The sequence below is a fragment of the Acinetobacter sp. 1424608 genome, from assembly GCF_000588255.1.
GTDB lineage: Bacteria > Pseudomonadota > Gammaproteobacteria > Pseudomonadales > Moraxellaceae > Acinetobacter > Acinetobacter nosocomialis.
The window spans coordinates 1-53,865 of record NZ_JFXL01000024.1 but is presented as its reverse complement, the minus strand read 5'-3'; the positions used below and the strand labels follow the sequence as shown (position 1 = coordinate 53,865).

Here is a 53,865-nt window from a genome sequence, read left to right as displayed (position 1 = left end):
ACTTCATCACATCTTCAGTTTTGATGTCTTTTAAATACTTTCTTATTAAAGTGTGAAGTACGTCCGATTCTTTAATTCGGATTTTTGTCTCGAACATCATTTCTAAGGTCGCTTCTTTGACCATATCTTCTTCTTCGTCTCTAAGTCTAACTGTAACTGCCATTTGTCTTACTCCTAAAAGGTGACACATCATATCTGATTTATATTTTATGATATGTTGCTAAATCACAAATTAGATGTTATAAAACCACAAAATATCATTTGTGATAAATCATACATGGATAAAGAACAAGCATTCGAGATCGTGGCTAAGATCATTTTCGATAGAGCCTGCACTTTAGTTGTTGGGGGAAATCCTGCTTACGAGTCGGAGCTTGTTCTACGTCACATAGAAATGTGCATGGTGGAGTGGGGCTATAAGTCTGCCAAAGTAGCGGAGTACTACGACATGTTGAAAGCTGAGAATGATAATTTCCGTTCAATGGGGATCTGCTAATGGGTGAGTATAAAAAACAACCAAACCCCACAGCTTTATCGGGGGGATTGAAAAATGCGATGGTTGTAACCCCCATTAATAAGATGGGGGTAAAGACATCCGATACGCAACTGCAAGACGCCGATCTCCCGTATCAAGAGCATTCGCTATACACAATTCCATACGCTCACATGGTGATGACATCTTCAGGTGTTAAACCAGTTCAATGCCGTCTTCCTGCTGACAATGAAATTGCCGTGATTGACTGGGTAAATTTCACAATCGGAATTGAGACTTTAGGTGACAAGTATTGGAATGAAGATGAATACATCATCGATACACACCGTTGGACGGCTGCTGTAGAAGAACTTGATCACCAGTTACACCATATCTTTGGATTCTCAACGACTGCGTGTCGTCATGGCGGTCTTAATTTCTATAAAGAAAGCTATGTACTAGGTGAAGATTTCGGCTTTGTCTGCATTGGCGGTCAGCGCAATACGATCTTAATTATGATTAATGGTCGTGGTTGCAACTTTGCTAAAAGTGGTTGGGAATTAAGACTTTACAACTTCTTAGTAACTATGGCCAAACGAGCTAAATTAACTCGAGTTGATATTGCACATGACGACTTTGAAGGTAAAAAGATCAATGTTGACTGGGGCAATATGCAAGATGGTTTAGGTGGCTTTAGCTGTGGCAATCGTATGCCGAATATCGAGCATAAAGGCAATTGGAAGCGTCCAAACGGTAAAGGACGTACATTGATGGTCGGTGCACGTGAATCGGGCAAGATGCTTCGCTTGTATGAGAAAGGTCGAGCTGAGGGTGATCCGAACGACAACTGGCAACGTGCTGAAGTTGAATTTAAGTCAATTGATCGCGTTTTACCGTTCGATATGTTGCTGGCTCCAAGCGAGTATTTTATAGCCTCATATCCATGTTTCGCATTTCTATCTGAAGATATTCAACCTGCAAGAATTGAAACAATTCAAAAGGTTGCACGCATTAACTTTGATACTGCCATTAAGAATCTTAAACACAATATGGCAAGTATATCAATGTTTTTAAACAGGTTTTTGAACCTGAAGAGTTAATCAATATTATTTCTTGCTCTGATCAATTCGCTTATCCGAAGCGGTTAGATCATGTGCTTATAACTGCTCGGAGAATGTAGCAATGATGCAATTTAAAAATAAAGTGAAAATCTTAGGTGCTAAGGCTGTTGATTTTAAAACTGACGATGGTCGTCATTATGACCATGTAGCTTTGTACTGTGAGGTTCCGCTTGATCAATCTCAAGGTAATGCGGTTGGTAATGCTTGTGAAGTATTTAACTGGCAAGACCGAACTAATTTAGCGTTGCTTAAGCAACATAAATTTCCGTTAGAAGCTGATATTACGTTTGAAATGGTTACTTCAGGAAAATCTATGAAGTATGTCGTTAAACAAGTTGAGTTGCCAAAGGTAATTTAATGATTGATGTCTTGGACGAGGATGGTGCAAGTAACATTGCACATCCTGAAATCTTCGGAAAACCGAAATAAAGCTATACATTACACATAGTTATTTTTACCGCTTCGTATAATGTATATTATGTTAAATAGGATATCTAAAACCTGCCATATATATGACTATAGCTACTCTACATTACTGCTACGCCGTTTTATTCTTTACTACAGCAAATTTTTAGTTTGGTATCTGTTGCTCAAGCAACTTACCAAGCCGTGCCACTCTTAAAGACTTAAACTGGCTAACCCTATTTCTAATCTTAGCCAAAATAGTTCTGGCAGCTTTCTACAAAATGTAATTACACTTTTATATTTACCCTAGTGAGCCGAGCTACCTTACTAAATTCTAAATTTACGAGCCGTATTATGGCTACTGACTGCTATACAGATTTTTTTTTCTAAATCGCCTTTTAATCTCAAAATTTTTAGCCTGCCCACGCTAAAGCTTAAAACATTATTTTTTTAATACATTGAAATTTAATAATAAATTTTCAAAAACTTCTTTACACGCTTGGAAAAACTGATATAGTACGTGTGTACAGCTATTGCTTAAATTTAACCTAATAGTTCATATGAACTTAAGCGCTGAATATATGATGTCATAGCAACATTTAATTATCTAAAGTAAAAATAAGCTGATCAGGAATCTCTCTATCAGCTTATTTTTTAGACCACAACTAGTTAGCTTTTAGATATTCCTCCTCCTAAAGCTTTATATATTTCGATTTGGTTATTGAGTTTCATCTGTTCAAGTGCAAGTAAGCCTTGTTGTGCTGCATAGGCAGAACGCTGCGCATCTAAAACCGTAAAATAGCTATCAACGCCTGCTCTATAACGTGCCATGGAGAGTTTATAGGTTGCATCTGTCGCAGAGACTAAGCGACGTTGCGCACCTAACCTTTCTCCAATATGTGCATGCATAGCCAAAGCATCATTGACTTCATGGAATGCCGATTGAATAGCTTTTTCATATTTAGCCAATGCAATTTTCTGGTCAGTTTCTGCAATTTTAATATTAGCTTTTCGTGTTCCCCAATCAAAAATTGGTAGATCAATAGTAGGTCCAATCGACCATGCAAAATTGCCAGTTTTAAATAAATCTTTCAGTTCAGACGATGCATAACCCGTCGAGCCCGTCAGGCTGATGGTCGGGAACATGCGTGCCTTGGCAGCACCAATATTCGCTCCGGCAGCACGTAACTCATATTCGGCAGCTTTAAGATCTGGACGATAATTTAATAAATCACTTGGTAAACCGGCTGCAAAGGTTTTCTCAAAGGTAATATTTTGAATTGAATGATCAGGAAGTAAGTTTTGCGGAACAGGATGACCTGCCAGCAAATCCAGTAAATTTTTTGCCTGTTGAATCTGGGTCTTATACGTTGCAACATCATTTCGTGCAGTTTCAACCGAAATTTGTGCCTGTTTTAACGGAACTTCACTATCAATACCAACTTCAAAACGCTTTTTATTAAGATGATAAGAATCGAGTTGTGTTTTTAGGGTCTGCTCGGCAAGATTTAAATTAGCTTGAGCAAAAGCATAGTTTAACCAAGCTTGCGTGACATTGCTGATTAAACTAATTTGAACTGCTTCTTTAGCGCTTTGTGTTGCTAGATAATTATTTAATGCCGCATCTTTTAAATTTTGCACACGTCCCCAAAAGTCTAGTTCATATGCGGTCATTCCTGAACCAACCTGAAATGTAGAAGCTGGGTTATTAGGATTAATAGACGGATCAACTTGTCTTGCTGCACTTCCCATTACACCAATGGTGGGTAACTGGCTATTTTTTGTGATTTGGTATTCTTGCTGTACACGTTCAATATTGAGTGTGGCAGTACGTAAATCACGGTTGTTATTTAAAGTTATTTCAATAACCTGTGCTAATTTCGAATCAGAAATAAACTCTTTATAACTTTGTTCAGCAATCGTTTTACCAGAAGCATTTTGAGAAAAATTGTGTGGAATATGAGATGTAATCGCAGGTTGTGGAGCTTGCATATTGACACATGCAACGAGTGCAATTGAAAGTGTAGAAATAACAAGTCCACGAGATACAGTTGCCGATTTCGACATAGTATTCTCCAAATAACAAAATGAGTTGAGTAGCTGTGTGGCATCAGAGGAAATTTAGTATTCCCTCTGATGCATTGAACTTAAGATGAGATTTTTTTCTTAGAGGAAAATAGCTTTTCTACTGCACCCAGAATGAAGATAAAGAATACGGGAACAAAGAAAATAGCCAGAATGGTTGCTGAAATCATGCCACCAAAAACTCCTGTACCCAAAGCATGTTGAGTTTCTGAACTTGCACCTGAGGCAATCACCAAAGGAATTACACCACAGGTAAACGCAAGAGAAGTCATCAAAATTGGACGTAAGCGAAGTTTGGCTGCGGCAACAGTGGCTTCAATCAAACTCATACCTTCTTCTTTCAGCATTTTTGCAAATTCAACAATCAAAATTGCATTCTTTGCTGATAGACCAATAATGGTAATGAGTCCAATTTTGAAGAACACATCATTCATTAAGCCTCTAGACATAATTGCAATAATTGCACCGAAAATACCAAGTGGCACAACCAGCATCACAGAAAGTGGAATTGCCCAGCTTTCATAGAGTGCAGCCAATACAAGGAAAACAACTAACATGGATAAACCAAGTAAAAAGGCCATTTGAGATTCAGACTGTTTTTCCTGTAGGGAAATACCTGTCCACTCGTAGCCAATACCTTTCGGTAATTTCGCAATCAATTGTTCCATTTCACGCATTGCTTCACCCGATGACGTATCGAAGTTCGGAATACCGGCAATACTCAAAGATGGACGTCCGTTGTAACGGTTATATTGTTGCGGTGCTTTATTCCATTGTGGCGTCACGACTTCAGATAAAGATACTAATTGACCGCTTGAACCCATGACTTTTAGATTCAATATATCTTTCAATTGCATACGTGATTTGGCCTCAACTTGTACAATGACTTGTTGCATACGTCCTTGAGTAGGGAAGTCATTGATATACATTGAACCCATCGATGTAGAAATGATGTCTGAAACATCAGAAAACTTAACACCAAGTGCACTCAGCTTTTCACGGTCAATTTTTAAAGAAATATTGTCACCTTGTGGCAACCCTTCATTCCAAACCATATAGAATTTTTTATTCTTGGCTGCCATTGCCATAAGTTCATCTTGAGCAGCCAATAAAGCAGGCATACCTAAGTTAGCACGGTCTTGTAAACGTAAACTGAAACCAGAAAAAGTACCTAACTCATCAATAGCGGGTGGTAATACGGCCATGGTCTCACCTTCCGTACTATTTGCCATCGAGGTATTCACGGCGTTCGTCATTTCGGATGCCGTACCAGTTCGTTCTTTAAAGTCTTTAAGGGTAGTAAAAGCCACCGCTACGTTTTGTCCTGCACCACTAAAGCCCCAACCTAAAATAGTGGTATTACTTTTTACATCGGGGTTATCTTTCAAATTATGTTCAAATTGATTGACTACATTTCGGGTACGTTCAGTAGTTGCATCTGAAGGTAATTGAAATGAAGTCATGAACCAGCCCTGATCTTCCTCTGGCATAAATGCAGTTGGCCAATATTTCATTCCAGCAAAGGTAATACCGGTAATCACTAAAAAGATCACCATCATTGGAACTGTATGTTTGATGATTTTAAGCAACATCAATTCATACTTTTTAGTGACTTTATCGAAACTACGGTCAAACCATGCAAAGAAGCCTTTCTTCTGATGATGTCCATCAATTGGCTTTAGAATCGTAGCGCAAAGTGCAGGTGTTAAAATGAGTGCCAATAGCGCTGAAAATAAAATAGACACCGACATGGTCAAGGTAAACTGTTTATAGATTACCCCTACAGAACCACTCGCAAATGCCATTGGTAAAAATACTGCAGCCAATACCAGCGTAATACCAATAATCGGGCTGGTAATCTCTTTCATTGCTTTAGATGTTGCTTCTTTAGGATTTAATCCCTCAGTCGCCATAATCCTTTCTACGTTTTCAACCACGACAATGGCATCGTCGACGATAATCCCGATGGCAAGCACCATACCGAACATGGTGAGTACGTTAATTGAAAAACCGGCAAGTAGCATTACGGTAAAAGTACCGAGTAAGGCAATAGGCGCCACAATTGCTGGAATAAGCGTATAGCGGACATTATGCAAAAATAGGTACATCACAATGAAAACCAGAACCATGGCTTCAAGTAATGTATGAATTACTTTTTCAATTGAAATTTTGACAAACGGCGCGGTGTCGTAAGGAATACTAAACTCCATGCCTTCTGGTAAATTTAACTTTAACTCTTCAATTTTTGCTCGAACACCTTCGGCAGTTTTCACGGCATTCGCACCGGGACTTAACTGAATTGCTGCAGCAGTCGCAGGTTTACCATTTTCCAAAATGGCAAAGTTGTAGGCTTGGGAACCGATTTCAACATTTGCAACATCAGATAACTTGATAACGCTACCGTTAGTTTTACTTTTTAAACTGATATTTTTAAATTGCTCGACACTAGACAATTGCCCTTGTGCAGACAGTGGAATAGTAATGAGTTGCCCTTTCTCAGCGGGTAAATCACCAAGTCGACCGGGTGCAATTTCGACATTGTTTTCTCGAATTGCATTATTTACATCACTAATTGATAAACCATAAGAAACTAACTTATTTGGGTCGACCCAAATACGCATAGCTTTCTCGGCACCAAAAGATTGAACCTTCCCTACACCTTCGACACGTTTTAGCTCTTCTACAACATTTCGAACTAGATAATCACTTAAATCAACTTCGGAATATTGATTATTTGGAGAGTTAATCCCGACCAGCATTAAAAATCCGGACGATGAAGCTTCCACCTGTAAACCTTGCTGACGCACAATCTGCGGTAAACGAGCTTCTACAGCTTTAATTTTATTTTGAACGTCGACCTGAGCCATCTCGACATCCGTGCCCGGTTTAAACGTAGCAGTAATCTCTGCTGTACCGGAGGTATCTGTTGTCGCACTATAGTAGAGTAGATTTTTTACACCCGATAATTCGCGCTCAATTAAGGTGACGACACTATCGTTAATGGTTTTGGCTGTAGCACCCGGATAAACCGCACTAATATTTACTTGTGGCGGAGCTACACTTGGAAAGCGCGCGATTGGTAATTTAGGAATACTTAGCAATCCAAATATAATAATAAAGATCGCGATAACCCATGCAAAAACAGGACGACGAATAAAAAATTGTGACATCATGATTGAGCTCCTTCAGTTGTAGAAGCTTTCTTTTCTATACTTGGAGCGTTATTTACAACGGCTGGGGCTTTCCATACAGCCATTGCCAATTTTTGATTTGGCTTAATGCGTTCAATGCCTTCAACAACAACTTTATCGCCAATTTTCAAGCCTTTGTTGGCAATGTAATATTGTTCATATTGTTGTCCAATTTCGATAGGACGAATTTCCGCTGTGCCTTTGGCATTGATGACATATACCTGCGGCTCACCATTAATATTACGTTGGATCGCTTGTGCCGGAACCAATAACGCTTGAGGAATAGAAGCACGGTCAATATTGACACGCACATACATGCCAGGAAGTAATTTTCGTTCAGTATTATTTACCTCTATACGGAACGTAACATCGCCCGTTTCAGGATCAACATTAATATCTTCAAATAATATCTTTGCTGTTACGTTATAAGGCTGTCCATGACTGTTAGTAATACGAACGGTTTTGTCACTATTTGCTGATAGCTCACCGCTTTGCAAAGCAGCTTGTAAACGCTCATATTCACTAATTGATTGCTTTACATCAACATAGACTTTATCAATTTGCTGGATGGTTGCCATGGTATTGGTATCACCTTGACCAACCAATGCACCTTCAGTAACAAAAGATTGTCCAATTCGACCGGAAATAGGCGCTCGAACTGTTGCATATTGCAGATTCAAGTTTTGTCGAGTCAATGCTGCTTTCATTTGAGCGACATCAGCTAAAGCTTGACGATATTGAGCTTGGGCATTACTTACTTCTTGCTTACTAATTGCATTACTTGGTAACAGCTGCTCATAACGTTCTAGCTGAACTTTGAGCCTCGCAACCTCTGCTTCAGCCTTATTTAACGAAGCCCGATTACTATTTACATCTGCCTCAAAAGTTTCTGAATTAATTTTATATAAAGCTTGCCCTGCTCTAACTTCACTACCCTGTTTAAATAAAACCTTTTCAATGATGCCTCCCACTTGTGGACGGATCTCAGCCGTACGGAACGCATGGACCCGTGCAGGAAGATTTTCACTAAAGTTTACCGATTGCGGTTGAATACTTAATACACTGACTTTAGCCGGCGGTGGCTCAGGTTGAGTTGCTTCTTTTGAATCACACCCCTGTAATATAAGCCCAATAGATAAAAATAAAGGAAGTAAAAGATGCTTTTGCATACTGTCCGAACCTAGGGAGTTTTTTGATGGTCGTATTATTTTTGATGAGTGTGTAGGGATAATCGCTAAAGTGTGGAGGAAGTGTGGAGAAACACGGATAATTTAGCGTATGATGGATTGAAGCGCTTTAATAGATAGATTTTCTATGTTCGATCATTCTTTTTCTTTTGATTGCCAAGATAAAGTGATTCTTGTGGTAGAAGATGACTACGATATTGGCGACATTATTGAAAATTATTTAAAACGTGAAGGAATGAGCGTGATTCGTGCCATGAATGGAAAACAGGCCATTGAATTGCACGCTAGCCAACCTATCGATTTAATTTTACTTGATATTAAATTACCCGAGCTAAACGGCTGGGAAGTATTAAATAAAATACGCCAAAAAGCTCAAACTCCCGTGATTATGCTAACGGCGCTCGATCAAGATATTGATAAGGTAATGGCACTACGTATAGGTGCAGATGACTTTGTGGTTAAGCCATTTAACCCAAATGAAGTGGTCGCTAGAGTTCAAGCCGTATTAAGAAGAACTCAATTTGCAAACAAGGCAACGAATAAAAACAAGATCTATAAAAATATTGAAATTGATACTGACACTCATAGTGTTTATATACACTCTGAGAATAAGAAAATCTTGCTTAATTTAACGCTGACCGAATATAAAATTATTTCCTTCATGATTGACCAGCCACATAAAGTCTTTACACGTGGTGAACTCATGAATCATTGTATGAATGATAGCGATGCACTAGAACGAACTGTAGATAGCCACGTCAGTAAACTTAGAAAAAAATTAGAAGAACAAGGAATACTTCAAATGTTCATTAATGTACGTGGCGTGGGATATAGACTAGATAATCCACTAGCTGTGAAAGATGATGTCTAAATAATATAAAAATATAGCTAGAGAATATGTTATGAAATATAAGTTAGGAATTAGCAAACAGCTTTTTATCGCACTAAGTATCGTTAACTTAAGTGTTACCCTATTTTCTATTTTAATGGGGTATCTGGTTTATAATTATGCGCTTGAAAAAGGCTGGATTACTTTAAGCTCAATTCAAGAAGACTGGACAAGCTTCCACCTCGTAGATTGGATCTGGTTATGTACTGTAATCTTCTGTGGCAGTATGATTTCCTTGGTGATCGGTATGCATCTTGCGAAGCGTTTCATTATACCGATTAATTTCTTAGCAGAAGCAGCCAAAAAAATTAGTCAAGGTGATCTCTCTGCTAGAGCTTATGATAATCGAGTTCATTCTGCCGAAATGTCGGAACTTTTATATAACTTTAATAATATGGCTCAAAAGCTAGAAGTTTCTGTTAAAAATGCGCAAGTTTGGAATGCTGCCATAGCCCATGAGCTAAGAACTCCTATAACCATTTTACAAGGTCGATTACAGGGAATTATTGATGGTGTTTTTAAACCTGATGAAGTTCTTTTTAAAAGCCTTTTAAACCAAGTTGAAGGATTATCACACTTAGTCGAAGACCTACGAACTTTAAGTTTGGTCGAAAACCAGCAACTCAGATTAAATTATGAATTGTTTGACTTTAAGTCGGTACTTGAAAAGGTTCTCAAGGCTTTTGAAGATCGCTTGCAACAAGCGAACCTAGTACCAGAACTAGATCTGACAACGACTCCTGTTTTTAGTGACCGCCGTCGTATAGAGCAAGTTTTAATTGCTTTAATTGACAATGCTATTCGTTATTCAAATGCAGGTAAACTTAAAATTTCTTCAGTAGTTGATTCACAAAACTGGACATTGAAAATTGAAGATGAAGGCCCGGGAATTGCAACCGAATTCCGAGATGATTTGTTTAAACCTTTTTTTAGATTAGAAGAATCAAGAAATAAAGAGTTTGGTGGTACAGGCTTAGGACTTGCTGTTATACACGCAATTATTGTGGCAATGAAAGGCACCATTCAATATAGTAATCAAGGCTCGAAAAGTGTCTTCACCATAAAAATTTCTATGAATAACTAAATGACTTCCTGATCCCAAGCTGTCTTTTGACTTTTTACCTTAAAATTTTTATTGAAATGCCATATCTAACCTAACCAAGATTCATAAAATAATTTTTATAATTTAAATAATGGATAATTAAATATGGATCGTTTTAAAACTATTCTACTTATTTCAAGCGCATGTTTAACAACAACTATTTATGCCAAACAACAAGTTGTCTGTGTTTTTGACCCGATTGGTAAGTCAGGAGACGCTTTCGCTTTAGCCAAAGATTATGCACTTGAAGCTAAAAATTGGGGAGCTGATCTATCTTTAAAAGCATATGTTGATGAACGCGTTGCAGCTGAAGATTTAAAAGTCGGCAAATGTGATGGCGCTATTATTAGTGGTTTACGTGGTCGTCAATTTAATAAATATACAGGATCTTTAGATGCAGTTGGTGCATTAACAAATATGAAAACGGCAATTAATGCCTATAAGCTGTTGTCCTCACCTATGGCAGCAAAAAACATGGTGGTAGGTCCTTATGAAATTGCAGGTTTAGGCACAATTGGCCCTGCATATTTATTTGTAAATGATAGAAGTATCAATACTCTCGCTAAAGCTGCCGGTAAAAAAATTGGGGTATTTAAATATGATGAAGCCCAACCAAAGCTTGTGCAACATGTCGGTGGTCAGGCTGTATCGGTAGACGTCACCAATGCCGGTGCGAAGTTTAATAACCATGAAATTGATATTGTGCCCGCTCCTATTGTGGCATTTAAACCTTTTGAACTACACAAAGGTCTAGGTGAGAAAGGAGCAATTGTTCGTTTTCCTTTAACTCAAATTTCAGCAAACTTCATTATTCGTAAAGACCAGTTTCCGGCAGGTTTTGGGCAAAAGTCTCGAACTTGGGTCGCCAGCCAACTCAATAGAACATTTGGTATTATTGCCAAATATGAAAGTGATATTCCTTCAAAATATTGGATGGATATTCCTAAAAATGAACAATTAAACTATATGAAAATGATGCGCGAGGCTCGTATACAGCTAACCAAAGCAGGTATTTACGATCCTAAAATGATGAACTTTTTGAAAAAGGTAAGATGTAAAGAAAATCCAAGTAACTTTGAATGTGCATTAAACGATGAATAGTGACTAATGCAGCTTTTCCCTTACCTAATTTTCTTACACGGATGTTTTGAGATATCCGTGTTTATTTAATTAGCAGCAAAATTCTAATCATTGACTCAAACCATAAGTCTTATGCGCAGCTATTTTTTATTAAAATTTTCTTTTAACGCATCAATTAAGATATTTAATAAAGGTGCTTGCTCACGTCTATGGGGATAATATAAGTGATATGGTTCATAGCTATGTCGCCAGTCCTTCAGCGTTTCTTCCAGTTCACCACTTTCAATATAAGACTGAACCATATCAATAGGTAGATAAGCGATTCCTACACCGCTCCTTACGGCTTGAAGCACTGGAGATAAGGTTGTAAAAATAACTTTAGCATTAACAGTAATTGTTTGTGTTTTACCTTGTTTGGTAAATTGCCAACGGTAGAATTCACCATGTGTGGGTAATCTTAAATTAATACACTGGTATTCCACTAAATCTTTTGGATGCTTTGGGTGACCATAACGAGCTAAAAACTCTTTGGTTGCAACAGTGAGCATTTGTATAGGATCACTAATTTGTAAAGCGATCATATCTTTAGAAACCAAACCGCCTCTTCGAAGCCCTGCATCAAAACGACCATCTACAATATCGACCAGACCATAATCAGAGGTAATTTCGACTGAGATTTTTGGAAATTGTTGTATGACTTTTTCAACGGCGGGCCATAAAACAGTCTGGATGCCATATTCATCGGCACTAATACGTAATGTTCCTGCCGGATCGTTTTTTAAAGCACTAAGCTGATTCATGCCATGTTCTATTTCTTCGATGGCAGGTTGAATCAAGCTGAGCAGATATTCACCGGCTTCTGTGGGTGCGACACTTCTCGTAGTTCGTGATAATAGCTTTATACCAATTCGGTCCTCTAAATTACGGAGTGTTTGGCTAATGGCTGATTGTGAAGTTCTGAGTTTTGCAGCCGCACGAGTGAAGCTTCGCTCCTGTGCAACCACAATAAATGTATGCAAATCATTCAGATTTTCTTTCATTATTTATAAGTATTCAATATAAGTGCTATCTCATTATAGTGGATTATCATAATGAATCACTAGGGGTATATTGGTTTCATCGAGATAGTTCTTCTCTTGGAGAAAAATGATGAAAACTGTAACTTTTAAAAATAAAGATATTGATGTTTCTGCAACCATACGTTTTCCAAAAGATTTTGATGAAAACAAAAAATATGCAGCGATTGTATGCGCCCACCCAATTAGTAGCTGTAAAGAACAAACTGCCGGCGCAATCTATGGTGAAAAACTTACTGAAGCTGGGTTTATTACTTTAGCATTTGATGCATCGTATCAAGGTGCTAGCGGTGGCGAACCACGTTTCCTTGAAGACCCTGCAACACGTGTAGAAGATTTCCGCTGTGCAGCTGACTATTTAACAACGCTTGCTTATGTCGATGAAAACCGTATTGGTGTATTAGGCGTATGTGGTGGCGGTGGTTATGCAGTTAATGCTGCTATGACTGAACGCCGTTTTAAAGCAGTCGCAACTGTGGTTGCAGCAAACTATGGTCGTTTAATGCGTGAAGGCGACCAAACACCTGAAGCTGCGATTAAAACTTTAGAAGCAATTGCTGCGCAGCGAACTGCCGAAGCACGTGGTGCTGAACCGTTTATTACCCAGTACATTCCAAACTCACAACAAGAGCGTGAGCAAGCTGGCATTCATGATATTGATATTAAAGAAGCTATAGATTACTACAAAACCCCGCGCGGTCAGGCAGAAGGTTCACCAAATAAACTTCGCTTTTCAGGTTTAGCGGCTGCTGTTGGGTTTGATGCCTTTCATTTGGCAGATCACCTACTCACTCAACCCTTACAAATTGTGATTGGTGGAATTCCGGGAGGCTTCGGTTCATATCGCGATGGTTACGAGCTATATAGCAAAGCGGCTTCTAAAGATAAAAATCTCTTTGTGGTTAAAGATGCAAGCCACTATGACTTATATGATCAACCTGAACCTGTTGCTCAAGCCTTAGAAAAAATTATTCCATTTTTTCAAAAACATCTTTAATTCATAAATTGGAAAGTTTCTCAAGCAGGGAAACTTTCCAAATCTTGTCTTGAGTATTCAATTTAGCAAAAACAATTAATAAACTTATATATTGATTTTAAATTTCAATAATTAGAAAATCACTCGCAATCATAAATAACTACAAGAGTTCTCATGCTTCCTAATAAGAAAAAGAATATAGCCCTTTGCTACATTCTTCCTTTGATTTTAGTTATTGGCTTCTATGCCTTTTTCCGTGTATCTATTCTTCCTTATATTTATACCAAGCAAGCACAGCATCAACTTTTAACAGCAAATAATCAATCAACTGAAATTTATTGGAAAGAACCAGACCTCTTAGCCGATAAAAAGTATCCAGCAATTATCTTTTTACATGGCATTCACAAAGACAAAAAAGGTGCAAAAGCCTTTGTACGCTCAGGCTTGTTAAATGAATATGCTAAAAAGAACTTTTTCAGTTTTGCTGTATCTATGAGTGGATATGGTAAGTCATCTGGAAAATCAGACTTTTGTGGTAAAGCCTCACAAAATAATCTTGAACAAGCCATTAATTTTGCCCGATCACAGCCAAACGTTGACCCAAACAAAGTTGCCGTAGTTGGGATTAGTTGTGGCGCCTCTATAGCAAATGTTGTAGCTAACTCAGACAAGATAAATGCTTTGATTTTAGTATCTGGATTTTATGACTTTAAAGGTATGTATGCTCAGTGGAGTTCTAACGCTAGAACACTACCTTCAAATGTAATGAATGAAATAAATGAAACGATTACTGCTGAGAAAAATATAGAAACGGCGTCTGCTGCTAGATCATCGTTACCAATATCATCTCAATATCCATCTACTCAATGGTGAGCCCTACCTAGAAACCCACCATATTGAATGGTTAGCGCACGGCGGGCCAGATACCGTCGAAAATACGGTAGCGCTTTGCCCGAATTGCCATAAGAAAATGCATGTTGTGAATGCTGAGGCAGATCGGGAAAAGCTCTTATTAAAGACAAGAAATTTACAAACACATTCTTAAAACATACTCATTTCATAGAAAAAGTAATGGATAAATAATGGAACAGTTTTTAAAACGTATATCTTTTTTTCTTATCTACTTACCCGCATTAGTATATGCCTGTCAATTTGCCTATTATGCAGGATTAGGCGAGCCTTTAAATATTCACGTTACTTCTTTGGGTTTAAATTACCCAGAAGTAGTGTTAATGGGATATTTATATATTTCTCTACCAGTACTACAATTTATTCTTTGGTCAGCAATATCTATAACTTTGATCTTATGTATTGTGTTTGTGACTTTCAGTATTCGCTGGTTACAAAAGCATAAAGGCACAAAAATTGAATATCGTGAATATATTCAAAAAAGTTTCAAAAGAGTAAGAATCTGCTTAGATAAACAAAAAAAGGATTTAATAAAAGCAATTAATTCTTTCCTTGGAATTTTAGGCTTATACTTTGTCATATTTATTTTTACTTTTTTATTAATTCTATTTTACTATAAATTAGGGATAAAAGAGATTGAAGATAAAGTTCAAGAAATTTTTAATTCACAGGCTTGTGATGCTTCAGATGGATATATAACTTCCAACAATACAAAAGTAAGAGTCAAAACTATTTTATGCGGTTACAACAAATGCTATGGAATTTCTTTAGATAATAAAGAAGCTATTATTTACCCACCAGAACAAACTGCACAACCGATTTCAAGAATTAAAAAGTTAAAAGAAGCACCTTAAGGTGCTTCTTTTAGTAAAAGATTTTCGACTGAATTATAAAATATATCAACCTAATAAAATAATATTATGATGAAAGCGCATAAGTTTCATCATTATTTGGAGGATCAATAATAATATCTGTTTCTGAAATTTTTATAGTTTCATCTATTTTTAGATCTCTAAGCTCTGAATCAGTATAAAATGAACTTTTTGCTAAAATAGAACCATTTTCTGATAATAAATTAAATGAAAAACCAAGACCGTCAACTTTAAACTTTATATAATTATTAATATTTAAAGATCTAATCTTAAATTTTTCAAGACCTTGTAAAGCCGCTTCCTTATCCATGTATAATTCACTGAAAATTAAAGTAAATCCTTCATGATTTTTTAGATAAAAAGAATAACTATCACCATATTTTATAATTTCATACCATCCTTTTAAAGAATCAAAGGAAGAGCTTATATTACTAATTTTGTTAATTAATATTTCTAAATCTTTCAATGCCAAGTTTAATTGGAATTCATCTAATTCAAAATTAGCTTCATGAACTATCATATTTCTAATATTATTTAATTTATCAAACTCATCATAATCCTTGATTGTCAAATATTGTTTTTGTACCAATTCTTGAAACATTGCTTTTAATGGGTATTTCTTATTTTTTATACGATAGCTATTCTTACTAAATAACATTAACAAACTTTCTAATTTCTTCCATCTTAAAACAAATTCACCGTAGAATTTATTAAGATTAATCGCCGCGCTTTCAACTAATTCCTCTTTATCTTCTTCAGTAACACTAACTTTATCAAGATTATTTATCGCATCTTCTATAATAGACTTTACATCATTAGATAAAGAAATTAGATTAGTAAAGTCATCTTCGTCCATAAAATTATTATGCGCGACTTTACATCTTAATTTATATAATTTATCCCATTTTGTTGATAATTCTTCAGAAGTACATTCAACGATAGGGTTAAAATATCTGGTCCAGTTAGAAACAGGTACTACTTTCTTTAGATCGTTAAAATCTAATTCATCTATTTTGTTAGCTTTTTTAATTTTACTAACTAAATCTTCAACTTTTGTTGTTGTATATTCATTAAACAAAAACCTTGATAGTTGTATAAAATCAGTATCATAAATATAATTCTGTTTCTTTGAAGTACCTGTACCTTTGATTGATTCCGCTACTTCCTTCGGAATATTTTCTTTGGTCCAAGATAAGCCAACCTTCGTTATCATGAATTTTGTTATTAATTTTCTCATAAGATTTTCTAATTCATGAATTACAGGATAAGACTGTATTGCATATTCACTACTGATATCATCCCAAAGAATTTCAGGTGGCTGATTATTATTAACCTTACTTAATATTGTTCTAATTATTTTCAAAAGTGATAAAAACTCTTGCTTATTGTTAGCATTAGCATTAACGAATTTTAAATGAAAAAACTTATGATTTGAGTTTAAAACCTTACCATCTGAAATTTCAAATGCAAACTCTTTACTATCCCAAACAATTTTTTTATCTTCTATTTTTAGTTTATCGTATGACTTCAACAAAGATTTAAAACTAGAGATAGATTTACAAAAATCGCCATCTGAATCAATTGTACATAAATATTCAACTTTGTAAGACTTTGCACTATTTGATGTCATGGTTAGAATTTCTATATTTGATTAAGTAAGTATTTAACATAAATATCCTAAAAAAATTTTTAAAAATCAACACTTTTTTATCTCAATAAACCCATACCGACAATGCAACACAGCCAAGCCACATTTCACATCACTACGTGCATCTGATTGCGAACGATCCTCTCTGACCATCTCCGGCCATGACTGCCCGCGGAAGTAACGATCAATAATCGCATCCATCCATTCGTCCATGATTTCGCTCTGCCCCATTAAATCTAAAACCAAGCGCTGCACAGCACGGGCTTCATTGTCATCAATTTGGCACTGGGTTTTAGATTTGGTTTTACGAAATGGGTCTAATTCACTCACAAAGTAATTGGCAATAATTTCTCTTTGTTTCTTCTTACCCAACCGTTTTAGACGTCATTGCTTCTCGGCCTGCACCATCGCTGAGGCAATTGGATTGCTATATGCGCCAGAAGGAATACCGGTAAAACTCTTTTGATCTAGCCATTCACCGAACTGATATAACCAACCTTCCAGATCGAACCGAGACCAGTCCACTGAGTGCATAACATGCTTCTTATCGATCATTACTGTCATTCATTTCCCCCAACCATTTTCTCTATCGGCTGAACCGCTAAACCTGACTTAACTTGTTCTGTACTGAACCGTAAAACTGTAAAACCCATCATTGCCGCCGAGTTGTATTTCTCCATATCCCCTATATAGCCTTTGCCTCTTGTGTGACGCCCACCACCTGCTATCCAGATCCCCCCTTCCACCTCAACCAAAATCTTCGTACCGGTAATCAGAAAATCTGCTCTCCATTTCCGTTTTAGATGAAATTTATATTCCTGTTCAAAACCGATCTTGCAAGCTTTTAAGTGTGTTGCCAGTACCGTCTCGCCTTCACTTGGCTGTCTGGTACCTTGCTTTGCTGAACGGCGCTTCTTTGTCTTCACTGGAAATAATTCACGGTATTCAGCTAAACTCATGCTAGACATACAAGCCCCTTTCAAAAGCGTAGAGCTCACCATCCAAGAGCGCTACGTTGACATCGTAGAGGTCTGTCATGTTGCCCCCTGCAATGTGCCTTTGAACCCGACTTGCTTGAGATACGGTTCCCATTGCTTGGCCTGAGCTAGATCGCTGAGTTTTGTTGATCGTAACTTTCTTCTGCAGCTGCAAACTAGCTTGCGAACTCAGGATGTTGTGAGAGTTTTTCAGCGAAGGTATGAATCTGTTTTGTCACTCAATTGGTATGGTGTGCCTGGCGAGCATCGAACCAGCGACCCTAAATTTCGGAAATCTAACTGTTCACGTGTTTAATATTTATCACATACGTTAAGTCTGCAAAGTGGTAATGCATGAGTTCATCACAAAGATTCTTTGCAGGATTGTAACATCTACTCATAGTGGGCTTTTTATTACTAACCGTTTTGCCTGAGGTGGTCTTGGAACTCTTGATCGTGTACTTTGCCATAATTAACTGGGTCGTAAACGTATCCAGTTAATATAAAACTTAAGCCTCAGCTCCTAAATACCAATTTTTCCAAGAACTGGTTCCCCTAGTTTCAATTGATACAGTTGGAATCAATTTATCTTTTAATATTTCAGTTTGTTCAACCGCTTTAGCAAGTCTTGCTTTAACGGAATGAATGCATTCTCGGTCACCAAATTCGCAGCGGTCTAAAGTTGTACCGCCACAAGGTCCGTTGGCTAAACCTTTTGGACATGTTTCAGGACAAATATACAAGGTGTCACCTAAACGGCACTGACCACAGCTTTCACAACCGACTAGGCTATGTTTACTCAGTACTTCTGTTTTTAGTAAGAGTTTGGCGATCAAAGCGTTTTCCCAAAAAGACGCTTTAAAAATAAACCGTCCGACGCCTTTAGCAATTTTTGATCCAAACATTGCTTCATGCATAACATGTAACTGACGATATTTAATTAATTGTTTAGATGTTGGCTGACGCGAAAACCGAACAATTTCAGGTGAAAACTCTTTGCCTGTCGTGACTTGCCAAAGTGAATTCCAAAGCTCTTCTAAAACGTTAAGCTCCAAATGTCTGTATTGCTCAATGTAGCTTTCAAGCAGCATTTGTTCTTCTGGCTTATGGCAGGCAGATAAGTGAATTCCAGCAAACCCTAAATGTTTACATATTAAAATTTGCAAAGCACAACGTAAATAAACACGGTCAGTGTGCCCTGCCTGTTTTTCTTCTGCCAAGACTTTTAGCATGTGAGGAGTAATTACAATACCTGCAACTTTATGCTTCACCATAAAATTAGCACGGCCCAAAGTCAGTGGCATTACACAAGCCAGTATTTGCTGCGAATAATTGTTTTTGGTTAAAAATGCTTTGGCTTGTTTTAAAGCTTCAATGTCATAGCCCAATTGGGTAATGATAAAGTCAGCGCCTGCTTTAATTTTCTTATGCAGTTTTAAATACTGTGCATCACGCTCAGCTTCAACATATTTAAACGGATTAAAAGCAACCCCTATACGAAACCCGCCATGTTGCTTAGCTGCCATTACGGCGTTTACCGACTCTAGGTAACGGCTACGAGGCTGTCCATCTCGACCATTATGGTGTTCTTTAAGTTTATCACCTGTAAGCAATAACAAGTTTTGAATATTGGCTGTTTGAGCTTGTTCTAAAAATTGCTCAAAGTCTTGTATGTCTCGGGCCTTACCTGAAAAGTGTAAGACTTTCTCTATTGAGTCAGGGTAACTTTTGCTGGCCTCAAGCGGTGCAATATCATGATCTGAATGTACACGATCTGCCAATGTCATTGCAGCCGGATATCCTGCAAACTCATGTTTCACAGGATAAATTTCATGCAGTGAAGTGAGATATTCCACCAACACAAAAAACTGGTTTTGCTGGAAGCAGGGAGAAACGTGTGACATAGGCAAAGTGCTGATCAAAACATGACATCAATCATAAGCGCGGCATTATAAATCAAAAGTGCATAAAGATGCGCTAGTCAGAAAGCTCATTGTTTTGCTTATCTTCACTCTCTTTATTTCTAGGTAATTCGAGTGAGCGAGGAAATATAAAATCGAAAGAATCGAGTGCATAGCGGTAAAGCTGAGCTGGCCGTTTTCCTACAATTTTACTGTGGTTGGTTTCTTCAACTGCGCCCGCTTCTATCATACGGCGTCTAAACGCTTTTTTATCTAAAGATTGTCCAAGAATAATTTCATAAATAGTTTGTAGCTCGGTCAGTGTAAATAACTCGGGCATGAGACTAGCTGGCAATGAGGTATAGCGAGTTTTACTGGTTAAACGCTCTAAAGCCAAGCTGAGCAATTCATTATGATCAAACGCCAATGCTAAATCTTTTGCTTTTGCTACAGGCACCCATTCACTGTATTCAGCCAATGCTTGGTGTTGATAGGCATTAAAATCAATTAAAGCAAAATACAAAATGGTTACGGCCCAGCCACGCGGGTCACGTTTAGCATTACCCACAGAGGCAACTTGTTCCAAGTAAGGTGAACTAATTCCTGTTTTTTCGACCAGCTTACGATAAGCCGTGGCCATCAAGTCTTGATCATGAGTTAAATCGGCAAAACCACCCGGTAAAGCCCATTGGCCTTTGGCTGGAAAGTTGGGGCGCTTAATGAGTAATACCTGCAACTCACCATTAAATACCGAGAAAATAGCCATATCGACCGTGAGTAAAGGTGCGTCATAATCTCGGCGATCATAACTGGCAAGGAATTCTTGTTCAGTTTGAATAGTCACGTTCAGCCTCTCAATAAAAATGATGAGCCGATACCCATGTAACGACTCATATAAACTCAGTTATGCGATGGATAAACGCTCACGAATTTGATCCAAAGTACACTCATATTGAAGTTTACCATTTTCAAAGACGGTTTTTAGTGCTCCGCCTTGTTCTTGTTCGGCTGTTTGCTCATCAAACAAGGTAAAACCATTTTCACTTTCTTCAATGCGTAATAGACCTTTCGCAGATTTTTTCACACCTGAGTCAGTAATTGGGTCTTTAAACAGCTCACGGCCTACACCATTCACTTGTCCCCAAGTCGCTTTCACAGCAAACCCAAAGGTATCGCGAGTTAAATAGTTATAGGTAAAGCTGCCGATACCAAACACCAAGTTGTTTGAAGCAAAGCCTTTGGCTTCTAGCCCTTCCAAAATACGCTGTGCACGGTCTAGGGTAATGGAGTCACCGTAAATTAAACCGACACGTTCATTAAGCACCTTATAGCCTTGGTCAGTTGTTGTACCGCCAAACACGTCCCATAAACATTCAACTGCGCCTTTATAAGCTGGGCTGCCGACTTCGGCGTCTGGGTCACCACAAATAATTTTAACAGGGTCACCAGAGTCTGGACGGAAAACCAATTTAGCCAAGCCTAAAGCATTGGGTTGTCTTGCTAAAATTTCAGATTTTAAAGCTACCGTAAACTCGGTAATCACTCGCCAAAAATCCCAAGTGTCAGACACGATGCTGACAACACCAGACGGATAAAGCTCACAGATTAAACGCTTAAAGGTTTCTAGCTCGCTGTTTTCTGTACCCATACACATCACACTGTGTTCGGTCGCTGGTACAGATACGCCAATCACACCTGTTGCATTGTAATATTCTTCTGCGTAGTCGATTGAAGCAACTGAGTCTGTTCCAATAAAACTAGTTAAGTGGCCTACACCAGATTGCGCCGCATCATAAATTCCACTCATGCCACGGCTACTAAAGTCGTGTCCTTGCACAGGTACAAAATCGAGTGGTGCACCAGTTTTGACGGCATATTGAGTTAATAAACGTTTGTACTCGTAGGCAATCGTTGCGGTAGTACAGCTTTTCCAAAGCTCAGCACTTAACACGGTTTCAATATAGTTAGTTAACCAAAAGAAACGTGAATCGGTATTAATTACAGTAAGCACGGGTACACGCATATTGACGCGGCTGCCTTCTGGCAATGCTTTAATGCGTAAAGGTAAATAGCCCAAGTCGTGTAATGCTTCAATGTGGTCAACCGGTACAGCACCTTCACCTAATGAGCTATCCATACGGCGTTTATATGCAGCCACCACTTTATCTTTAGGTTGTTTAAAAAAGCCTTCATTCCATGTATCGATTAAAAAATGTTTAATAAAACCCTGAAGACCAAAGAACACAACTTTATCGTCGAAGTCAGGCAACATTTTAGCGAGTCGAGATGAACGCGGCGTAAAGTTTGCGTACACGTACTCTGTACCTGCCGGATACTGACGTCTGTGATCGGCTTTATAAAAATCGATAGCGTTTAATGGATTAAGTTTAATAGTCATCTTTGTTCTCTTTATTTTGCTGCAAAAGCAATTACTGAAATTTTGTCTGATGGTTGTTGTGGAAGGCTGTCCGAGGTAAATAGTTGGTCAAGCAGTCCATCAAAAACCTCTATTCCTTTACTGAAAATACCGTGGGTCACGTATAGAACGACCTTATGGCAATTGAGGCGACGGAGTTCTTTGGCAATACCAATAAAAGTCGCACCGCCATCACAAATGTCATCGGTAATAACAGCTGTTAAACCCGATAAATCAGTCGCATGTACATGCGTACCTAAAATTTTGCCAGTCACTGGGTCGCGTTTTTTATCACACTGAACAATAGTGATGAGTTGTTTGCGCTCGCGGTTAAAAGCGTCTGCAACCATTTGTGTACGTGCTTTTGCGCCTTTGTCTGGGCAAATCAACACTGTTTTTTCATCTTTTAATAATGTGCTTAGCGCTTCACTCTTTTTGATGATCTCGGCTGAACTCACATTTACAACTTCGCTAAAAGAAGTATTGGCAGCAAGCAATGCTGTTGTTACTTCACTATGGCAGTCCCAAACAGTGATTTTGCCTTGTTTGCCCACTTTTTTGTCTGCGTTGATGTTAAGTAACTTCGTCATCACATCAAGCGAGAACGCTTGGCCTACTGCACAAATACGGTCCTGACGTGCATATGGAAAATACGGAATTTCTAAGTCAACGGTTAAACCCTGATTCAGCAATATATTTTCAAGTAACAAATAGTCCATCACATCGTGACTTGAGGTCATTTTGGCACGGACCAATACCTTGCCAGATAGTGAACTTAACGTTGTCTCATCAATTTGAACATGACGCTCGCCACCAGAAAACTGCGTGAATTTCACTGGAATTTCATTTCTTGCCGCATCTAAAAGCTGGATAGCCATATCATCCTCTTTTTGTCTGATGACCTTCGATGAATATATAGTGGCATAAAGCCACTATATATTTCAAGTCTATTTTTCAAACTTTTTTCAAAGCCATTTAAGACATAAAAATTTGGGGTTTTAGAGCATTTAGAGATTCAATTTTTAAGAGATATTATTCTTCAATTAATTGAAATAAAAAGTTAATTTACAAAAATCATGACGAGTAAAACTATTATTAAAAGTAGCGGATACAACTTTGCCCGCCATAAATCCGGCAGTTTTGAAATAAATTTTTCAATAAAAAAAGGAAACCATTTAGGTCTCCTCATACTCTATACAGATGGGTTAACTCTAATCAGAGACTTGTTAATATGCATCTGAATTAGGTTGCCAAATATCGATCAAGGTTCTGTAAAGCAAAGTTGATTACTGTCGCTAACTCTTCTTTCGAATATCCATCTCTTGCTTGAACTGATAATCCATGCAGAACAAGCGCGTAATATTGCCCTAAGGTTTTAGGGTCCGCCTCTGCCACCAATTGTCCGTCTGATTTTGCCTGGACAAATCGATCGACCAGACTTTGGCCCCGTGCAATACGCTGTGCTTTCATCCATTCCAAAACAGCTTGGTTTTCTTCACCTAACACACTCGCTGCCGACACAACCATACACCCATACGAATGGTTGGCTTGCGTGTAAAGGGCTAGTGCATCTTGAAATAATTGGTTTATTGCATCCTTAATATTTTTTTGCTTTAAAGCATTTAGCGCGAAATTACCTTCGTTGTTTTCATAGTGATTTACGGCCTCTCTAAACAAGGCCTCTTTTGAGCCAAACGCTTTATAAATTCGAGCTGAGGCAATCCCCAAAACTTCAACTAAATCTGACATAGATGTGCCTTCATAGCCGTGAAGCCAGAAAAAATCTCTCGCTTTTACGAGGGCTTCTTCTCGATCAAACTCTCTTGGTCTGCCAGCCATAATGACCCTTTATCCAATTTAGTACCTCTTTTTATTATTATTCGAAAAAAATATTTTCACAAATAAATCAATGAGATTTAGTCAAAATACTTTCGTTTTGTTTTGATTTTCAAATAAAAAGTTGTTTTTATCCAAAATTAAGCCTATTGTTTGTCGATCGACAACCAATTAGGTTTTATTATGAAAACCATCAAAGGCCCAAGTATTCATCTTGCTCAATTTAGTGATGATGTTTTCCCTTTTAACCGTCTAGAAGATATTGCTGCTTGGGTAGCAAACCAAGGCTTTGAAGCGGTACAACTTCCTGCTTGGGATAAGCGTTTATTTGATGTCAATTTGGCAGCAGAAAGCCAAGATTATTGCGATGAAATATTAGGTACTTTAAGCAATCATGGCTTAAAAATTAGTGAGTTAACGACTCATATTTTTGGGCAATTAATGGCTGTACACCCTGCTTATGACTCAATCTGCGATAACTTTGCCCCCTCTCATTTACATGGTAATTCAGCAGCTAGAACCGTGTGGGCAAAACAACAAATGCTCGCTTCAATTCAGGCATCTGCCCGCCTAGGGCTTAAAGACATGGGGACATTTTCTGGCTCTTTAGCATGGCCTTATGTATTTCCATTTCCTCAAAGACCGTCAGGGCTTATTGAAACAGCGTTTGATGAATTAGCACGTCGTTGGCTTCCGATTTTGAATGCTTGTGATGAACATGACGTAAACCTTTGCTATGAAATTCACCCCGGTGAAGATTTACATGATGGCATTACATTTGAAATGTTTTTAGAGCGAACTCATAACCACTCTCGTTGCCATATTCTTTTTGACCCAAGCCATTTTGTTTTGCAACAACTGAACTATCTGGAATATATCGATATCTATAAAGATTTCATTCGCATGTTTCATGTTAAAGATGCCGAATTTAACCCAACAGGCCGCCAAGGAATGTATAGCGGCTATCAAAGCTGGGAAAATCGAGCGGGTCGATTCCGTTCTACGGGTGATGGTCAAGTTGACTTTAAAGCGATTTTTTCAAAGTTGGCGCATTACGACTACGAAGGCTGGGCAACGTTGGAGTGGGAATGCTGCCTAAAAAATAAAGACGATGGCGCACGCGAAGGTGCCGAGTTCATTAAGCAAAACATTATTCATGTCACCGATAAAGTGTTTGATGACTTTGCGGCTGCCCCTGTGAATCAGACTCAAATTAATCTGTTATTAGGGATTTAAGGAACCGTAAGAGAACTCAACATGAAAACTCAGCTATTCAATGAAAACTCACATAACGAATTCCAACATCATTACATTCACATCGAAAGCAAAAAATTACACTACGTCACCTTAGGTGAAGGTCCTGCGGTATTATTAATTCCGGGCTGGCCACAAACATGGTACGCGTGGCACAAAGTCATGATTGAACTGGCCCAACAGGGTTATCGAGCAATCGCGGTTGATTTACCCGGAACAGGAAATTCAGCTCCACTGGATGGAAGTTACGATACGGGGCGTATTGCCAAAATTTTATCAATGCTCATGACTCAACTTGAATATCCAACTTATTCGGTTGTTGGCCACGATATTGGCATGTGGGTTGCCTACGCACTTGCATCGGACTTTCCTGAGTCAGTCACTCGTCTTGCGGTCACAGAGGCTGTGATTCCCGGTTTAGCGCCCGCACCTCCTATTTTTGTTGAGCCGAGTGAAAATATTTTTCTTTGGCATTTCATGTTTAACCAAACCCTAGATTTACCCGAAGCCTTAATCGCGGGCCGTGAAGATACTTATTTAAATTATATGTTTGATAAATGGTCGTGGCACAAAGATAAAGTTGCAACTGAAACTTATATTGAAGCCTATAAAATTCCGGGTCGTTTAACGGCGGGTTTTAATTATTACCGCTCTATTCCAGAGACCATTCGTCAAAATAAAATCAGAGAAACTAAAAATTTAGATATGCCAGTTTTAGCCATAGGCGCTGAACATGCTACGGATAATGCGCCGTATGAAACCATGAAAAAGGTTTCACCGCATTTAACTAGTGCGATTGTAAAAGACTGCGGTCATTTCATTATGGAAGAACAGCCAAAAATATTTAGCTCACTCATTTTAGAATTTTTGCAGCAGGAAAAAAGCCATGCCTCTACTTGCTGAAATTGAAAACTGGCTTAAGTCCAGACCTACCCCACAAGGTATAAACTCATTACAAGCGTTAAGAAAACAAGTAGATAAAGACATTATTGATCAGCAAGGTATTCAGCATGATGCAAGCTATCAACAAAGTTTTTATGTTGCTGTGTCAGAGGATGCCGAAATTGAAGTACGTGTTTATGTTCCCTATTCGCTCGAAAATGTTGAGCAACGGCCTGCTTTAGTTTTTGCACATGGTGGCGGTTGGTGTCTGGGAAGTCTAGATGCATGGAACCGCACTTGTCGGTTGTTAGCAGAATATATTCAACACGTTGTATTTTCTGTGGACTATCGCTTGGCGCCAGAGTTTAAGTTCCCAACACCCTTAAATGATTTTTTTACGGCATTACGCTATATTCATGAGAATGCTTCACTATTTGGAATTGACTCAAACCGTATAGCTGTAGGTGGAGATAGTGCGGGCGCAAATATAGCGACCGCTGCATGTCTAATGGCAAAACAACACCCAGAAATTAAGGTGAGCCATCAACTTCTTTTCTACCCTGCCTTAGATGCCACAATGAGTAGCAAATCTTATGACCAATATGCCGAAGGTTATGGTTTAGAGTCATCCACAATGGTTTATTGCTGGGATCAATATGTGCAAGATGAAAGTGAAAAACAGAATGAACTTGTAAGTCCGTTACTCGCTCAGTCTTTAAATGGACTGCCAGATGCGACCATTTTTGTGTGTGAATATGACCCGGTTCGAGATGATGGTGAAAGATATGCTCAAAAACTGTGGGATGCAGGTATTCAGGTGAACTTTCATTTGTTAGACGGAATGATTCACGGTGCGATTCACATGACAGCAATCACCTCAGAAGCAAAAGCGATCTATAGTAAAATTGCACTATAACCATCTATTTATAGCTAGCATTTATAAATACGTAGTATGTTGATTTATATGTGCTAGCTACGGTAGTTAAATCAATAATTAACTGCCAACAAGCATCACGAACAAAACCAGCATTAAAAGTAGCGGATACAATCTTGCCCGCCATAAATCAGGTAGTTTTGAGATAAATTTTTCTGAAAAATATAACCCGATCCATGTTCCATCAACTAAGAATAAAGCAGCTTCAAACCAGATTAGACCGATAAATCCACTAGGTGCCCATGTAGATTGCCAAAGTGACAACACACAATAGGTTAGCGTTGCAGTTAAAGACAAAGGCAGCGTGAGAATATTTGCAATAGCCGCAGCCTCTGCCATAGAACTACCCCGCCGCCGCAACAAAGGAACTGTCATTACACTGCCACCCACACCTAAAAGTGCTGCAACCCAGCCAATTATTCCGCCTTTAATGAGTTCACTGTTTTGACCATAGTTTTGCGTTTGTCTTGATGCCACCATAAAGCCTGGTCGGTAATAACAATCAATAATGGTTATGAACACATAACCCATAAATATCCAGCGAAGCCAATTTCCATTAAATAATGAAGCCATGACCGCACCGACAACTCCACCCAATGCGATACCACTCCATAAAAAGCGGATTTTTTGCCAATCAATCTGTCCGGACCGATAGTGTCGAAAAGTTGCAAAACTTGCCGAACACAGTATCACAAAAGCTGATGTAGCTACGGCGATTTGCATCGCATGTATCCCAACCATACTTTCGTTACTGTACTTTTGAATAATGACTGTATAAAGCAAAGGTACAGCAACAAAACCGCCGCCAAAACCAAATAACCAAGTGGTAACACCGGAAAGTAGTCCAAATAAAAATAGCTCATATAGCATCGTTATCTTCCTCACATTTATAGAGGCATGATATAAAATAGCTCTATGGCAAACTAACGTAGAAAAGCCATCTTTTTATTTATTTCAGCCAAAAATATATGCGTAATATTCCAATTAACGATGTAGACCATCTACCGCAAGTGGTTTTAGCGTTAGGGTCAGATTATCCTGCTGATACTTTGTTAGATACGCATAGCCATCGCCGTGCTCAGTTCTTATATGCACCCGAAGGGCTTATGAAAGTTGAAACTGAAGATGGACAATGGCTCGTGTTACCGTACAGTGGGGTATGGATACCCGCAGGCAAACCACATCAGGTATGGCTATCTAAAGTCAGTACTTATAGTTTGTATATAGAAGTAAGTAATGCCCCAAGACAGGCAAACTATTGCGAGGTCGTGCAAGTTTCACCGTTAATGCATCAGTTACTGATTCAAGCAAATCAACTGCCTGTTGACTACCAACGTTCAGGCCGTGACGGCGCTGTTATCGATTTATTGTTATATGAGTTAGAAGCTGCACCAGCCCTGCCTCTGTTTATTCCATTGCCTCACAACACATTACTATCAAAACAGTGTGCTGAGTTTATGGAGCACCCCGATATTCATAGCAGCCCTAAAGATTGGGCACATGGCCACAATAAAAGTGAGCGGACTTTTCATCGTTGGTTTAAGTCAGAAACGGGCATGTCATTTCAGGCTTGGCGTAATCGAGTCTGCATCATCTATGCTTTAAATGCGTTAAAAGCAGATATCTCGATTACTGAAATTGCCTTTAGTTTGGGCTATGAGCACTCGGCAGCATTTACTGCAATGTTCAGTAAAATTATGGGTTATCCGCCTACCCATTTTCAAAAAAGATTTCATACGCATGATAAAGCGCTATAAAGATTTACTCATGTGAATGGTGTCATAGGTATCGATCCATTCTCTTTTAATAACATCAAAGCCTTGAAGCCGCCAAAACTCTTCAGCCGCAGGTAAAAATGGATGGGTATGCAAATACAAAGTGGTAATTTCATTCTTTTGTGCATGGCTAAACAACATGTCACATAGCATGGTTGCGATGCCATTACGACGGTATTCAGGCAATACAAACAACTTAACCACTTCCACTGTATTAGATGGCAAATTTAAATCAAAACGATGGTCATAAGCCCGATATGCAATGGTGCCAATAATGCGGCTTTTATCTTTTACCGTAATAAAGCAACCTAGTGGATCATTAACATAATATTGCCCAAAATTTTTTAAATCTTTGGGAACTTGCCCATGATAGATTTCTGGGAATAATAAATGTCTTGTATAAAGTGCAAACTCTACAGCAGATGCATAGTCTGATTTGTCTGCTAGATGATAGTGAAAAGTCATATTTATAGCCAAGAATGATCAGGGATAACAATGGTTTTGTCTTGAATCATGGCTTCATGGAACTCAACATCATAGACACTTTTTAAAAACTTCGGATCGGTGATTCGTGTCTTAGACTCAGGCTTAACCACCTCATGTTGGCGCATAAAAAACAAATGATCTGCAAATAAAAAAGCCAAGTTAGGATCATGCATAATTGCAATCACCGTAAAATTTTGCCGCGACAAGTGACGCAATTTTTTCATTAAATAAGACTGGTAATAAACATCGAGATGGTTGGTTGGCTCATCAAGCAAAATGACTTTCGGTGCTTGTACTAAAATGCGGGCAATCATAACCAATTGCCGCTCACCTCCCGATAGTTCGGTATAAGGACGGTCACGCAAATGCTCGATGTCTAAATCAAGTAAAGCTTGATCTACACGTTCCCAATCTGATTTAGAAGGTCTATATCTGCTGAAAGCGGCACGTCCCGTAATTACTACATCCTTAACTAAAAAAGGAAATACAGTTTTATGAAACTGCGGTAAAAAGCCGAGTAATGCAGCCCGATCTTTACCTTTAAAGTCCGATAATGGTTTTCCAGAGTAACGGATTAGTCCATCTTTTAAGGGCTCTAGGCCCGCCATCAATTTAAAAAGTGTCGATTTACCACAACCATTACGCCCTAAAATGACGGAAAACTGATTTTCAGGAAACTCCAGATGAATGTTTTTGAGAACCTGTTTATGCCCATAGGCATAATTTAACTGATCAATTTGAATCATGCCCAATGAGTCCTCTGTGTTTTCATTAATAATAAGAAAAATGGCGCACCAAGTAGCATGGTAAAAATACCAATCGGTATTTCAAAGGTTAGTAAAACCCGAGAAAAGTTATCAATCATGAGTAGAAAACTACCGCCTAACACCATGTTGGCAGGAATGCTGTAGCGGTGATCTGGCCCCACCAACATTCTCACAATATGCGGCATAAAGAGTCCATATAAACTAATAATGCCAGCAGCAGCCACAGAAGTTGATGTACATACAGTCACTAAAACAATTAAAAGAAGCTGTTCCCACCTTGGGTTAACACCCACCGCCTGCGCTTCTTCAGCACCGAGTGCCATTAAGTTTAAACGCCAACGCATTGCAAATAATCCAGCAAGGCCAATACAAATAGGAAGCACGGCGTATTGAACCTTTTGCCAAGACGCCTGATGTAAGTTGCCCATCGTCCATTGCACAATGGCTTGTAATTTAAATGGATCACTTAAATATTGAATAACCGTAAGTCCTGCTAAAAACAACCCCGAAACAATCATGCCCGATAAAATTACCATCACTAAAGACGTCTGGCTTTCATGTTTTTGATGTGCAAATAAATACGTTAAAGCAACAGCACACACGCCAAAAACAAAGGCGGATAGATTTGGTGAAAGCCAACTTAGAGAAAGTGCCAAAGCTGCACCAAACGCGGCACCAGAAGAAATACCGAGTACATACGAGTCAACCAAAGGGTTACGAAACAATGCCTGTAAACCGTTACCCGCTGTTGCTAACGCAGCTCCCACCATAAAGGTCAGTAAAATTCTGGGTAATCTGACATTGACCAGTATGTTTTGCATTAGCCTAAATTGTTCAGCATCAAAATATGGTGTAGCAAAGACTGCTTGCACACCCCACCGCAAATAGTCCCATGCACTCAAGGTCTGCGTTGGCCCAATGAGCAACGAAATAAAAATCATGACGAAAGGTAACGGGTAAAACCAATAATATTTCAGTTTTTCCATATTCATTGCACCAACGCTTTGGCAAGCTGCTCACCATACAACTTAGTTAAAATACGCTGTTGTAAAGCACTTACAGGTAAATCAGACTGTTCAGGATAAATACTATGATTCAAATAAATCGCCGTAATAATAATTTTGATGGTGTGCGGGTTATATATAAATGCAGGACTCAAATTAAATACCTTTCGGTTTTGTACAGCGCTTAAACCCTGTAATTCTTTTCGTTCATAAATCAGTTTAGGGCTGGTATTCCAAAGCACAATATTGTCGGGGTTCCATTCAATTAATGTCTCAGGGTTTACGTTGGGTTGGTTAGCAGCGGTCTGAACAATATTGTACGCACCCGCTAGCTCAATAAAATCGTTGGTAATCGACTGACGTCCCGAGGTAGAAAAAATTCGGCCACCAGACCAAGCATAGTAAATCGATTGTTTATTTGGCTGACGTGCAGTTTTGGCTGCAACTTCTGCCACAATTTCATCCGAAAAACTTAAAATTTCTTGAGCTCGCTTTTGGGCACCGCTAAGAATAGCAATTTCAGATAACTCTTCTTTTACTTGCTGGTAGGTACCAGACTCCATGACATATACAGCAATGCCGAACTGCCGCAACAGTTCAATTGTTTGAGTCTGCCCGCTCCCTACAATCACCAGATCAGGTTTTAACAACACAAGACTTTCAATATTGGTTGCATTTGCCCCTTGTGAAGGCGTCGCAAGCTGCTTATTGGCGATACGTTTATCTATTTTTGAATAGGCATTAAATAATAAAGGTTGGATGTATACTTCGGCCGGTATGCCAATCACTTTATGACCTTGCCCTAGCATATAGAGGCCATCTAAACCCGACTCAAACAAAGAAACAATTCTTTGGGCAGGTTTGACTACACAGACTTTTGTATTTGTACTATCAAAAACACATATCGAATGGGAAGTTGAGTTTTCTTGAGTTTTTCTATTTTGCTCAGATGAAGAGCATCCGCATAGAATCAATAATGTGAGTATGGGAGCCAACAACCTCATGATGGCCCCAAATGCACAGACATAGTGCAAAATATAAAGATGTGTTTATTTAGTGCATTTTTCATGTAAAAAAACACCATAAGTGAGCAAGACTATTTGAATGATCATTAATACGTTAGCAAATTAAAAGTTGTGAAGAAGATAATTATGATTAAGCAATAAAAATGCCAGCACTACAAATGAGTTTGAATATGCAGCAGAACGAATCTGCTGCTTTTTATAAATAAATTAAAATATACCGATCTTAAGTAAAGCAATAATTACACATGATTCATGCGTTCTAATTCACGAATTAAGCCAGAATGATCAAGCTCACCGTCTCCGGCAGCAAGCATATTTTCGAATAATTGGCTGACTTTTTGGGCAATAGGTAAATTCAACTCAAGCGATTTCGCATAGCTAACGGCTGTATGAATGTCTTTATGCTGGTTTCGAGCTGTACCTCCCGGTTTAAAATTTCGACTTAGCATACGCTCGCCATGTTGCTGTAAAATTGGAGAATCTGCAAAACCGCCTGTGAGCGCTTGTTTGAGCTTAATAGGATCAGCTCCAGCTTTACTGGCAAGCAATAAGCCCTCGCTTACAGTTGCAATGGTAGTTGCTACTATCATTTGATTGACAAGTTTTGCGAGCATTCCACAGCCAGCCCCGCCCACTAAAATTGGGCGTCCCATTGCACTTAAAATAGTTTCAGCTTGTGAAAATGTTTTAGCTTCATCACCTACCATAATAGCAAGACTTGCATTTTGGGCGCCTTTTTCTCCACCAGAGACTGGAGCATCTAAATATTTAAATCCTCTTTCTCTGCATTTTTCACTTTGTGCTTTTGCAACATCAACGGGTATCGAACTCATGACAATGACCGTACTTTCAGGTTTTAGCTGTGAAGTCGCGCCGTGTTCTTTAAACAGGATTTCATCACAGGTTTTTCCATCGCTAAGCATACAGACTAGAATCTCTACATCTTTCCCGACTTGTTCAAGGTCAGAGCAAACTTGGGCACCAGCTTCTTTTAAATTATCTGCTTTAGATAAAGTTCTATTCCAAACCTTCATTTGATGGCCTGCTTTGAGTAAATGCATAGCCATCGGCAGCCCCATAATGCCTGTCCCCACAAATCCGATGGTCGCCATTATTTCATCTCCGTAGCAGTTCGAACTTTAAGTTGCTGTTGTTCTACTTTTAAACTATTCGATTTTAACTTTGCTAATAACAACAAGCCCAAACCACCCATTGCTACAAAGCCAGCAATCGCAAGGAATGCCACTGTATAGGTGCCTGTGGTGGTATATAAATATCCGGTTAAATATGGACCAGTAAAACCACTTAAATTACCTACCGAGTTAATTAATCCAATTCCTGCTGCAGCACCCACACCTGTTAGAGTTTGACCAGGAATGGTCCAGAAAATGTTAATTGCGCTAAATACACCAATCGCAAGAAGAATAAAGCCCACAATAATGGCCCAAGGCTGATTCACAATAAGTGCAATCGCAATAGCTAACGCCGCCATAAGTGCAGCACAAGCACCGTGTTTATAACGTTCTTGTTTACGGTCAGAACGGCGGCTCCCTAAAACCATCCCAACAGCTGCAAATGCATATGGAATTGCGGTGAGTAAGCCATTTTGAATAAGGCTAATTTGCATACCAAATGTGTTACGGAATGACTCTAAAACACTTGGTAAGAAGAAGAACATCGCATTTGAACCAGAGGTAATACCAAAATAAACAACCGCCATAATCCAAACCAAAGGATTTTTAAACACTTGTTTAATGAGTTCACCTTTAGTTAAAGCGGCATCGGCAGATTGCTCTTTTTCTCTTTCTTCACGCTCTAGTGTAGACATTAACCATTGGCGCTGCTCAGCCGTTAACCACTCTGCTTCTTTCGGGTTATTGGTTAAATATTTAAGACAGATTAATCCTAAAATAATGGAAGGGATCCCTTCTAGCACATACATCAAACGCCAACCTTCATAACCAATGGTATTACCCCATTGCATAAGGCCAACTGAAATTGGTGCTCCAATAATTTGAGCAATTGGCAATCCAAGATAAAACGTTGCAAAAACTCGGGCACGATACTTTGCAGGAAACCATAAGGTTAAATAAAAGATCACACCGGGAAAGAAACCTGCTTCAGCAATACCCAGTAAAAAACGTAAAACAATAAACTGCGTACCGCTATGAATAAAACCCATGAGTGCTGCAATGATTCCCCAAGTAATCATGATTCGGGCAATCCAGATTCGCGCTCCAAACCGATGAAGCAAGATATTACTCGGCACTTCTGCAATAAAATAACCTAGAAAAAATACACCTGCACCTAAACCAAAAATGGTTTGAGTAATTCCAAGTGCATCATTCATATGTAACGCAGCAAAACCAATATTGGTCCTGTCTAGAAATGCCATAATGAATAAAATAATGAGAAACGGGATAATTCGGTTCGAAATACGTTTGATTGTCTGCTCTTCGAGAGCAGTTACATTTTTGATATCTTCCATAATAACTCTCACATCAACTGGCGATCACTGCCATTAATTTTGGGTATCTTCTATATGTGCCTGAATCACGCTTTCAAAATTTTTATCTGCTTGGAAACCTAAAGATTCGGCATATTCAGCTTTCACCTGAACAGGCCAACTTTGAACAATACGTTGAATGGTTTTATCTTCTTGCCATTGCACCAAATCAGTTGCTTGTTTGCCTGCAACTTTTTCAAGTGCCTCAAGCATTTGTTTTACGGTAACGGTTAATCCCGGTAGAGGAATAATTCGGTTATCTTGAAGTACATCTGAAGAAATTGATGCCGCTTTAATCATTGATTCAACACAACGTCGCGGTGAAGTAATAAAAACTGGAGTATCTGACTGGACTGGGCAAACGGCCGTTTCACCTTTTAACGGTTCGCGAATGATTGAACTAAAAAATGTCGATGCCGCTTTATTAGGTTTACCAGGACGAACCACAATAGTCGGTAGTCTTAAAATACGGCCATCAATAAAGCCTTTTCTTGAGTAATCCGAGACCAGCAATTCTCCTACTGCTTTTTGCATGCCGTAAGAAGACTTTGGTGTAACCACTGTCTCATCTGTCACAACCTCTGGTAATTGGCCACCAAATACAGCACAACCGCTAGCAAAAATGACTCGAGGCGTGGTTTGTTTCTTTCTGAGTTCTTCTAATAAATTTAAGAGTCCATACAGATTAACATCCATACCTAAATCAAAATCAGCCTCCGCTGCCGAGCTCACCACAGCAGCCAAGTGCCAAACGACATCAATATTTTCTGTAATATGAGCAACTGTAGTTTTATCGGTAATATCACCGACAATCACTTCAACTCTTGGATCTTGTGGCACATCATCGCCAGCAAATGCATCAAACAGAATAATTTTATCGATGGACTGCGGTTTATTGTCATCTAAAGTCAAACTGCCAGCCTTTAAGATCTCTTTAGCAATTTGTTTTCCAATAAAACCAGTTCCACCTGTGATTAGCACATTCATACAGAGGTCCTTTCCTAGTTTTTATTCACTTAAAAACTTTTGTAATTGTCGTGAATTAAACGATAAGGACTCCTTTCAATAATTTCCAATGAATAATTTCTAAATATTGATAACTTTTTAATATCAGTTTTATATTTATAAATTTATAAAACAAAACAGGTTTTTTCTTTTTATTTTAAAGCCTCAAACCTAATCATAGTTTGAGGCTGAATTGTTTATTTACGTTTTGCATTTTTAAGTAAGATATTAATAAATGCTGCTGCAATATCAGACACTGGTTCATCTTTACGCGTCAAAATTCCATAATCCTGTGCATCTAAAATTAGATCTGTTTCTAAAATCTGTAGTTGCCCTTCTTTTACCTGATCGATCACCATAGCTTCGGGCAACATTCCTACCATAGGCGCACCTTTTAATATCTGCAAAAAGGTCTGCATCGACATGGTATTGACTGTATTTAAAGGAATTTTGACTTTAGCTCGGGCAAATGCGCCTTCCATACGTTGTCGAATTGGTGTCCCTTTAGGATAGAGTACCCACGGCCAATTTAATAATTCTTCTAATGTACAAAACTTCTTCTTAGCACATGGATGAGCATTATTAACAACAATACAAAACGGCTCTGGGCCTAAAGGTTGGAAATCAAAAAACTGGCTTTGCGTTACATCGGTAAAACGACCTATGGCTAAATCTAAAGTATGCTCACTTAGCATTTCCATTAAATGGTCACTGGTTTGCTCAACAACATCGATAGAAAGTAAGGGCCATTGTTTTTTAATCTCAATAATTGAGTTTGGAATCACCACTGCGGTTGCGGCAAAGATACCACCAACTTTTAAAAAACCGTGACCACCTAATCGTAAAATTTCAATGTCTTCCACAAAATGCTTTGCATCATTTAACACACGCTGCGCATATCGAATTACATGTTCACCCAAGGCTGTTACTGGCATATTTCGGGGTAACCGTTCAAAAACAGGAAAGCCCAGTAATCCTTCTATTTCCTTTAGCATTTTACTCACCGCAGGCTGACTTAGGTTCATCTGCTCGGCGGCCAAATGCATGTTATTGGTTCTAGCCAAAGTTTCTAATAGCACTAAGTGTTTAAATTTCAACCAATTATTTAAGCTTGTATAAGTCAAATCCGCCATTTTCAAAAATCCTTTTCGATAACTTTTCGTTATTAATAATTAAATTATTACGATTGGTGTTTATTAAATAAGAAACATATCATGATTTCAAATAAAAGAAGGATGCTTTAAATGAACTTTACGTTAAATTCCCAGAACTCATTACCAGACGACGCTACCCAAGGATGCTTAATTGGTCGCGCGTGGATTCCAAATCAAATTTCCGGTCCATCTCCGATTCTTTTAAAAGGTGATCAGGTTTTTGATATTTCTGAAAAGTTCCACACTATTTCCCAGTTACTTGAGAGTTCAGATCCTTTAAAAGCTTTAGCTGAAATTGAAGGAAAATTAGTTGGCTCAATTGATGAGTTGTTTGCCAATACTGTCGCCGAGCCAGATACAAACAAGGCATACTTTTTAGCCCCAATTGATTTACAAGTAATTAAAGCGGCAGGCGTTACCTTTGCTGCAAGTATGTTAGAACGTGTGATTGAAGAACAAGCTGGTGGCGATGCGCAAAAAGCTCAATCGATTCGTGAAGTTGTACAAGGCGTAATCGGTGATAATTTAAAAACAATCGAACCCGGTTCTGAAAAAGCGCTACGACTCAAAGAATATTTAATCGAACAAAAAATGTGGTCTCAATATCTTGAGGTGGGTATTGGTACAGATGCCGAGATTTTTACTAAAGCCCCTGTTTTAGCAGCTGTAGGCACAGGACAAAATATTGGTATTCATCCAAAGTCTGAATGGAATAATCCAGAGCCGGAAGTCGTATTAGTTGCCAATAGCCAAGGTAAAATTTTAGGCGCGACTTTAGGTAACGATGTGAATTTACGGGACTTTGAAGGCCGTAGTGCCTTACTGTTGAGTAAAGCGAAAGATAACAATGCATCTTGTGCGATTGGCCCATTTATTCGACTTTTTGATCATACTTTTACTTTAAATGATATTCGCGCTTGTGATGTTGAACTGCAAATTCAAGGCACCGATAACTTTGTGTTAAATGGTGTGAGTTCTATGTCGCAAATTAGCCGAGATCCTGAAGATTTAATTCAACAAACTCTTAATGAAAACCATCAATATCCAGACGGTTTTGTTTTGTTCTTGGGTACTTTATTTGCACCTACTCAAGATCGAGAACAAGCTGGGGCTGGCTTTACCCATAAAGTCGGAGATGTCGTCCGTATTCATTCACCTAAACTTGGTACTTTGTACAACACGGTTATGACCAGTGACAAAGCAACGCCGTGGAATTTTGGAATAAATGCTTTGATGCGTAATTTGAAGCAGCGTGAATTACTATAATTTTCACGTATTATCGATCGATTGAATTGCAAGATTCATCTCGTAAATAAACTAAATTTCAAAAAGTATGAGTGAAAGGATCAAAAAATGAATGATCAAAATAAACGGATTTTTTTACGTAGCCAAGAATGGTTAGATGATCCTGAACATGCCGACATGACCGCTTTATATGTTGAGCGTTACATGAATTATGGTTTGACCCGTGCCGAGTTACAATCAGGTCGTCCGATTATTGGAATTGCACAAACTGGTAGTGATTTAACCCCATGTAACCGTCATCACAAAGAACTTGCTGAACGCGTTAAAGCGGGTATTCGAGACGCAGGCGGTATTCCAATGGAATTCCCCGTCCACCCGATTGCAGAACAAACCCGTCGTCCAACTGCTGCACTTGACCGCAACTTAGCCTATTTAGGTTTGGTTGAAATCTTGCATGGTTATCCGCTTGATGGTGTAGTGCTGACCACTGGCTGTGATAAAACTACTCCTGCATGTTTAATGGCAGCCGCCACAACAGATATACCTGCAATTGTGTTGTCTGGTGGGCCAATGCTGGATGGTCATTTTAAAGGTGAGTTAATTGGTTCCGGCACTGTGCTTTGGCATGCGCGCAATTTACTTGCGACTGGTGAAATTGACTATGAAGGGTTCATGGAAATGACCACTTCTGCTTCACCTTCGGTCGGACATTGCAACACTATGGGTACAGCACTTTCCATGAATGCTTTGGCAGAAGCGTTGGGCATGTCTTTACCGACATGTGCCAGTATTCCGGCGCCGTATCGTGAACGTGGGCAAATGGCCTATATGACCGGAAAAAGAATATGTGAAATGGTTTTAGAAGACTTACGTCCTTCTAAAATTATGACCAAACAATCTTTTGAAAATGCAATCGCAGTAGCCTCAGCTTTAGGCGCATCGAGTAACTGCCCTCCTCACCTCATTGCAATTGCCCGTCATATGGGGATTGAGCTGAGTTTAGAAGACTGGCAACGTGTTGGGGAAAATATTCCGCTTATTGTGAACTGTATGCCGGCGGGTAAATATTTGGGTGAAGGTTTCCACCGTGCGGGTGGTGTCCCTGCCGTTCTACACGAATTACAAAAAGCTGGTGTATTACACGAAAATTGTGCATCGGTTAGCGGTAAAACAATTGGGGAAATTGCCAAAAATGCAAAAACTTCAAATGCAGATGTCATTTTTCCTTATGAGCAACCTCTTAAACATGGTGCCGGTTTCATTGTGCTTAGTGGCAACTTCTTTGACAGTGCCATTATGAAAATGTCTGTGGTGAGCGAAGCATTTAAAAAAACCTATTTATCAGATCCAAACAATGAAAATAGCTTCGAAGCAAGAGCGATTGTTTTTGAAGGTCCCGAAGACTATCACGCACGTATCAATGACCCTGCCTTAAACATTGATGAACATTGTATTTTAGTCATTCGTGGCGCAGGTACAGTGGGTTATCCGGGCAGTGCTGAAGTCGTCAATATGGCTCCACCAGCGGAGTTAATTAAAAAAGGGATTGATTCACTGCCTTGCTTAGGAGATGGCCGCCAAAGTGGAACTTCTGCCAGCCCATCTATTCTCAATATGTCACCCGAAGCGGCGGTAGGCGGTGGAATTGCCTTACTTAAAACCAATGACCGTTTACGTATTGATTTAAATAAACGTTCTGTCAACGTGCTCATTTCTGACGAAGAGTTAGAACAACGCCGCCGTGAATGGAAACCGACGGTATCTCCATCTCAAACACCTTGGCAAGAAATGTATCGCAACATGGTAGGTCAATTATCTACTGGTGGTTGTTTGGAACCCGCAACTTTATATATGCGAGTCGTAAACCAAGACAACCTTCCAAGACACTCTCATTAATTTCAGGATATTTGTTATGACCATTATCGGACACAACTTTATTGGCGGTTCACGTAGCGCACAAGGTACAAGCTTATTGAAAAGTGTAAATGCAACAACTGGTGAAACTTTGCCTTATGAGTTTCACCATGCAACCGAGCAAGAGGTTAATCAGGCCTGTGAAGCAGCCAGTCAAGCCTTTAAAACTTACCGTCATACGTCTCCTGAACAGCGTGCTGTTTTTCTAGAAAACATTGCCGATGAACTCGATGCATTGGGTACAGATTTTCTTGAAATCGTCTCACAGGAGACTGCTTTGCCACTTGCACGCTTGCAAGGTGAACGTGCCCGTACCAGTGGGCAAATGCGTTTGTTTGCCAAAGTGTTGCGCCGTGGTGACTTTTTAAGTGCCCGTATTGATACTGCTTTACCAGAGCGTCAGCCTTTACCTCGACCAGATCTACGCCAGATTAAAATCGGTGTTGGCCCTGTTGCAGTGTTTGGAGCAAGTAACTTTCCTTTAGCATTCTCAACTGCGGGCGGTGACACTGCTTCGGCACTAGCGGCTGGATGTTCGGTGGTAGTAAAAGCGCATAGTGGGCATATGGCGACAGCAGATTTCGTAGCGCAGGCAATTGAGCGTGCAGTCGAAAAATCAAATATGCCTAAAGGTGTATTTAACATGATCTACGGTAATGGCGTAGGTGAACCTTTAGTGAAGCATCCTTTAATTCAGGCTGTAGGTTTTACGGGTTCATTACGTGGTGGTCGCGCTTTATGTGACATGGCCGCAGCCCGTCCACAACCGATTCCGGTGTTTGCGGAAATGAGCAGTATTAACCCGATGTTGATGTTGCCAGAAGCCTTAAAAAATCGTGGTGAAAAAATTGCACAGGACTTGGCTGATTCAGTGGTTTTAGGCTGTGGTCAGTTCTGTACCAATCCGGGTTTAATCTTGGGTATTAAATCGGTCGAATTTAGTCAGCTCATTAGCAACCTAACCGACATTATGGGGGCTAAGCCTGCACAAACTATGCTCAATGCCGGAACCTTAAAAAGCTATACCGCTGGTCTTGAGCACTTAACCCAGCATCAAGGCATTAAGCATTTGGCAGGTCAGGCTCAACAAGGCAATCAGGCGCAGCCTCAACTGTTTAAAGCTGATGTGGAGTTATTATTGGCGGGGGACCAGCTTCTGCAAGAAGAAATCTTTGGGCCAACCACAGTCATTATTGAAGTTGAAGATAAAGCCCAACTCATTCAGGCGCTACAAAGTATGAATGGTCAACTGACTGCGACTTTAATTGCCGATGAAGTTGACTTAACCGAGTTTGCAGATGTGGTTCCTGTACTAGAGGAAAAAGCCGGTCGATTACTCATAAACGGCTACCCAACAGGTGTTGAGGTCTGTGATGCGATGGTACACGGCGGGCCATACCCAGCCACTTCAGATGCACGAGGTACTTCAGTTGGAACCTTGGCCATTGACCGTTACTTACGTCCTGTGTGTTACCAAAACTATCCGCAAAGTTTATTGCCAGAAGCTTTAAAAGACAGCAACCCATTGCAGATTTTAAGACTGGTGAATGGTGAGATGACTAGAGAAGCGATCTAAAAAAATAAAAGAGACCAGATGATGGTCTCTTTTTTATCGATATTCAAATCTTACGTATATAATATAAATTGCCAAATTAACTTGTTTTGTAATTGATATTTTTTAAAAATAAATCAACCGCGTAATCAACCCAAGCACTAATTTCATCGGTTGATATTAAATAATCAGGATGAGTCAAACATTTTAGATGAGCATCACTTCTTAACAGTGATAAAAATATATTTGCTGCGACTTCCGAAGAAGAAGTTAATTCAATTTCTCCTTGTTTAACCGACTTTTCAAGATAACCCGCAATAATATTTGCCAGACGTTGTGGCCCCACTTCAAAGAACTTTTCAGATAATTCCGGGAATCTTACGGCTTCTGCAATACAGATTCTAAAGAATGCCAAACCCGAATGCGATAAAATAAAACACAAATAAGTTTTCCCAATTTCGGTTAAAGCTGAACGTAAGTTTTTGGCCTTTGTTTCAACCAATATAATTTGTTCTTGCATATTGGCACATTTGCGCTCAATGACGGCAGCAAACATCGCTTCTTTATTTTTAAAACAACCATACATGGTCGCTTTTGAAACACCTGCTTCTTTTTGAATCATATCTGTGGTTGTGCCACTAAATCCGTGGATCAAAAAAAACTTTGTTGCTGCATCTAGAATTTTTTGATCTTTCTCTTTGGTTTTAGTGCAATCTGACATACGAACCTACAAACATATTTAGCAATTTCATTCTTAGTGTAACTCATCGAAAAGTTCAAAATCGAGAATTGACGTAATTTTAATAAGATAGTAGAGTACCGATCGGTACAGTTGAGCTTAAGATTTGCCCTGCTCGGTGCAACAAGCTCATTTTAAAATTTAAGGTAAAAGATGAATATACGACCACTCATCGGTTTGGCAGGTGCAATTTTTGCAGCCATGACTGTCGAATTTAATAACCGAATTAGCAGCATTACCTTGGTCGATATTCGCGGTGCAATGGGCATTAGTGTCGACGCTGGTTATTGGGTCAGTAGTATTTATGCCAGTGCCATGATTATTGGCATGATCCTGTCCACCAGTTGGGCCGTTATTTTTTCCATGCGTCGGGTTCTTCTTTTTGCGATAGGACTTTGCCTCTTCTCTAGCGTTTTAATTCCTTTTAGCCCAAATATCGAAATATTTTATTTATTACGGGGCTTGCAAGGACTCGCTAATGGTTTAACCATTCCTTTACTTATGGCCTGTGCCCTTAGATTCCTAGGACCTGAAATTCGTCTATGGGGTTTGGCCTGCTATGCATTAACAGCAACTTTTTTCCCCAACTTAAGTGCTGCACTTGCTGCCTTTTATTTAGATGTGATTGGTTGGAAGATGATATTTTTCCAAACCATTCCTTTTTGTGCTTTAAGTGCTGCACTGGTTTACTTCGGTATTCCCCAAGATCCTTTAAATTACTCAAGAATAAAAACTTATGATTGGACTGGTGCGGTTCTAGCCATCATTGGCTTTGCAAGCTTAAGTACCATGCTTTTGCATGGCAATCATTTGGACTGGTTCAATTCAAAATTGATTTGTGTTTTGGCTTTAATGAGTGCCATTACCCTACCTTTATTTTTAATACATGAATGGCGCTATCCAACACCATTAATTAAACCGCAAATGCTCGAAATACGAAATTTTGGCTATGCTGTTATTGCGCTGTTTTGCTTTGTGATTATTGGTATGTCGACCAGTACCTTACCCCTTAATTACTTAAGTGCTGTGCATGGTTATAAGCCCACTCAAACCATGTGGATTGGCTTACAAATTGCCGCATTACAGTTTATCTATATTCCAATTGTCATTAAAGTTTTGAACCAAGCTTGGGTTGATAGCCGATATGTACATGGGTTTGGTTTGCTTTTGGTGATAGCTGGCTGCTTAGGTGCAAGTCAACTTGATACGACTTGGAACCAAGACCAATTCTATTTTTGGCATGCAATCTCATGTTTGGGACAAACCTGTGTAGTGCTTTCGCTACTCATGATGGGTACAAATAGTGTCCATCCAACTATGGCAATCTATGCTTCGCCTATGATTAATACCCCGCGTGCTATTAGCGGCGTACTCGGTGTGTGCCTTTTGGACTGGGTCAATCGAGTACGTGGTGAATACCATTCAACACGACTGATTGAAAATACCGCACAACATGTTTTTCAAAATATTCAAGGCCCTGTTATTCATTCTCTTCCCCCGCCTGTGCTAAGTGCAGATGGTACCGAACGTGTTCCCGGTGGCTTATCTGCCTTAAATTCTGCGATTCAGGCACAGCAATCAGTGTTAGTCATTAGCGATCAATATCTGATTTTAGCGGGACTTACTGCAATTTTATTTATCGTTATGCTGATTTTGCCAGTTAGAACTTATCCACCACGCATTGCTCTCATTAAGTTAATGAATAGTCATAACTCAGGAAAATCTTTATGAGTACTCTCGAAGCCCAAGATCACTCCATGACCGAGTCACCCAAGTTAACAAAGATGCAATATCTTAAGAAACACTGGGTTATGGTTATTGCATTTATTATCGTTCTAGTTTCCATTTTATGGATTTTAAAAGTTATATTTTTACCTTCTTCAGTGGTTAAAACTGACGATGCACGGGTAGATGTCGAGTACTCAACCATTGCTCCTAAAGTGTCAGGCAATATTGAAGAAATTTATATTAAAGATCACCAGACCGTAAAAAAAGGCCAACTTTTGGCACGGATTGATGCACGAGATTATCAGGCGGCTTTAGCTGAAGCAGAATCTAATTATGCTAAAGCACAAGCTGACTTAAATGAAGCAAAGCTGGCAGTAGAAAGACAACCCACTGTTATTCGAGAAACAGAAGCCCAGCTTAGAAAAGTAGAAGCTGGCATTAAACTCACTAAAGATAATACCGCACGCTATGAGCAACTACAGGCGCTTGGTGCTGAGTCTAGATTGATTACGCAACAGTCAAAAACCACATTAACCGAGCAATATGCCGACTTGGACAGCAGTAAAGAAAAAGTCACAGATGCACAGTATCAGCTCAACCAATATAAGATTCAGGTTCAAGCTAAACAAGCGGCTTTGAAACAAGCTCAAGCTGCGCTTGATAAAGCAAAACTGAATCTGAGTTATACAGAAATTCGAGCGCCTATTGATGGCATGATTGGGCAAAAGTCTGCAAATGTGGGCAACTTTGTTGGCGCAGGTAATCCACTCATGGTGGTTGTACCCTTAGATCAAGTGTATGTAGAAGCCAACTTCCGTGAAATTGAGCTAAAACAAATTAAAATCGGCCAGCCTGTCACTGTTTATGTCGACGCTTACAATGTTGAGTTAAAAGGCGTGGTAGATAGTTTTTCACCATCGACTGGCGCATTTTTCTCACCAATTTCGGCTACAAATGCGACGGGTAACTTTACTAAAATTGTTCAGCGTTTACCTTTACGCATCAAACTCCTTGAGAACCAGCCGGATATTAAGTTGTTGCGTCCTGGCCTATCTGTTGTAGTTTCTGTGGATACCACTAAATAAAGGGAATCAACTGAACACTTAAAAACTTTAAATGAGCCTCATTGTTAGTCTTACACCTAATGAGGCTTCATCAAATTCAATACCAAATTTGGCTCGTATTTTACCCTTCTACCTTTTTATCTTTGCTACTTGAATAGATAAAGTACAAAGCGATCCCTAAGCAAATTAGCGCTCCTAATCGATACAGTGAAAAAGGAAGCATTTCATTACCGAACCAACCAAAGTTATCAATCAATATACTCATCAAAAGTTGTCCAAAAATCACAGCCACAGTGGCAACCGCAGCTCCGATTCTTTGTACAGCCAGTACCATAATGACAATATAAGGTACGCCACACATAGCACCTAATAACTGCCATTTAGGAACATCTAGTAACGTTAAAGTTTGTCTAGGTTCAAAGTAAAAAATAAGGAGAGCCGTAATTAGAGCTCCGACCGAAAAAGTCAGAAAAGCACTACGAAATACACCAACTTTTGCTCCAAGTTGACCATTAATTGCGGCCTGTACACTCAATAAAGCACCACCAATGACGGCGAGAAGGATCATTAAAATTGTCATGCGGGTCTCCTATGCTTTTGCGACAAGTACAAGTGCAGCAACAATAAAGATGAGTGCCAATATTCGTTTACGGTCTACCTTTCGGTGCGGAGTCCCCAACAAACCATAGTGGTCGATGATCAGACTTTTAGACACTTGTCCCGCTAAAATGCCTATCATCGTCATGGCAATGCCAATAATTGGAGTGGTAATGGTCAGAATAATGACGTAAGCAGGACCAAGAACACCGCCGAGTAATTGCCAAGATGGAAGTGTAAAAAATGAAGGACTATTCCGTGGGCTAAAAAACAGCATGAGTAGAAAAGTAAGTGCTGCTCCCACACCAAAAATACTAAACGTGGCCCATAACTCACCCACTTCCTTTCCTAACGGCCCTAGAAGCCCTGCTTCGACCGATAGCCCCATACCCCCTAAAATGGTTAGGAGTAGTAATAGAATTTGCATCTACATTGCCTCATCTGTATTTAGGCAACGAATACTAAGGTAGCCAATTCATCAGAAAAACAGCATAATTCATGAATCACTTTTGCAGAAATTGCACAAATGGATTTAACAAATTCGATTGATATCCGAATGCTTCGCTTCTTTATTAGTGTTTACAATGCTCAAAACTTCTCAAATGTAGCACGTAAAGAAGATGTGTCTGCATCTATGATTTCACGCACCATTCAACAACTTGAAGATGCGTTAGGCCAGCAACTTTTCTACCGAAATACGCGAGCAATCACACCGACCGAATCGGGCAAATTATTTTTTGAGTATGCGAAAAAAATTACCGAACAATTTGATGAAGCTCAAAAGGCTTTACAAGATAAAACCATAGAGCCATCGGGACTCGTCCGAATCAATGCACCAGTGTTTTTTGGTCAACGACATATTGCGCCGTGGTTAGCGGGTTTATCAGAGCGTTATCCAAGACTTCTAATAGAACTAATTCAAACCGATGAATTTATAGATCCATTACGCGAAAGCACAGATTTAATATTTCGTATTGGAGCACTGACTGATTCATCATTTCATGCACGTATTTTTGGTACACAAAAATATCATTTGGCAGCGTCTCCTCAATATATTGCCAAATACAGTACGCCTGATCATCCGACAGAACTTAATCAGCACAAATGCCTAGTCTATAAAGGTTTTGAAGGTCCTAACCGCTGGTTAGTAAGAAAGCCCAATGAAGAATGGGTACATTATCCAATTACTCCATTGCTGTCTTCAAACAATGCCGAAAGTTTAATGACAGCTGCGCTTCATGGCATGGGGATTGTTTTATTTCCTGATTGGCTAATTGGCGAAGCTTTAAAACAAGGTGATTTAATAAAGCTTTTACCTGAATATGAAGTCGCGATTAAATCACAACCCCAGCATATCGCAGCCATTTATCCCAATGTCCGTCATCCACCGCTAAACATTAGAGCAGTGATAGATTATTTCGCAGAAATCTATGGAGACACACCGTATTGGCAGAATTAAATTTTTCTTTTAATCATCATTTATAAAGACAAAAACACCTGATTGCAGCAATCAAATAAACTCTGAAATCAGGGATCACCGTTAGATACTAATTAATCGATATTTCATAATGAAAATTATCGGCCAAACCATAAGACTCACGGTATTCGACTGCTACGCCTTCAAGATTTTTTGCGATACGGCATACCTTCACTAAAGGGTCTTCAAGGTGATTATTTAAATGGCTATCTTTGATATTTTTCACAAAAGTTAACCGTTCGGTTGCATAAGAAATAAACTGGCCACAGTGCTGATAATAAAAAGGATAAAGTAAATTCCCAAACTCAGCGATTGGAATTTCTTCCAGATTTTTAAATAAGCGTTCAGGCAACCAGATTCTTTCGCTTAACACAACGACGTCTTCATACTTACGGACACGCTCAATATAAAGCAACTTTTCGGTGTGCCCAAGCCCCAACTCGGCATTTACTTCCGGAATTGCATCACACACTTCTACTTTTTTGATTTGTCCTTGTGGCTGAATGAACTCACCTTTTTTATTACGTAATCTAAAAAAACGGATGAGTGAATTTTCAAAATTAGGTTGTTTGAGGAAAGTTCCTTTTCCTTGCTGTTTAACCAATAAGCCGTCTTCAACCAGTCCTTCAACCGCCTTTCTCACGGTTCCTACCGATACGCTATACATTTGCGCAAGCTCTTGTTCACTTGGAATAGGCTCTTCAACTGTCCATTTTGACTGAATCAGTAGTTTTTGAAGTTCCCAACGGACCTTTTCATATCTTGGCAATTTAAAATTTTTAAATGCAGTCTCATCAAGCATTTGCGTTAAACATTATGAAATAGATTTGACAATATTAGCATAGTTCTGTGTAATACAAAAAATTAAACATATATATGTTTAGATGTTTATATATTTATCAAGGAAGATAATATGACCGCATTGATGCTGATAGCTTTAGCTGTATCTATAGGCTTAGGTTATAAAACAAAAATCAATATCGGATTTTTTACGATAGTGTTTGCTTACCTGATTGGTTGCTTTGGCATGGGCCTTAAACCTTCCGAAGTTATTGAATTATGGCCTGTCAAAATTTTCTTTATTATTTTATCTGTCACTCTGTTTTATAACTTTGCTTTGGCAAATGGCGCACTAGAGAAGCTTGCCAGCCATCTTTTATATAAATGCCGTAAGTTTCCTCAGTTTTTACCTTTAGCGATTTTTTTCGCAGCAACCATTATTGCAGGCCTAGGTGCTGGTTTTTATACGGTACTTGCCTTTATGGCACCCATTACACTGCTGCTGTGTAAAAAAACCAATATGAATATGGTTATTGGCGGGATGGCTGCAAATTACGGCGCTCTAGCTGGCGCAAATTTTATGACATCGCAAAGTGGCATTATTTTCCGAAGCTTAATGGAAAATACTAGCATTAGCTCACAAACCGCTTTTTCATATAGCAGTGGAATTTTTGTCTTAACTTTAATTATTCCAATTGCGGTGTTGGGCATTTATACCCTCTGGAATAGAAAAAGTAATTCAATTGTGATTGAAGATCAAAAGCCTGAACCATTCGACAAAAAACAGAAACAATCCATCTTCCTTATTGTTTTAATGATGTCGATTGTTTTAGTTTTTCCAATCTTGCACCTTGTTTTCCCCGATGTAAAAACGATTAGCTTTTTAAACTCCAAAATTGATATTGCCTTCCTTGCCATTACCTTCTCGCTCATTAGTTTACTTGTGAAACTTGCCGATGAGAAAAAGGTCATTGCACTTGTGCCGTGGGGAACACTGATCATGATTTGCGGTGTCGGTATGCTCATCGCATTAGGTGTGAAGCTTGGCATTATTACGACCCTATCTGAATGGTTAGCAAACAATGTTCCTGTGTGGGTTATTCCAGTACTGTTATGTCTGATCAGTGCCATTATGTCTGTATTTTCAAGCACTCTAGGTGTAGTTGCTCCTACCTTATTCCCAATTGTTCCAGCGCTTGCACTTACCTCTGGCCTAAATCCACTAGTGCTATTCATTTGTATTGTGGTTGGCGCTCAGTCTACAGCGATTTCTCCTTTCTCCTCTGGCGGTAGTCTCATTATGGCTTCAGCACCAGCAGACATCGACAAAACCAAATTCTTTAATCATCTGTTATTTAAAGCAATTCCTGTAGGAGTCATTGCCGCTTTAATCGCTATTTTCGCTTTAAAATTTGTAATGTGAGATGAAAATGAACTGTATAGATACACATGCACATGTTTTTTCGACTCAGGACCACAGTATCGAAACAGCACGTTATGCACCTGATTATGATGCAACTGTACAAAGTTTTATCTCTCATCTTGATGAACACAATTTCACGCATGGTGTTTTGGTTCAACCCAGCTTTTTGGGTACCAATAACCAAGCGATGTTAAACGCAATTCAGCAATACCCTAAGCGTTTAAAAGGGATCGCCGTTATTGAACATACGACGACTTTTGAGGAGCTAGTGAATCTCAAGGCACAAGGCATCGTTGGTGTTCGCTTAAATCTATTCGGTCTTAACCCTCCTGCGCTAAATACGCCTGACTGGCAAAAATTTTTACGTAATGTGGAAAGCCTCAACTGGCAAGTTGAACTACACGCACCGCCAAAATATCTGGTACAGCTTTTGCCACAATTAGATGAATACAGCTTTGATGTGGTAATTGACCATTTTGGCCGAGTTGACCCTGTTAAAGGGATTGAAGATCCGGATTATCAGAAATTTTTAAGCTTACTTAACGTAAAACAGCACTGGATTAAAGTGTCCGGTTTCTACCGTTTGGGTGCCGCTCCAAACAACATAAATACGGCACGACAGGCCTATAACATTTTTAAAGAAAAAGGCTTTTTACACAAACTCATTTGGGGAAGCGATTGGCCACATACCCAACATGAATCTTTAATTACTTATGAAAATGCATTTAGAGCTTTTAAACAGATTGTGTTTGATAAACACGAGCAATGTTTAATTTTAAATCAGAACCCTACCGAGCTGTTTGGTTTCTCACGTACATAAGGAGTATGTATGAAAAATGATATATCTATATCGGAAGTAGAAAAGTCAACGATCCGTAAACTCTCTTTTCGTATTCTTCCTTTCCTCATTCTTTGTTATTTCATCTCATATATTGACCGAGTAAACATTGGTTTCGCCGCTTTAACCATGAATCAAGAAATTGGTTTAACCGCGACTGCCTTTGGTTTTGGTGCGACATTATTTTTTATTGCATATGTCATATTTGAAATTCCAAGTAATATGGCCATGGAAAAGCTAGGTGCACGTATCTGGATTGCCAGAATCATGATTACTTGGGGCATTGTCGGTTGCTGTACCGCCTTCATTACTGGCCCGATTTCATATGCAATTTCACGGTTTTTACTTGGTGCTGCTGAAGCTGGATTTTTTCCTGGTGTATTACTGTATTTAACCCTATGGTTCCCTAAACGATATATGGCTCGAATTGTTGCCGTATTTATGGTTGCCATTCCTTTATCTAATTTTATTGGTTCACCATTATCTGCCTTACTGTTGGGCTTACATGGTTTAGTTGGTTTAAGTGGATGGCAAGTGCTTTTAATTTTTGAAGCATTGCCTGCTATTCTTCTTGGCATATTATGTTTAGTTTGGCTTCCAAATAAACCGAATCATGTGAAATGGTTAAGTTCTGAGGAAAGAGAATGGCTATCGAGCACCTTAACTTTTGAAAAAAACCAACAGTTAAATACTGAAAAACAAGACAGTGCCGAGCAGAAAAAAAAGTAAGTTTAAGCTTCTGATTACCAATAAATATTTATGGTTCTTCGCAATTATTTATGCAGGAAGCTCTGCAACCAGCAATATTTTATCATTATGGATGCCTCAGATTTTAAAAGCCTTCCATCTAACTGCTATGCAGACGGGTCTTTTAAATATGATTCCGTTTGGTTTAGCTGCCGCTTTCATGATTGTTTGGGGTGTACATGCCGATAAAAGTGGTAATAAGAGCCTTAACACAGCTATTCCGTTATTTGTGACGAGTTTTGGTTTGCTCCTTACTATTTTTACTTCATCTTTAACCTTGAGCTTACTTTTATTCTCACTCGTTTTGATGGGTAACTATGCCATTAAAGGTCCTTTCTGGGCGTTGGTTTCTGAGCGCTTACCGCCTACTTTAGTGGCTGTAGGTATTGCAGCGGTAAATACGATTGCGCATATCGGTACTGGGCTTATGAACTCTATTATGGGCATAGTGAAAGATTACTCAGGTAGTTTCCCTGTTTCACTTCTACCGTTATGTATTCTTACCTTTATTGGCGCCATGATTGCATTGTATTTAGGAAGAAAACCAACTTTACCGAAAGCACAAAAGGTTCAAAAAGTGGTTTAGCTTTTAGAAATAAAAAATTTAATCAAAAGAGGCCCATTAATGGTCTCTTTTTTATTTATAACAAATATATAGATGCTAAGATGAATCAATATTTTCTTATTTTTATATGAAAACTATGAGTTTGTCTGTCTTTACTATAATAAAAAAAGCCCATCTTCCGATGAGCTTTTTATTTAACTAAATTTCATAATATGTATTAGACTTTAAATTCTGCTATTACAAAGTTTTTTACTATTTCATCAAAATTTGGTTTCAGAAGAGTTGGCTTGCTATCTTTTATAGTTATATACCAATAACTTGCTGCAACTCCCATGCTAATCAAAGCTAACAATTTCATTGCTCACCTCACTTATTGGGAAGAGTGGACTTCAACTTAACATCCGCGTTTGTAGCCTTCCAACTCGTTTTAACGAGGTTTCTGTATATTTTTTAAGCAATGTGTAATAAAAAAATTAGAATTATTTCTCAAGAAAAGAAGCATAACCATTAATTATCCTTCTTTGTATTGCTTACGGTTGAGCTTCAATAAACTGCTAAAGTTAGTTACATACTTTTGCCACTTTAAAAAAGTCTTTTGTATTATAAAACATACTAATTTCTCCCCATTTTACGTTATCTTTCTCTCTATAAATTATATCTTTAACAACAGTGCCATCCGAGTTAATGACAGCATCCGCTACCAATGCCGCTTGTTGAGTATTACAGTTTATTTTCATTTTAATAAATCTTTTACCTAACCAAGTGGGACGACCATTGGGCTTCATAACTCCAGTAAACATCATAGAAATTATGGGGTATCCATCACTATAATGTTCACGTACACCAGGTCTAATATACGTAGCATCTGAATTGTTTTTAGTTAAAAATACCCATGTAATATCATTTTCGATAATATTTTTTTCTTCAGCTTTATTTGTCGAAAGATAAGTTGCAATAGATTCATTCTTAATATGCTGTGGGACAAGATCTGTTTTGTAATGAGCTACTTCTCTACTATCTTTTTTTAAATTCTCATCTACAGTTTGTTTTGGAACTTCATTTTGATTGCTAGAAGATGACTGATCATAAATTGTATTTGGTTGAGAATAATTATAAGGATAACTGCCACTTGAAGATGTAGTTTTTGTACCTACCTTTCCATTATATGGATTGACGTTACCAACTGTACTCCAATTATTATAAAGTCGTCCATCTGGGTTAGAACGGATATGTGGACTTACATAGGTTCCATTTTTGCGATAATATCCCCGTACTGCTACACCTGCATGAACAAAAGATATATAGAAATTGCTAGCCAGAAGTAAACCGACAAATGTAAAAGTAGTTTTAATTGTCATATTAATACTCAAGAATATTTTAATTTATTCATTAATAATATTAGGGTGTGTTGACACTTTTAGCTTAAAAAAATAGCGAAGTAGTAAAATCAAATCGCCAAACCCAATTTTACTATTCGCTATGCCTCGTACCATGCTGACAGATCAACACTGGCAAAAGTTGAAAGTTATTCTGCGTAATTTATCCATTCACCACAACTCAAATTTACGCAATTTTATTGAAGCTATTCTCTATAGAATTAGAACAGGCTGTCCGTGGCGAGATATTCCTTGCTGTTTTGGTCATTCAAACTCTATTTTCAAACGTTTTAATCGTTGGTCAAGCAGCGGTAAGTTTCTTAGATTATTCAAATTACTAGCCTCATGCCCCGATATGGAGTGGATTTTTATTGATGGCTCTCATGTACGTGCTCATCAACATTCTGCCGGCATAGCGAATCAATCTATTTCTAAAAGTGTAGGAGGAAACTCCTCAAAAATACATTTGATTGTTGATGCACATGGCAATCCTATTGATTTCATGATTACCGATGGAACCACACATGATGTTAAAGTTGCACCTGATTTAATATCAACATTAGATTTAAAAGAGACAAAAGTGGTATGTGCAGATAAAGGCTATGATTCAGAACCACTGCGTGAACAGATCAGGAAAACAGGGACTAAAGCGAATATACCAAAGAAAACAAATAGCCAATCGAACAATGACCATATGGACTGGTATTTATATAAAATCAGGCATTTAGTTGAAAATATGTTTTGTAGATTAAAGCAATTTAGAGGAATAGCTACTCGATATGACAAGCTCAAAAGAAATTATCAAAGTTCTGTTGCTTTAGCATGTATATTTTTATGGCTACCTTTATAGGGTTAATTATGAACAGTAAATGTCAACAAACCCTA

Annotated in this window: 46 protein-coding genes and 6 pseudogenes; 24 read left to right on the top strand and 28 right to left on the bottom strand. The window is 38.7% G+C overall.

Annotation, left to right across the window (positions count from 1 at the left end; translation table 11 throughout):
- The first annotated feature begins 277 nt into the window (after positions 1–277).
- The 3 genes and pseudogenes from J678_RS0104610 (at position 278) to J678_RS20870 (ending at position 1,951) form a co-directional block, all read left to right on the top strand.
- Positions 278–496 (top strand): hypothetical protein, encoded by a 219-nt coding sequence (locus J678_RS0104610; protein ID WP_024432478.1) that lies wholly within the window; start codon positions 278–280, stop codon positions 494–496.
- A pseudogene (locus tag J678_RS20875) lies at positions 496–1,652 on the top strand (replication initiation factor domain-containing protein). The gene J678_RS0104610 and the pseudogene J678_RS20875 overlap by 1 nt, the downstream one beginning before the upstream one ends.
- 2 nt (positions 1,653–1,654) lie before the next feature.
- Complete coding sequence (locus J678_RS20870; RefSeq protein WP_031956340.1) at positions 1,655–1,951, top strand: hypothetical protein; 297 nt, start codon at positions 1,655–1,657, stop codon at positions 1,949–1,951.
- A 716-nt stretch (positions 1,952–2,667) separates the two neighbouring features.
- On the opposite strand, the gene adeC is transcribed toward J678_RS20870, so the two are convergent.
- The 3 genes from adeC to adeA form a co-directional block, all read right to left on the bottom strand.
- Complete coding sequence (adeC, locus tag J678_RS20865; RefSeq protein ID WP_017392737.1) at positions 2,668–4,065, bottom strand: multidrug efflux RND transporter AdeABC outer membrane channel subunit AdeC; 1,398 nt, start codon at positions 4,063–4,065, stop codon at positions 2,668–2,670.
- Between the two features lie 80 nt (positions 4,066–4,145).
- Positions 4,146–7,256: a multidrug efflux RND transporter permease subunit AdeB gene (gene adeB, locus J678_RS20860; RefSeq protein WP_031956341.1), complete on the bottom strand. Its 3,111-nt coding sequence runs from the start codon at positions 7,254–7,256 to the stop codon at positions 4,146–4,148.
- Complete coding sequence (gene adeA, locus J678_RS20855; RefSeq protein WP_017392735.1) at positions 7,253–8,443, bottom strand: multidrug efflux RND transporter periplasmic adaptor subunit AdeA; 1,191 nt, start codon at positions 8,441–8,443, stop codon at positions 7,253–7,255. Before adeA ends, adeB begins: the two co-directional genes overlap by 4 nt.
- Positions 8,444–8,588: 145 nt before the next feature.
- On the opposite strand from adeA, the gene adeR reads away from it, so the two are divergent.
- From adeR to adeT1, 3 genes are all read left to right on the top strand, one after another.
- Entirely contained in the window at positions 8,589–9,332 is a 744-nt protein-coding gene (adeR, locus tag J678_RS20850; RefSeq protein WP_017392734.1) for an efflux system response regulator transcription factor AdeR, read from the top strand.
- Positions 9,333–9,363: 31 nt separating this feature from the next.
- Positions 9,364–10,434 (top strand): two-component sensor histidine kinase AdeS, encoded by a 1,071-nt coding sequence (gene adeS / locus J678_RS20845; RefSeq protein WP_017392733.1) that lies wholly within the window; start codon positions 9,364–9,366, stop codon positions 10,432–10,434.
- A 123-nt stretch (positions 10,435–10,557) separates the two neighbouring features.
- Positions 10,558–11,553, top strand: a complete 996-nt coding sequence (adeT1, locus tag J678_RS20840; RefSeq protein ID WP_017392732.1) for a putative multidrug efflux protein AdeT1 — start codon at positions 10,558–10,560, stop codon at positions 11,551–11,553.
- 119 nt (positions 11,554–11,672) lie between these two features.
- Here the strand turns inward: adeT1 and J678_RS20835 are convergent, their stop codons facing one another.
- A complete protein-coding gene (locus tag J678_RS20835; RefSeq protein ID WP_017392731.1) occupies positions 11,673–12,572 on the bottom strand; it encodes a LysR family transcriptional regulator in 900 nt (299 codons plus the stop codon).
- A 109-nt stretch (positions 12,573–12,681) separates the two neighbouring features.
- Between J678_RS20835 and J678_RS20830 the strand changes: the two genes are divergently transcribed.
- The 4 genes and pseudogenes from J678_RS20830 (at position 12,682) to J678_RS20820 (ending at position 15,347) form a co-directional block, all read left to right on the top strand.
- The gene (locus J678_RS20830) at positions 12,682–13,605 is read left to right on the top strand and encodes an alpha/beta hydrolase (protein ID WP_017392730.1); all 924 of its coding nucleotides are present in this window, start codon (positions 12,682–12,684) and stop codon (positions 13,603–13,605) included.
- Between the two features lie 153 nt (positions 13,606–13,758).
- A pseudogene (locus tag J678_RS20825) lies at positions 13,759–14,448 on the top strand (alpha/beta hydrolase); the annotation flags it as partial.
- A gap of 1 nt (position 14,449) precedes the next feature.
- Positions 14,450–14,629, top strand: a pseudogene (locus J678_RS23395) (HNH endonuclease); the annotation flags it as partial.
- 37 nt (positions 14,630–14,666) lie between these two features.
- Positions 14,667–15,347, top strand: coding sequence for a hypothetical protein (locus J678_RS20820; RefSeq protein WP_017392728.1), 681 nt, complete (start codon positions 14,667–14,669; stop codon positions 15,345–15,347).
- A 64-nt stretch (positions 15,348–15,411) separates the two neighbouring features.
- Here J678_RS20820 and J678_RS20815 read toward each other — a convergent pair whose 3' ends face one another.
- The 9 genes and pseudogenes from J678_RS20815 to J678_RS20775 all read right to left on the bottom strand — a co-directional run bounded on the left by J678_RS20815 (position 15,412) and on the right by J678_RS20775 (position 24,146).
- Complete coding sequence (locus tag J678_RS20815) at positions 15,412–16,995, bottom strand: HEPN domain-containing protein (protein ID WP_017392727.1); 1,584 nt, start codon at positions 16,993–16,995, stop codon at positions 15,412–15,414.
- A 66-nt stretch (positions 16,996–17,061) separates the two neighbouring features.
- A pseudogene (locus tag J678_RS23780) lies at positions 17,062–17,577 on the bottom strand (hypothetical protein).
- A complete protein-coding gene (locus J678_RS20800) occupies positions 17,574–17,981 on the bottom strand; it encodes a DUF559 domain-containing protein (RefSeq protein ID WP_017392724.1) in 408 nt (135 codons plus the stop codon). Before J678_RS20800 ends, J678_RS23780 begins: the two are co-directional and overlap by 4 nt.
- A 518-nt stretch (positions 17,982–18,499) precedes the next feature.
- Positions 18,500–19,894, bottom strand: a complete 1,395-nt coding sequence (locus J678_RS20795; protein WP_017392723.1) for a methylenetetrahydrofolate reductase C-terminal domain-containing protein — start codon at positions 19,892–19,894, stop codon at positions 18,500–18,502.
- A gap of 73 nt (positions 19,895–19,967) precedes the next feature.
- Entirely contained in the window at positions 19,968–20,735 is a 768-nt protein-coding gene (locus tag J678_RS20790) for an NUDIX hydrolase (RefSeq protein ID WP_017392722.1), read from the bottom strand.
- A gap of 60 nt (positions 20,736–20,795) precedes the next feature.
- On the bottom strand, positions 20,796–22,289 hold the full coding sequence (locus J678_RS20785; protein ID WP_017392721.1) for a nicotinate phosphoribosyltransferase: 1,494 nt from the start codon (positions 22,287–22,289) through the stop codon (positions 20,796–20,798).
- 11 nt (positions 22,290–22,300) lie between these two features.
- Positions 22,301–23,185: a phosphoribosyltransferase family protein gene (locus tag J678_RS20780; RefSeq protein WP_017392720.1), complete on the bottom strand. Its 885-nt coding sequence runs from the start codon at positions 23,183–23,185 to the stop codon at positions 22,301–22,303.
- Positions 23,186–23,367: 182 nt separating this feature from the next.
- Positions 23,368–23,472, bottom strand: a pseudogene (locus J678_RS23600) (sulfite exporter TauE/SafE family protein); the annotation flags it as partial.
- Between the two features lie 77 nt (positions 23,473–23,549).
- Positions 23,550–24,146 (bottom strand): TetR/AcrR family transcriptional regulator, encoded by a 597-nt coding sequence (locus tag J678_RS20775; RefSeq protein WP_000919032.1) that lies wholly within the window; start codon positions 24,144–24,146, stop codon positions 23,550–23,552.
- Between the two features lie 180 nt (positions 24,147–24,326).
- Here J678_RS20775 and J678_RS20770 point away from each other — a divergent pair, with 180 nt between their 5' ends.
- Genes J678_RS20770 through J678_RS20760 form a run of 3 tightly spaced genes read left to right on the top strand, consistent with a single transcriptional unit; the run spans position 24,327 to position 27,195 of the window.
- Complete coding sequence (locus J678_RS20770; RefSeq protein WP_017392719.1) at positions 24,327–25,379, top strand: sugar phosphate isomerase/epimerase family protein; 1,053 nt, start codon at positions 24,327–24,329, stop codon at positions 25,377–25,379.
- A 21-nt stretch (positions 25,380–25,400) separates the two neighbouring features.
- The gene (locus J678_RS20765) at positions 25,401–26,300 is read left to right on the top strand and encodes an alpha/beta fold hydrolase (RefSeq protein WP_017392718.1); all 900 of its coding nucleotides are present in this window, start codon (positions 25,401–25,403) and stop codon (positions 26,298–26,300) included.
- Positions 26,284–27,195 carry an alpha/beta hydrolase gene (locus tag J678_RS20760; protein WP_017392717.1) on the top strand — a complete coding sequence of 304 codons (912 nt, stop codon included), beginning with the start codon at positions 26,284–26,286 and terminating at the stop codon, positions 27,193–27,195. The genes J678_RS20765 and J678_RS20760 overlap by 17 nt, the downstream gene beginning before the upstream one ends.
- A gap of 78 nt (positions 27,196–27,273) precedes the next feature.
- On the opposite strand, the gene J678_RS20755 is transcribed toward J678_RS20760, so the two are convergent.
- Positions 27,274–28,083, bottom strand: coding sequence for a sulfite exporter TauE/SafE family protein (locus J678_RS20755; RefSeq protein ID WP_017392716.1), 810 nt, complete (start codon positions 28,081–28,083; stop codon positions 27,274–27,276).
- A gap of 98 nt (positions 28,084–28,181) precedes the next feature.
- On the opposite strand from J678_RS20755, the gene J678_RS20750 reads away from it, so the two are divergent.
- A complete protein-coding gene (locus J678_RS20750) occupies positions 28,182–28,970 on the top strand; it encodes an AraC family transcriptional regulator (RefSeq protein WP_017392715.1) in 789 nt (262 codons plus the stop codon).
- Here the strand turns inward: J678_RS20750 and J678_RS20745 are convergent.
- The 8 genes from J678_RS20745 to J678_RS23595 form a co-directional block, all read right to left on the bottom strand.
- On the bottom strand, positions 28,965–29,453 hold the full coding sequence (locus tag J678_RS20745; RefSeq protein WP_017392714.1) for a GNAT family N-acetyltransferase: 489 nt from the start codon (positions 29,451–29,453) through the stop codon (positions 28,965–28,967). The genes J678_RS20750 and J678_RS20745 overlap by 6 nt on opposite strands.
- 2 nt (positions 29,454–29,455) lie before the next feature.
- Positions 29,456–30,220 (bottom strand): ABC transporter ATP-binding protein, encoded by a 765-nt coding sequence (locus J678_RS20740; RefSeq protein ID WP_017392713.1) that lies wholly within the window; start codon positions 30,218–30,220, stop codon positions 29,456–29,458.
- Positions 30,217–31,227 carry a FecCD family ABC transporter permease gene (locus tag J678_RS20735; RefSeq protein ID WP_079378076.1) on the bottom strand — a complete coding sequence of 337 codons (1,011 nt, stop codon included), beginning with the start codon at positions 31,225–31,227 and terminating at the stop codon, positions 30,217–30,219. Before J678_RS20735 ends, J678_RS20740 begins: the two co-directional genes overlap by 4 nt.
- Before the next feature lie 2 nt (positions 31,228–31,229).
- Positions 31,230–32,249 carry an ABC transporter substrate-binding protein gene (locus J678_RS20730; RefSeq protein WP_025466088.1) on the bottom strand — a complete coding sequence of 340 codons (1,020 nt, stop codon included), beginning with the start codon at positions 32,247–32,249 and terminating at the stop codon, positions 31,230–31,232.
- A gap of 260 nt (positions 32,250–32,509) precedes the next feature.
- Positions 32,510–33,382, bottom strand: a complete 873-nt coding sequence (locus J678_RS20725; RefSeq protein ID WP_017392710.1) for an NAD(P)-dependent oxidoreductase — start codon at positions 33,380–33,382, stop codon at positions 32,510–32,512.
- Positions 33,382–34,758 carry an MFS transporter gene (locus J678_RS20720; RefSeq protein ID WP_032027482.1) on the bottom strand — a complete coding sequence of 459 codons (1,377 nt, stop codon included), beginning with the start codon at positions 34,756–34,758 and terminating at the stop codon, positions 33,382–33,384. Before J678_RS20720 ends, J678_RS20725 begins: the two co-directional genes overlap by 1 nt.
- 33 nt (positions 34,759–34,791) lie before the next feature.
- The gene (gene denD, locus J678_RS20715) at positions 34,792–35,763 is read right to left on the bottom strand and encodes a D-erythronate dehydrogenase (protein WP_017392708.1); all 972 of its coding nucleotides are present in this window, start codon (positions 35,761–35,763) and stop codon (positions 34,792–34,794) included.
- Between the two features lie 215 nt (positions 35,764–35,978).
- Entirely contained in the window at positions 35,979–36,914 is a 936-nt protein-coding gene (locus J678_RS23595; RefSeq protein ID WP_017392707.1) for a LysR family transcriptional regulator, read from the bottom strand.
- Between the two features lie 111 nt (positions 36,915–37,025).
- Between J678_RS23595 and J678_RS20705 the strand changes: the two genes are divergently transcribed.
- From J678_RS20705 to J678_RS20695, 3 genes are all read left to right on the top strand, one after another.
- Positions 37,026–38,201, top strand: coding sequence for a fumarylacetoacetate hydrolase family protein (locus J678_RS20705; RefSeq protein ID WP_017392706.1), 1,176 nt, complete (start codon positions 37,026–37,028; stop codon positions 38,199–38,201).
- 87 nt (positions 38,202–38,288) lie between these two features.
- Positions 38,289–40,076 (top strand): IlvD/Edd family dehydratase, encoded by a 1,788-nt coding sequence (locus J678_RS20700; protein ID WP_017392705.1) that lies wholly within the window; start codon positions 38,289–38,291, stop codon positions 40,074–40,076.
- A 16-nt stretch (positions 40,077–40,092) separates the two neighbouring features.
- The gene (locus J678_RS20695) at positions 40,093–41,670 is read left to right on the top strand and encodes an aldehyde dehydrogenase (NADP(+)) (protein ID WP_017392704.1); all 1,578 of its coding nucleotides are present in this window, start codon (positions 40,093–40,095) and stop codon (positions 41,668–41,670) included.
- 76 nt (positions 41,671–41,746) lie between these two features.
- On the opposite strand, the gene J678_RS20690 is transcribed toward J678_RS20695, so the two are convergent.
- Positions 41,747–42,367 (bottom strand): TetR/AcrR family transcriptional regulator, encoded by a 621-nt coding sequence (locus J678_RS20690; protein WP_017392703.1) that lies wholly within the window; start codon positions 42,365–42,367, stop codon positions 41,747–41,749.
- Positions 42,368–42,538: 171 nt separating this feature from the next.
- On the opposite strand from J678_RS20690, the gene J678_RS20685 reads away from it, so the two are divergent.
- Together J678_RS20685 and J678_RS20680 are read left to right on the top strand one after the other, a co-directional pair.
- Entirely contained in the window at positions 42,539–44,116 is a 1,578-nt protein-coding gene (locus tag J678_RS20685) for an MFS transporter (RefSeq protein ID WP_031996789.1), read from the top strand.
- Positions 44,113–45,198: an HlyD family secretion protein gene (locus J678_RS20680; protein WP_017392701.1), complete on the top strand. Its 1,086-nt coding sequence runs from the start codon at positions 44,113–44,115 to the stop codon at positions 45,196–45,198. Before J678_RS20685 ends, J678_RS20680 begins: the two co-directional genes overlap by 4 nt.
- Positions 45,199–45,298: 100 nt before the next feature.
- On the opposite strand, the gene J678_RS20675 is transcribed toward J678_RS20680, so the two are convergent.
- Positions 45,299–45,757 carry a DMT family transporter gene (locus tag J678_RS20675; protein ID WP_017392700.1) on the bottom strand — a complete coding sequence of 153 codons (459 nt, stop codon included), beginning with the start codon at positions 45,755–45,757 and terminating at the stop codon, positions 45,299–45,301.
- Between the two features lie 9 nt (positions 45,758–45,766).
- Entirely contained in the window at positions 45,767–46,201 is a 435-nt protein-coding gene (locus J678_RS20670) for a DMT family transporter (protein ID WP_001166490.1), read from the bottom strand.
- Between the two features lie 99 nt (positions 46,202–46,300).
- Here J678_RS20670 and J678_RS20665 point away from each other — a divergent pair, with 99 nt between their 5' ends.
- Positions 46,301–47,233 (top strand): LysR family transcriptional regulator, encoded by a 933-nt coding sequence (locus J678_RS20665; protein ID WP_017392699.1) that lies wholly within the window; start codon positions 46,301–46,303, stop codon positions 47,231–47,233.
- 88 nt (positions 47,234–47,321) lie between these two features.
- Here J678_RS20665 and J678_RS20660 read toward each other — a convergent pair whose 3' ends face one another.
- Complete coding sequence (locus tag J678_RS20660; protein ID WP_017392698.1) at positions 47,322–48,053, bottom strand: GntR family transcriptional regulator; 732 nt, start codon at positions 48,051–48,053, stop codon at positions 47,322–47,324.
- A gap of 111 nt (positions 48,054–48,164) precedes the next feature.
- Here J678_RS20660 and J678_RS20655 point away from each other — a divergent pair, with 111 nt between their 5' ends.
- The 3 genes and pseudogenes from J678_RS20655 (at position 48,165) to J678_RS0104605 (ending at position 51,625) form a co-directional block, all read left to right on the top strand.
- The gene (locus J678_RS20655) at positions 48,165–49,454 is read left to right on the top strand and encodes an SLC13 family permease (protein ID WP_017392697.1); all 1,290 of its coding nucleotides are present in this window, start codon (positions 48,165–48,167) and stop codon (positions 49,452–49,454) included.
- Between the two features lie 7 nt (positions 49,455–49,461).
- Positions 49,462–50,274: an amidohydrolase family protein gene (locus J678_RS20650; protein ID WP_017392696.1), complete on the top strand. Its 813-nt coding sequence runs from the start codon at positions 49,462–49,464 to the stop codon at positions 50,272–50,274.
- Between the two features lie 9 nt (positions 50,275–50,283).
- Positions 50,284–51,625 (top strand): annotated as a pseudogene (locus J678_RS0104605) (MFS transporter).
- Between the two features lie 196 nt (positions 51,626–51,821).
- Here the strand turns inward: J678_RS0104605 and J678_RS23375 are convergent.
- Positions 51,822–51,962 carry a hypothetical protein gene (locus J678_RS23375; protein ID WP_004887108.1) on the bottom strand — a complete coding sequence of 47 codons (141 nt, stop codon included), beginning with the start codon at positions 51,960–51,962 and terminating at the stop codon, positions 51,822–51,824.
- A gap of 202 nt (positions 51,963–52,164) precedes the next feature.
- Positions 52,165–52,962, bottom strand: coding sequence for a hypothetical protein (locus J678_RS23590; RefSeq protein ID WP_017392695.1), 798 nt, complete (start codon positions 52,960–52,962; stop codon positions 52,165–52,167).
- A 121-nt stretch (positions 52,963–53,083) separates the two neighbouring features.
- On the opposite strand from J678_RS23590, the gene J678_RS20640 reads away from it, so the two are divergent.
- On the top strand, positions 53,084–53,830 hold the full coding sequence (locus J678_RS20640; protein WP_002122556.1) for an IS5-like element ISAba31 family transposase: 747 nt from the start codon (positions 53,084–53,086) through the stop codon (positions 53,828–53,830).
- The last annotated feature ends 35 nt before the right edge of the window (positions 53,831–53,865 follow it).

Coding starts and splice junctions, on each gene's coding strand:
- J678_RS20775 (WP_000919032.1), bottom strand. CDS start 24,146: ATGGCTGGCAGACCAAGAGAGTTTGATCGAGAAGAAGCCCTCGTAAAA.
- adeT1 (WP_017392732.1), top strand. CDS start 10,558: ATGGATCGTTTTAAAACTATTCTACTTATTTCAAGCGCATGTTTAACA.
- J678_RS20730 (WP_025466088.1), bottom strand. CDS start 32,249: ATGAGGTTGTTGGCTCCCATACTCACATTATTGATTCTATGCGGATGC.
- adeB (WP_031956341.1), bottom strand. CDS start 7,256: ATGATGTCACAATTTTTTATTCGTCGTCCTGTTTTTGCATGGGTTATC.
- J678_RS20685 (WP_031996789.1), top strand. CDS start 42,539: ATGAATATACGACCACTCATCGGTTTGGCAGGTGCAATTTTTGCAGCC.
- J678_RS20785 (WP_017392721.1), bottom strand. CDS start 22,289: ATGACTATTAAACTTAATCCATTAAACGCTATCGATTTTTATAAAGCC.
- J678_RS20650 (WP_017392696.1), top strand. CDS start 49,462: ATGAACTGTATAGATACACATGCACATGTTTTTTCGACTCAGGACCAC.
- J678_RS20770 (WP_017392719.1), top strand. CDS start 24,327: ATGAAAACCATCAAAGGCCCAAGTATTCATCTTGCTCAATTTAGTGAT.
- adeC (WP_017392737.1), bottom strand. CDS start 4,065: ATGTCGAAATCGGCAACTGTATCTCGTGGACTTGTTATTTCTACACTT.
- denD (WP_017392708.1), bottom strand. CDS start 35,763: ATGAATGTGCTAATCACAGGTGGAACTGGTTTTATTGGAAAACAAATT.
- J678_RS20660 (WP_017392698.1), bottom strand. CDS start 48,053: ATGCTTGATGAGACTGCATTTAAAAATTTTAAATTGCCAAGATATGAA.
- J678_RS23595 (WP_017392707.1), bottom strand. CDS start 36,914: ATGGCGGATTTGACTTATACAAGCTTAAATAATTGGTTGAAATTTAAA.
- J678_RS20670 (WP_001166490.1), bottom strand. CDS start 46,201: ATGCAAATTCTATTACTACTCCTAACCATTTTAGGGGGTATGGGGCTA.
- J678_RS20640 (WP_002122556.1), top strand. CDS start 53,084: ATGCCTCGTACCATGCTGACAGATCAACACTGGCAAAAGTTGAAAGTT.
- J678_RS23375 (WP_004887108.1), bottom strand. CDS start 51,962: ATGAAATTGTTAGCTTTGATTAGCATGGGAGTTGCAGCAAGTTATTGG.
- J678_RS20760 (WP_017392717.1), top strand. CDS start 26,284: ATGCCTCTACTTGCTGAAATTGAAAACTGGCTTAAGTCCAGACCTACC.
- J678_RS20815 (WP_017392727.1), bottom strand. CDS start 16,995: ATGACATCAAATAGTGCAAAGTCTTACAAAGTTGAATATTTATGTACA.
- J678_RS20800 (WP_017392724.1), bottom strand. CDS start 17,981: ATGTCTAGCATGAGTTTAGCTGAATACCGTGAATTATTTCCAGTGAAG.
- J678_RS20820 (WP_017392728.1), top strand. CDS start 14,667: ATGGAACAGTTTTTAAAACGTATATCTTTTTTTCTTATCTACTTACCC.
- J678_RS0104610 (WP_024432478.1), top strand. CDS start 278: ATGGATAAAGAACAAGCATTCGAGATCGTGGCTAAGATCATTTTCGAT.
- J678_RS20830 (WP_017392730.1), top strand. CDS start 12,682: ATGAAAACTGTAACTTTTAAAAATAAAGATATTGATGTTTCTGCAACC.
- J678_RS20780 (WP_017392720.1), bottom strand. CDS start 23,185: ATGGCTATCCAGCTTTTAGATGCGGCAAGAAATGAAATTCCAGTGAAA.
- J678_RS20680 (WP_017392701.1), top strand. CDS start 44,113: ATGAGTACTCTCGAAGCCCAAGATCACTCCATGACCGAGTCACCCAAG.
- J678_RS23590 (WP_017392695.1), bottom strand. CDS start 52,962: ATGACAATTAAAACTACTTTTACATTTGTCGGTTTACTTCTGGCTAGC.
- J678_RS20745 (WP_017392714.1), bottom strand. CDS start 29,453: ATGACTTTTCACTATCATCTAGCAGACAAATCAGACTATGCATCTGCT.
- J678_RS20700 (WP_017392705.1), top strand. CDS start 38,289: ATGAATGATCAAAATAAACGGATTTTTTTACGTAGCCAAGAATGGTTA.
- J678_RS20695 (WP_017392704.1), top strand. CDS start 40,093: ATGACCATTATCGGACACAACTTTATTGGCGGTTCACGTAGCGCACAA.
- adeR (WP_017392734.1), top strand. CDS start 8,589: ATGTTCGATCATTCTTTTTCTTTTGATTGCCAAGATAAAGTGATTCTT.
- J678_RS20720 (WP_032027482.1), bottom strand. CDS start 34,758: ATGGAAGATATCAAAAATGTAACTGCTCTCGAAGAGCAGACAATCAAA.
- J678_RS20795 (WP_017392723.1), bottom strand. CDS start 19,894: ATGTCACACGTTTCTCCCTGCTTCCAGCAAAACCAGTTTTTTGTGTTG.
- J678_RS20735 (WP_079378076.1), bottom strand. CDS start 31,227: ATGGAAAAACTGAAATATTATTGGTTTTACCCGTTACCTTTCGTCATG.
- J678_RS20765 (WP_017392718.1), top strand. CDS start 25,401: ATGAAAACTCAGCTATTCAATGAAAACTCACATAACGAATTCCAACAT.
- J678_RS20725 (WP_017392710.1), bottom strand. CDS start 33,382: ATGGCGACCATCGGATTTGTGGGGACAGGCATTATGGGGCTGCCGATG.
- adeA (WP_017392735.1), bottom strand. CDS start 8,443: ATGCAAAAGCATCTTTTACTTCCTTTATTTTTATCTATTGGGCTTATA.
- J678_RS20675 (WP_017392700.1), bottom strand. CDS start 45,757: ATGACAATTTTAATGATCCTTCTCGCCGTCATTGGTGGTGCTTTATTG.
- J678_RS20755 (WP_017392716.1), bottom strand. CDS start 28,083: ATGCTATATGAGCTATTTTTATTTGGACTACTTTCCGGTGTTACCACT.
- J678_RS20690 (WP_017392703.1), bottom strand. CDS start 42,367: ATGTCAGATTGCACTAAAACCAAAGAGAAAGATCAAAAAATTCTAGAT.
- J678_RS20705 (WP_017392706.1), top strand. CDS start 37,026: ATGAACTTTACGTTAAATTCCCAGAACTCATTACCAGACGACGCTACC.
- J678_RS20655 (WP_017392697.1), top strand. CDS start 48,165: ATGACCGCATTGATGCTGATAGCTTTAGCTGTATCTATAGGCTTAGGT.
- J678_RS20870 (WP_031956340.1), top strand. CDS start 1,655: ATGATGCAATTTAAAAATAAAGTGAAAATCTTAGGTGCTAAGGCTGTT.
- adeS (WP_017392733.1), top strand. CDS start 9,364: ATGAAATATAAGTTAGGAATTAGCAAACAGCTTTTTATCGCACTAAGT.
- J678_RS20665 (WP_017392699.1), top strand. CDS start 46,301: ATGGATTTAACAAATTCGATTGATATCCGAATGCTTCGCTTCTTTATT.
- J678_RS20750 (WP_017392715.1), top strand. CDS start 28,182: ATGCGTAATATTCCAATTAACGATGTAGACCATCTACCGCAAGTGGTT.
- J678_RS20740 (WP_017392713.1), bottom strand. CDS start 30,220: ATGATTCAAATTGATCAGTTAAATTATGCCTATGGGCATAAACAGGTT.
- J678_RS20835 (WP_017392731.1), bottom strand. CDS start 12,572: ATGAAAGAAAATCTGAATGATTTGCATACATTTATTGTGGTTGCACAG.